At 73.1% G+C, this 57,671-nt stretch carries 43 protein-coding genes (1 of these 43 running past the window's edge); 20 read left to right on the top strand and 23 right to left on the bottom strand.

Annotated elements, in window-relative coordinates; translation table 11 throughout:
- Positions 1-222: 222 nt before the first annotated feature.
- Positions 223-867 carry a hypothetical protein gene (locus tag IEY93_RS03790; protein ID WP_189161520.1) on the bottom strand — a complete coding sequence of 215 codons (645 nt, stop codon included), beginning with the start codon at positions 865-867 and terminating at the stop codon, positions 223-225.
- 740 nt (positions 868-1,607) lie between these two features.
- On the opposite strand from IEY93_RS03790, the gene IEY93_RS03785 reads away from it, so the two are divergent.
- The gene (locus tag IEY93_RS03785; RefSeq protein WP_229690829.1) at positions 1,608-2,972 is read left to right on the top strand and encodes an MFS transporter; all 1,365 of its coding nucleotides are present in this window, start codon (positions 1,608-1,610) and stop codon (positions 2,970-2,972) included.
- 112 nt (positions 2,973-3,084) lie between these two features.
- Entirely contained in the window at positions 3,085-4,299 is a 1,215-nt protein-coding gene (locus IEY93_RS03780; protein ID WP_229690828.1) for an enolase C-terminal domain-like protein, read from the top strand.
- A gap of 55 nt (positions 4,300-4,354) precedes the next feature.
- Here IEY93_RS03780 and IEY93_RS03775 read toward each other — a convergent pair whose 3' ends face one another.
- A complete protein-coding gene (locus tag IEY93_RS03775; protein WP_229690827.1) occupies positions 4,355-5,869 on the bottom strand; it encodes an LCP family protein in 1,515 nt (504 codons plus the stop codon).
- 287 nt (positions 5,870-6,156) lie between these two features.
- Complete coding sequence (locus tag IEY93_RS03770; protein WP_229690826.1) at positions 6,157-7,650, bottom strand: alpha/beta hydrolase family protein; 1,494 nt, start codon at positions 7,648-7,650, stop codon at positions 6,157-6,159.
- Between the two features lie 204 nt (positions 7,651-7,854).
- Between IEY93_RS03770 and IEY93_RS03765 the strand changes: the two genes are divergently transcribed.
- The 3 genes from IEY93_RS03765 to IEY93_RS03755 all read left to right on the top strand — a co-directional run bounded on the left by IEY93_RS03765 (position 7,855) and on the right by IEY93_RS03755 (position 14,035).
- Positions 7,855-8,982 carry an exonuclease SbcCD subunit D gene (locus tag IEY93_RS03765; protein WP_189161517.1) on the top strand — a complete coding sequence of 376 codons (1,128 nt, stop codon included), beginning with the start codon at positions 7,855-7,857 and terminating at the stop codon, positions 8,980-8,982.
- A 34-nt stretch (positions 8,983-9,016) separates the two neighbouring features.
- The gene (locus tag IEY93_RS03760) at positions 9,017-13,297 is read left to right on the top strand and encodes an AAA family ATPase (RefSeq protein WP_189161516.1); all 4,281 of its coding nucleotides are present in this window, start codon (positions 9,017-9,019) and stop codon (positions 13,295-13,297) included.
- A gap of 183 nt (positions 13,298-13,480) precedes the next feature.
- Positions 13,481-14,035: an NUDIX hydrolase gene (locus tag IEY93_RS03755; protein WP_189161515.1), complete on the top strand. Its 555-nt coding sequence runs from the start codon at positions 13,481-13,483 to the stop codon at positions 14,033-14,035.
- A gap of 37 nt (positions 14,036-14,072) precedes the next feature.
- Here IEY93_RS03755 and IEY93_RS03750 read toward each other — a convergent pair whose 3' ends face one another.
- Positions 14,073-14,771, bottom strand: a complete 699-nt coding sequence (locus IEY93_RS03750; RefSeq protein WP_229690825.1) for a M50 family metallopeptidase — start codon at positions 14,769-14,771, stop codon at positions 14,073-14,075.
- A gap of 293 nt (positions 14,772-15,064) precedes the next feature.
- Here IEY93_RS03750 and IEY93_RS03745 point away from each other — a divergent pair, with 293 nt between their 5' ends.
- Together IEY93_RS03745 and IEY93_RS03740 are read left to right on the top strand one after the other, a co-directional pair.
- On the top strand, positions 15,065-15,583 hold the full coding sequence (locus IEY93_RS03745; protein ID WP_229690824.1) for a nuclear transport factor 2 family protein: 519 nt from the start codon (positions 15,065-15,067) through the stop codon (positions 15,581-15,583).
- Positions 15,584-15,650: 67 nt separating this feature from the next.
- Positions 15,651-16,802 carry a magnesium and cobalt transport protein CorA gene (locus IEY93_RS03740; RefSeq protein WP_229690823.1) on the top strand — a complete coding sequence of 384 codons (1,152 nt, stop codon included), beginning with the start codon at positions 15,651-15,653 and terminating at the stop codon, positions 16,800-16,802.
- 22 nt (positions 16,803-16,824) lie between these two features.
- On the opposite strand, the gene IEY93_RS03735 is transcribed toward IEY93_RS03740, so the two are convergent.
- Together IEY93_RS03735 and IEY93_RS03730 are read right to left on the bottom strand one after the other, a co-directional pair.
- Positions 16,825-19,566: an outer membrane protein assembly factor BamB family protein gene (locus IEY93_RS03735; RefSeq protein WP_189161514.1), complete on the bottom strand. Its 2,742-nt coding sequence runs from the start codon at positions 19,564-19,566 to the stop codon at positions 16,825-16,827.
- A gap of 2 nt (positions 19,567-19,568) precedes the next feature.
- On the bottom strand, positions 19,569-20,318 hold the full coding sequence (locus IEY93_RS03730) for a hypothetical protein (RefSeq protein WP_189161513.1): 750 nt from the start codon (positions 20,316-20,318) through the stop codon (positions 19,569-19,571).
- Positions 20,319-20,756: 438 nt separating this feature from the next.
- Here IEY93_RS03730 and IEY93_RS03725 point away from each other — a divergent pair, with 438 nt between their 5' ends.
- Positions 20,757-21,326 (top strand): TIGR03086 family metal-binding protein, encoded by a 570-nt coding sequence (locus IEY93_RS03725; protein WP_189161512.1) that lies wholly within the window; start codon positions 20,757-20,759, stop codon positions 21,324-21,326.
- 33 nt (positions 21,327-21,359) lie between these two features.
- Here IEY93_RS03725 and IEY93_RS03720 read toward each other — a convergent pair whose 3' ends face one another.
- On the bottom strand, positions 21,360-23,573 hold the full coding sequence (locus tag IEY93_RS03720; protein ID WP_203967939.1) for a thiamine pyrophosphate-dependent enzyme: 2,214 nt from the start codon (positions 23,571-23,573) through the stop codon (positions 21,360-21,362).
- A 200-nt stretch (positions 23,574-23,773) separates the two neighbouring features.
- Between IEY93_RS03720 and IEY93_RS03715 the strand changes: the two genes are divergently transcribed.
- Positions 23,774-25,129, top strand: coding sequence for a hypothetical protein (locus IEY93_RS03715; RefSeq protein ID WP_189161511.1), 1,356 nt, complete (start codon positions 23,774-23,776; stop codon positions 25,127-25,129).
- A gap of 479 nt (positions 25,130-25,608) precedes the next feature.
- Here IEY93_RS03715 and IEY93_RS03710 read toward each other — a convergent pair whose 3' ends face one another.
- The 4 genes from IEY93_RS03710 to IEY93_RS03700 all read right to left on the bottom strand — a co-directional run bounded on the left by IEY93_RS03710 (position 25,609) and on the right by IEY93_RS03700 (position 28,289).
- Complete coding sequence (locus tag IEY93_RS03710; protein ID WP_189161510.1) at positions 25,609-26,481, bottom strand: ABC transporter permease; 873 nt, start codon at positions 26,479-26,481, stop codon at positions 25,609-25,611.
- A 3-nt stretch (positions 26,482-26,484) separates the two neighbouring features.
- The gene (locus tag IEY93_RS03705) at positions 26,485-27,468 is read right to left on the bottom strand and encodes an ATP-binding cassette domain-containing protein (protein ID WP_189161509.1); all 984 of its coding nucleotides are present in this window, start codon (positions 27,466-27,468) and stop codon (positions 26,485-26,487) included.
- Positions 27,465-27,593 (bottom strand): hypothetical protein, encoded by a 129-nt coding sequence (locus IEY93_RS39265; RefSeq protein ID WP_268241522.1) that lies wholly within the window; start codon positions 27,591-27,593, stop codon positions 27,465-27,467. The genes IEY93_RS03705 and IEY93_RS39265 overlap by 4 nt, the downstream gene beginning before the upstream one ends.
- A gap of 81 nt (positions 27,594-27,674) precedes the next feature.
- Entirely contained in the window at positions 27,675-28,289 is a 615-nt protein-coding gene (locus IEY93_RS03700) for an SACE_7040 family transcriptional regulator (RefSeq protein WP_189161508.1), read from the bottom strand.
- Between the two features lie 85 nt (positions 28,290-28,374).
- On the opposite strand from IEY93_RS03700, the gene IEY93_RS03695 reads away from it, so the two are divergent.
- The 6 genes from IEY93_RS03695 (at position 28,375) to IEY93_RS03670 (ending at position 35,569) form a co-directional block, all read left to right on the top strand.
- Positions 28,375-29,964 carry a carboxyl transferase domain-containing protein gene (locus tag IEY93_RS03695; protein ID WP_189161507.1) on the top strand — a complete coding sequence of 530 codons (1,590 nt, stop codon included), beginning with the start codon at positions 28,375-28,377 and terminating at the stop codon, positions 29,962-29,964.
- Between the two features lie 2 nt (positions 29,965-29,966).
- Complete coding sequence (locus IEY93_RS03690) at positions 29,967-32,024, top strand: acetyl/propionyl/methylcrotonyl-CoA carboxylase subunit alpha (RefSeq protein ID WP_229690822.1); 2,058 nt, start codon at positions 29,967-29,969, stop codon at positions 32,022-32,024.
- A complete protein-coding gene (locus IEY93_RS03685) occupies positions 32,021-33,064 on the top strand; it encodes a hydroxymethylglutaryl-CoA lyase (protein WP_189161506.1) in 1,044 nt (347 codons plus the stop codon). The genes IEY93_RS03690 and IEY93_RS03685 overlap by 4 nt, the downstream gene beginning before the upstream one ends.
- Entirely contained in the window at positions 33,064-34,239 is a 1,176-nt protein-coding gene (locus IEY93_RS03680) for an acyl-CoA dehydrogenase family protein (protein WP_189161505.1), read from the top strand. The genes IEY93_RS03685 and IEY93_RS03680 overlap by 1 nt, the downstream gene beginning before the upstream one ends.
- Before the next feature lie 162 nt (positions 34,240-34,401).
- The gene (locus IEY93_RS03675) at positions 34,402-34,842 is read left to right on the top strand and encodes a nuclear transport factor 2 family protein (RefSeq protein WP_189161504.1); all 441 of its coding nucleotides are present in this window, start codon (positions 34,402-34,404) and stop codon (positions 34,840-34,842) included.
- A gap of 277 nt (positions 34,843-35,119) precedes the next feature.
- On the top strand, positions 35,120-35,569 hold the full coding sequence (locus IEY93_RS03670; protein ID WP_189161503.1) for a GNAT family N-acetyltransferase: 450 nt from the start codon (positions 35,120-35,122) through the stop codon (positions 35,567-35,569).
- 205 nt (positions 35,570-35,774) lie between these two features.
- Here the strand turns inward: IEY93_RS03670 and IEY93_RS03665 are convergent, their stop codons facing one another.
- The 3 genes from IEY93_RS03665 to IEY93_RS03655 form a co-directional block, all read right to left on the bottom strand.
- Positions 35,775-37,601, bottom strand: coding sequence for a hypothetical protein (locus IEY93_RS03665; protein ID WP_189161502.1), 1,827 nt, complete (start codon positions 37,599-37,601; stop codon positions 35,775-35,777).
- 420 nt (positions 37,602-38,021) lie between these two features.
- Positions 38,022-38,888 carry a carbohydrate kinase family protein gene (locus IEY93_RS03660; protein ID WP_268241524.1) on the bottom strand — a complete coding sequence of 289 codons (867 nt, stop codon included), beginning with the start codon at positions 38,886-38,888 and terminating at the stop codon, positions 38,022-38,024.
- A 391-nt stretch (positions 38,889-39,279) separates the two neighbouring features.
- Entirely contained in the window at positions 39,280-40,230 is a 951-nt protein-coding gene (locus IEY93_RS03655; RefSeq protein WP_189161501.1) for a pseudouridine-5'-phosphate glycosidase, read from the bottom strand.
- Positions 40,231-40,333: 103 nt separating this feature from the next.
- Between IEY93_RS03655 and IEY93_RS03650 the strand changes: the two genes are divergently transcribed.
- Complete coding sequence (locus IEY93_RS03650; protein ID WP_189161500.1) at positions 40,334-41,896, top strand: phytoene desaturase family protein; 1,563 nt, start codon at positions 40,334-40,336, stop codon at positions 41,894-41,896.
- A gap of 237 nt (positions 41,897-42,133) precedes the next feature.
- Positions 42,134-42,772: a TetR/AcrR family transcriptional regulator gene (locus IEY93_RS03645; protein ID WP_189161499.1), complete on the top strand. Its 639-nt coding sequence runs from the start codon at positions 42,134-42,136 to the stop codon at positions 42,770-42,772.
- A 59-nt stretch (positions 42,773-42,831) separates the two neighbouring features.
- Here IEY93_RS03645 and IEY93_RS03640 read toward each other — a convergent pair whose 3' ends face one another.
- Entirely contained in the window at positions 42,832-43,425 is a 594-nt protein-coding gene (locus IEY93_RS03640; RefSeq protein ID WP_189161498.1) for a TetR/AcrR family transcriptional regulator, read from the bottom strand.
- A 154-nt stretch (positions 43,426-43,579) separates the two neighbouring features.
- Between IEY93_RS03640 and IEY93_RS03635 the strand changes: the two genes are divergently transcribed.
- A complete protein-coding gene (locus IEY93_RS03635) occupies positions 43,580-44,062 on the top strand; it encodes a nuclear transport factor 2 family protein (protein ID WP_189161497.1) in 483 nt (160 codons plus the stop codon).
- A gap of 49 nt (positions 44,063-44,111) precedes the next feature.
- On the opposite strand, the gene IEY93_RS03630 is transcribed toward IEY93_RS03635, so the two are convergent.
- The 8 genes from IEY93_RS03630 to IEY93_RS03595 all read right to left on the bottom strand — a co-directional run bounded on the left by IEY93_RS03630 (position 44,112) and on the right by IEY93_RS03595 (position 53,792).
- Complete coding sequence (locus IEY93_RS03630) at positions 44,112-44,372, bottom strand: hypothetical protein (RefSeq protein WP_189161496.1); 261 nt, start codon at positions 44,370-44,372, stop codon at positions 44,112-44,114.
- A gap of 75 nt (positions 44,373-44,447) precedes the next feature.
- Entirely contained in the window at positions 44,448-45,299 is an 852-nt protein-coding gene (locus IEY93_RS03625; protein ID WP_189161495.1) for a helix-turn-helix domain-containing protein, read from the bottom strand.
- Between the two features lie 72 nt (positions 45,300-45,371).
- A complete protein-coding gene (locus IEY93_RS03620; RefSeq protein WP_189161494.1) occupies positions 45,372-45,614 on the bottom strand; it encodes a hypothetical protein in 243 nt (80 codons plus the stop codon).
- Positions 45,615-46,037: 423 nt separating this feature from the next.
- On the bottom strand, positions 46,038-46,844 hold the full coding sequence (locus IEY93_RS03615) for an enoyl-CoA hydratase/isomerase family protein (RefSeq protein WP_189161493.1): 807 nt from the start codon (positions 46,842-46,844) through the stop codon (positions 46,038-46,040).
- Complete coding sequence (locus IEY93_RS03610; protein ID WP_189161492.1) at positions 46,841-48,805, bottom strand: acetyl/propionyl/methylcrotonyl-CoA carboxylase subunit alpha; 1,965 nt, start codon at positions 48,803-48,805, stop codon at positions 46,841-46,843. The genes IEY93_RS03615 and IEY93_RS03610 overlap by 4 nt, the downstream gene beginning before the upstream one ends.
- Positions 48,806-48,809: 4 nt before the next feature.
- Complete coding sequence (locus IEY93_RS03605) at positions 48,810-50,339, bottom strand: acyl-CoA carboxylase subunit beta (RefSeq protein WP_372444405.1); 1,530 nt, start codon at positions 50,337-50,339, stop codon at positions 48,810-48,812.
- Between the two features lie 195 nt (positions 50,340-50,534).
- Positions 50,535-52,301 carry a serine/threonine-protein kinase gene (locus IEY93_RS39260; RefSeq protein ID WP_268241521.1) on the bottom strand — a complete coding sequence of 589 codons (1,767 nt, stop codon included), beginning with the start codon at positions 52,299-52,301 and terminating at the stop codon, positions 50,535-50,537.
- Positions 52,302-52,433: 132 nt separating this feature from the next.
- Positions 52,434-53,792: an FAD-binding oxidoreductase gene (locus tag IEY93_RS03595; protein WP_189161490.1), complete on the bottom strand. Its 1,359-nt coding sequence runs from the start codon at positions 53,790-53,792 to the stop codon at positions 52,434-52,436.
- A gap of 369 nt (positions 53,793-54,161) precedes the next feature.
- On the opposite strand from IEY93_RS03595, the gene IEY93_RS03590 reads away from it, so the two are divergent.
- Together IEY93_RS03590 and IEY93_RS03585 are read left to right on the top strand one after the other, a co-directional pair.
- Positions 54,162-56,927, top strand: coding sequence for an immune inhibitor A domain-containing protein (locus tag IEY93_RS03590; protein ID WP_189161489.1), 2,766 nt, complete (start codon positions 54,162-54,164; stop codon positions 56,925-56,927).
- A gap of 219 nt (positions 56,928-57,146) precedes the next feature.
- On the top strand, positions 57,147-57,671 hold the 5' portion of the coding sequence (locus IEY93_RS03585; RefSeq protein ID WP_189161488.1) for a diacylglycerol/lipid kinase family protein. It continues 414 nt past the right edge of the window; only the first 525 of its 939 coding nucleotides appear in the window; its start codon is at positions 57,147-57,149; its stop codon lies beyond the right edge, outside the window.

The following is a 57,671-nucleotide window of genomic DNA, read 5'->3' as shown; positions in this document are numbered from 1 at the left end:
ACTCCCGGCCGGACCACGGCTCTCGCCACCGGTCGGGGTCCGGTGACCGCCCGGGCGACCGCCATGGCGGGTGCACGGTGTGGTGACCGCGGCGCGGAGCCCACTTGGGTGCCGCCACTGGCAGGCGCCGTCGCGAAGGGAGATCTCATCGGTCCGCGTCCTGGCCTTTCACCGTCGTCATCAGGCGTGATGGACGCGTCGCCGGCCGGCCGTGCGGGCGGCTTAGGTCGTTCCTCTTTCGCGTCCGTGCTCAGTGATGCCCTCCGATGAGGGCATCGACCGGGTCGAACGCGAAGGAGCGCTCATGCATTGGAATTCGGGGCGTTCGGCGAGGAATGCCGAGCCATACAGTATGTGGGCGAGTGCCACACCGAACCACGGCGCTCCCGGGCCACTCAAACGCAGCGGTTCTATCCCGTTGAAGAGCAGGGTGAAGGTGAATTCCTGCGGCGCCGGCCACAGTTCCATGATCGCCCGGTGGTCCCAGGTGACCCAGCGATCCCCGGCGAACGCGAGGATCCGATGATTGGTGAGTATGGTCTGGTTGACACCGTGGAACCGCCACTGAACGGCCGCCATGCGCTCGGCCTGGTGCTTCCGGTGAGCGTTGCCGACGGCGCTCACCAGCAGGCCGGCAGCGAACAGCGCCGGGCCGCCGAAAGCCACCGTCGAGTGGGTGTACGAGACGTCCATCCCGTACATCACCTCGTGGTTCAGTGGGAGATCGGCATGGAGCACCTCGCCGGGGAAGAGCCGTACCGTGGTCGGTGGCAGCCGGGGCATCGGATTCCCCGCGACCAGCGACCGGCGCAGCTCACACGCGTGCCACCAGCCGTTGGCCAGGTCGTCTTGGGACCACGAATTCATTATCGGATGACCACCCGGAAGCTCGCTGGAAGGTCCCTGGCCTTACAGGATCGTCGGATATGAACTTGGCCACTTGCCGCACTCGGGGCTGTCGCACCATGTTAACCATATACCGCACGGTGGGCCTAAATGTATAAATCCACTTCAACGGCGGAATGTCTATCTCTGTGGCATTTGGTCGTTCCTGGCGCGAACCCTCCCTTTGTAGGAGGATGTCGCGCGTCAGGGAGGGGCGGCGCGCCGCCCGCGACCTTCACGATCCTGCGACCCGCCTCCGCCCTGTCAGATCGCCAAGCTCCTGATCGCATGGTCAGGTGTGTGCGGGGGCGCGGGAGGACGGGCCGGACCGCCCACGTGGACACGTCCCTTGATCTCGCGGGGGCGAGGAGCGATGTCCACGCGCTTGACCGCGTTGTCACCGCCGGTGGCCCACCGGCCGGCCAGGCGGGGCGCGCCCGGGTGAAACCGATCAACTTCACGAAGAGGACCGATGTGATCGTCGTACCTGGAGAGCCGGCCGCGCGGGCGGGATGGGTCAAGGTCTCCACCCCCAAGGATGCGCCGGGCTTCCAGTGGATGCTCACCCGGCAGTTAGGACACCGGCGTCAGTGCTGATCACGTCACCGGTCGTACGGCTTCCAGACCACGGGACAAGACACGCCTTAGGGCCAAAGGCCGAGGGGTGGGCTGATGTGATGAATGGTGACACGTCCTACGGTGGAGCGGTGTCGTCATCTGTCGTGACAGGTCCGGATTCCGTCTCCCCTCCCGGCGTGTTCACCCGCCCCTACCGCGGGCTGAGCGCTGGCATCGTCGCCCTGGTGTTACTGGTCGCGTTCGAGTACCTCGCGGTGGCGACGGCCATGCCGGTGGTGGCCCGAGCCCTCGATGGCCGGACGCTCTACGGGCTCGCCTTCAGCGGCCCGATGGCCGCGAGCGTCATCGCCACCGTCGCGGGGGGCCGGTGGAGCGACGTGCGCGGCCCGATCGCCCCGCTGTGGACGGGCGTCGGCGCGTTCACCGCCGGCCTGCTGGTCACCGGACTGGCGCCCACGATGCACGTGCTGATCGTCGGCCGGTTCGTGCAGGGCATCGGCGGCGGCCTGTTCTCGGTCGCGCTGTACGTCGTCGTCGCGCAGGTCTATCCCGCGCCGATGCATCCCCGCGTGTTCTCCCTGCTGGCCACGGCCTGGGTGCTTCCCTCCGTCGTCGGCCCCGCGATCACCGGCGCGGTCGTCGAGCACGTCGGCTGGCGCTGGGTCTTCCTCGGCATTCCCCTGCTCGTCGCCCCGGCCGCCGTGGTGCTCTGGCGCGGGCTGGCCACCCGGGTCATCGCCGCCCCGCCGCAGGACGCCGCGGCCCCCGCGTCGCTCGCCCGAGGGTTCGGAGCCCGGCTGACCTGGGGCGGTGTGGTGGCCGTCGGAGCCGCGCTGCTGCAGTACGGCAGCGGCCTCGGGAGCGACGGATACGCACTGCTGGTGGCCGGCCTGGTGATCCTGGCCGTGGCGCTGCCCCGGCTGCTGCCGCGCGGGACGATGCGCGCCGTCCGCGGTTTCCCCTCCGTGGTGCTGGTGCGCGGCTTCGCGGCCGGGGCGTCGTTCGCCGCCGACGTGTTCGTGCCGCTCATGCTGACCGGGGAGCGCGGGCTCAGCCCCACGCTCGCCGGCCTGTTCCTCACCGGCTCCGCGCTGAGCTGGTCGCTCGCCTCCTGGATCCAGGGGCGAGGGCGGTACGACCGGACGCGATTGCTGCGCCTCGGCACCGGGCTGGTCGCGGGGGGCATCGCCGGTACGGCACTGCTGGTGTTCGACGTGGTCCCCCTGCTCGCCGGCGCCGCCGCCTGGCTGGCCGCGGGGTTCGGCATCGGCCTGGTCTACCCGACGCTGTCGGTCCTCACCCTCGAGCTGTCCGCCAAGGGCGAGGAGGGCAAGAACAGTTCCTCACTGCAGATCGGCGAGTCGGTCTTCTCGGTCGTGGTCATCGCCGTCGCCGGCGCGGTGCTCGCCGGTTTCGACCCGGTCTGGTGGGTCTACCTGCTGTGCTTCGGCGTGATCGTCGCACCCGCGGCGCTCGGCCCGGTGATCGCGGGCAGAGCCACGCGGTGACCTTTCGGGGCCGCCGCCGGACGTGCCGGGCGTTCCGCGGCGACGGTCCCGTTTGGAGCGCATCCGCGCAACGGGCACCATGGAGGGGACAGGTGTTCGATGAGGGGGTTCCATGCCACGCGTCCGTGAGCTCGAGGTCTTCCGGCTCGTGCTGCCGTACGGCAGGCGACCGGAGAGCATCCTGGTGAAGCTCACCGATTACGGTGGCATGACCGGCTGGGGGGAGGTCGTCCAGCCGGGCGAGCCCCGCACCGGGCGGACGCAGGCCGCCACGGCCGCGCTGGCCACGGCGGGCACGATCCCAGGTGAGGGCACGGCGGAGAAGGCGCGTGACCGGGACACGGTGGCCGTGCCGAGTGCCGCGCGGCCGCTCCGCTCCGGCCCCGCCGGGCGGGCCGGTGCGGGAGCGGCGGGGGAACGCGACCACGTCCTCGGCAAGACCTGGGCCATCCTGGAAGAGTCGCTCGGCCCCGAGCTGCTCGGCGTCGACTGGGAGCACCCGGACGAGCTCGGCGAGCTCCCGGGCGGCACCGCCGTGGACCTCGCCTGCTGGGATCTGTGGGCGCGCATGCGGGGCGTCCCGCTGGCGCACGCGATCGGCGGCACCCGCACGTCGCTGATGGCGACCGTGCACCTGGCGGCCGAGCGGTCGCTGGAGGCCATGGTCGCCCGGGTGAACCGGCACGTCTGCGCCGGATACGCGCACGTGACCCTGGACGTGCATCCCGGCTGGGACGTCGAGCCGGTGCGTGCGGTGCGTGCGGCCTACCCCGCGCTGGCGCTCGCCGTGGACGCCCGCGGCGCCTACACCGACGTCTCGGCGCTGGAGGCGCTGGCCGCCTACGACGTCACGGCCATCGAGCGGCCCTTCGGCGGCCCCGGCGGCGCCCCTGATCTCGACCTGCACGCGGAGCTGCAGGAACGCGTCACCTCGCTCGTCGCGATCGAGGTGCACTCGGTGCCCGCGCTGAAGGAGGCCATCGCGGCCCGTGCGGGCAGCGCGCTGCTGCTGCGACCGTCGCGCTTCGGCAGGCTGCGTGCCGTGCGGCAGGCGCACGACCTGGCGGTCGCGGCCGGATGGGACATCACCGCGGCCGGGGGGAGCGGCACCGGGCTGGCCCGCGCTGCGACGGTGGCCGTCGCCAGCCTGCCCGGATGCACGCTGCCGAGCGACGTGACCGAGCCGCCGCGCAGCGCCCAGATCGTCACCCCGCCGGTCGGCGCCTCCGACGGTGTCGTCGCCGTGCCGCTGACCCAGCCCGGCCTCGGCCATCTCGTGGACGAGGACCGCGTCCGCCGGCTCGCCACCGACTCCTTCCGCCTCTGACGGCGCCGGCGCGGGTGAGCGCCGCGCCGTACCGCCGGCTCGGCAGGGCGAGCGGTCAGGACGCGCAGATGCCGCGGTCGGCCGGCCTGCCATCGCGGGTGGCGGAGGCCGAGGGGGAGGGGGTCCCCGCGGCCGTCGCGCTTGGTGTGTTCGCCGAGGCCTGCGGCCGGCCCGGAGTGGCGGTGGGTGGTGCCTCCGGACCGCCGGTCGCGCCAGTGGCCTCCGGGCCCGCGGTGGCCTCCGGCACGGCCGAGGCGCGGATGGCCTTCGCCGTCCGCGCGCGGATCAGCGCCCAGTCCGGGTTGGCCGTGTTGATCAGCGGCGGGACGAACTGCACGCCGGTCACCCCGGCGCCGCGCACCTTGAGCGCGAGCGGCACCAGGTGCTCCAGCATCGGCCGTGGGATGTCGGTGCGGAACATGCCCTTCGACGCCCGCGCGAGCTGGTTGAACCTGACCAGCACCGTGGCGGGGTCGGCCTGCTGCAGCAGGGCGTCGAGCACGCACCGCTGCCGTCCCATGCGCGTGTAGTCGTCGCTGTTGGTGCGCGACCGGGCGAACCACATCGCGTCCGCGCCGCGCAGTCTGCGGGTGCCGGCCTTGACCAGCCCTTCGTTGTACTTGCCGAACACCACGTCGGTGGGGACGGTGAGCGTGAGGCCGCCGAGCGCGTCGATGATCCTGGCCAGGCCCCACATGTTGACCAGGGCGTACCAGTCGATGTCCAGCCCAAGGGTGTACCCGATCGTCTCCTTGAGCGTCTCGGGGCCCATGCCGTGCCGCCCGCCGAACAGCTCCGGGTGGGTCTCGGCGTACTCCCACACCGAGAACAGCAGGTCCTCGCGTGAGCCGTCGGGGTTGGCGGGCAGGCGGAAGCCGGACGGGAACCTCCTGCGCATCGGGCTGCCGGGCGGGAAGCGGACCTTCTCCAGGTTGCGCGGCAGGCTGAGCAGCACGGTTTCACCGGTCCGCACGTCCACGCTGGCCACGTTGAGGCTGTCGGTGCGCACGCCGACCCGGTCGGGCTGCCAGTCGCCGCCGAGCAGCAGCACGTTCACCCGCGACCTGCCCGCCCACGGGTCGGCGGGCGTGGCCGGGGCTCCCGCGGTGGGCGCCGCCGCCGCCGTGGCGGCGGGCGTGTCGAAGACGCTGTCCAGCGTCTCGTTGGAGACCATGGCGTACTGCGCGACGACGACGAACGGCATCGCCACCACCACCGCCAGCGTCCCGGCCAGCACCCCCGACACCACCTGACCGGACTGCGACAGCTCGCCCGGGCGCAGGATCACGTACGAGCGGACCAGCAGGGCGAACCAGCCCAGGCCAGCGACCAGCGCCACGGCGATGACGGCGCGCAGCCAGGCGGGGTCGAGCAGGCGGCCGGCCAGACCGGCGTCCGCGGTCAGCGCCACCGCCACGAGGGCCGCCACCGCCACGGCGTACCCGCCGAGCAGCGCGAAGCCGGCCCGGCGGTGTCCCGCGCGCAGGTGCGCCGCGCCCGGCAGCAGGGCCGACAGCGCCGTCCAGCCGATGACCGCGGCCGTGTCCCGTGGCGTTCTCTTCTCCGGCAAACCCTGCCCCATTCCCGTGCGATCGAGCGGGCAATGTAGCCGTTCCAGCCGACGTGAACGTGAACATGCCGGTAACGGCGATCGAGTTGTACGGGTATGTGGGGAAAGAAGTACCTGAAAGATCGCTGAAGGCCTTGCCGCGCGCCAACGCGCTGGTCACCGCCACGGGCCAGGGTTCGCGCCCGAGGCCGGGGCCGCCGCCGGGAGACGCCGGGCAGGGTACGGGCAAGGGGATGCCGCGACGGCCGCACACCCGCGCCGAGCCGGACGAAAGCCGGGGGTGATGGCTACCAGGAGACGCCGAACAGGCCATAATAGGCCGCGGTGACCATCAGCAGGGCCGTGCCCCCCAGCACCGCCGCGACCGCGAAGCTCTGCCAGCGCCCGGGCTTCCAGCCGTCCCGCCACGCGGCGGCGACGGCCGCGACCGTGGCGACCTCCTGCACCAGCATGAGGATCGCCAGCACGCGGACCACCAGCCACCCGGCCAGCACGGCGGGCCACGCGCCCGCCTGGTTCACCGAGAACAGCACGATCAGCATGATGAACGCCACCACGGCGGCGAGCAGGCCGACCCCCGTCCAGGCGATGCGGCGCAGCCGGCGCCGGATGCCGGGCCACAGCTCGGGCCGGGACAGCACGGCGTCGCGCCGGCGCAGCCGGACCACCATCTCGGTGACCGGCGCCGCGACGTACCCCACGGCGGTGAGGGTCAGCGCGAAGCCCAGGATGGCGCCGCGGGCGTACCAGGGGGCGGTCGGCACGTCGTCGGCGGCGTACCGCTGCACCGGCGTCGCGCCGGCGATCTGCGCCCCGGCCGGCGGCCGCGCCGTGGCGGGCAGGCCGAGCACCCAGTTGGCGAGCGTCTCCAGGTACCCACCGGCGAACGGGCCGCCGTTGACCCGCATCGCGTGGTCGGCCCCGCCGAGGAAGCGGATGGTGTAGTCGTCGTTGCGCGCGTCGCGCAGCGCGGCGGTGAGCCGCTGGGTGCTCTCCACGAACGGGATCGACGGGTCCATCGTCCCGTACAGCGCGAGCATCGGCTGCGTCACCTGCTGCAGCACCGGGAAGCTGTCGTAGCGCAGGAAGTCGAAGCCGACGCCGCCCATCGCCCTGGTGAGCAGCTCGCGCACCCCGGCGGGCGCGTGCAGGCGGTCGAGCTGCTCGTTCAGCGCCCAGGCGACCTGCCGCATGGGCGAGACGACGGGCGCGGACACCATCACGGTGAACGCCACCGCGCTGCTCTTGGCCGCCGCGATCGGGGTCACCCAGCTTCCCTCGCTCACGCCCCACAGGCCGGTGCGGCCGGCGTCGACGTCCTGGCGCTGCCGCAGCACCTCGATCATGCGCAGCGCGTCGTCGGCCAGCAGGGAGAAGTCGCGGTGCCGGAAGTCGTAGCCGACCGTGCGCTTGTCGTAGGTCATCGTGATCACGCCGGCCCTGGCCAGCCAGGTGGCCTGCGTGGTGAACTCGCCCCGGTCGCCGGAGCCCGACCCCTGGACGAAGACCAGCGCCGGGTGCCGGCCCGGCGTGCGCGGCGACCTGATCGTCGCGGTGAGCGTGGTGCCCTGGACCGGTACGGAGAGGTCCTCGGCCTGGATCGCGGCGTCGTGCGGGACGGGGCGCCGCTCGGCGGCCGGCTGCGCGGGCAGGGCCTGCAGACTCGTGCTCTGGCCCAGGCGGGGCGGATCGAAGGACGGCGGGGACAGCACGTAGCCCATAGTGGCCAAGATCCCCAGCAGGACCCCGGTCGCGACGCTCAGCCGGCCACGGTCGCTCACCGCCACCTCCTCATGGGGCGGCTCGTCGTCGGACCGTGCGCGCCCGTCGGCCTTCCTCGCTGGGGCCGATCTGTCGCGAGTGTCCTCTATACGAGGGCGTTCCGCCCTTAATATGACCTCCGATCATCAGATTAAGTCACACAGGTCGAACGATGGTGCGGTAGGGGCCACGTTTGTCGGTGGGACCTGTTAGCTTCCTGCGACATGCGTGTCCTGCACACCTCCGACTGGCATCTCGGCCGGGCCTTCCATCGGGAGAGCCTCATCGGGGCCCAGGCGGCGTTCGTCGACCACCTCGTCGAGACCATCAGGTCGGAGCGGGTGGACGTGGTGGCCGTCGCCGGCGACGTGTACGACCGCGCACTGCCCTCGGTCGACGCCGTCGCACTGTGCAACGACACGCTGCGCCGGCTGGTCGGCGAGAAGGTCCGCACCATCCTGATCAGCGGCAACCACGACTCCGCGCGCAGGCTCGGCTTCGGCGCCGACCTGATCGACGCGGCCGGCGTCCACCTGCGCACCGACCCCGCCCGCGTGGCCGAGCCGGTCGTCGTCGACGACGTCGCCTTCTACGCCGTCCCCTACCTGGAGCCCGAGGTCGTCCGCGCCCCCTGGGAGCTGGCCGAGCGCAGTCACTCGGCGGCCCTCGGGCACGCCATGTCCCTGATCAGGGACGACCTGGCCGGGCGCGGCACCCGCTCGGTCGTGCTCGCCCACGCCTTTGTCACCGGCGGGCAGGGCAGCGACAGCGAGCGCGACATCAGCGTCGGCGGGGTGGCGCACGTCCCGCTGAGCGCCTTCGACGGGGCCGACTACGTGGCACTCGGCCATCTGCACGGCCGCCAGCGCATGGCCGAGACCGTCCGATACTCCGGGTCGCCGATCGCCTACTCCTTCTCCGAGGCCGGGCAGACGAAGGGGTCCTGGCTGGTCGACATCGGGCCGCAGGGGTTCCAGGGCGCCGAGTTCGTGCCCGCCCCGGTGCCGCGCCCGATCGCCCGCGTCAGCGGCCGGCTCCCCGACCTGCTGACCTCGCCGCGGTGGGCACGGTACGAAGACCACTGGCTCCAGGTCACCCTGACCGACCCGGTGCGGCCGAAGAACGCCATGGAGAGCCTGCGCCGCCGATTCCCGCACACCCTGGCCCTGGCGTTCGCGCCCGAGGACGCCGATCGGCCGGCCGCCGGCGTTCCTCGGCTGTCCGGTCGCCCCGAGATCGAGGTCGTGCTCGACTTCGTCCGCGAGGTCCGCGACGAGCCCGCCGACGACGAGGAGACACGGCTACTGCGCGCCGCCGTCGAGGCGTGCCGGGCGAAGGAGGCCCAGCTGTGATGATGGCCGGCGTCACCGCCCGAGGGGGCATGCGATGAGGTTGCACCGGCTGCGGCTGACCGCCTTCGGCTCCTTCCCGGGGGAGGAGGAGGTCGACTTCGACGCGCTGGGCGAGGCCGGCCTGTTCCTGGTCCACGGTCCGACGGGCGCCGGCAAGACCACGGTGCTGGACGCCGTCTGCTTCGCGTTGTACGGCCAGGTCCCCGGGCAGCGCAACAGTGCGCGCCGCCTGCGGTGCGACCACGCCCCCGCCGACCGCGGGCCGAAGGTCGTCCTGGACGTCACCCTGCGCGGCAGGCGGCTGCGCATCACCCGCTCGCCCGCCTGGCAGCGGCCCAAACTGCGCGGCGCGGGCCTGGTCGAAGAGAAGACCAAGGTCCTGCTGGAGGAGGTCCTGCCGTCCGGCGAGCGGGTGTTCCTGTCGAGCCGCGCCGACGAGACCGGCGAGCTGGTCGGCGGGCTGCTCGGCATGAACGCCGACCAGTTCTGCCAGGTGGCCATGCTCCCTCAGGGGGACTTCGCGCGCTTCCTGCGCGCCGACGGCGACGAGCGGCGCAAGCTCCTGGAGAAGCTCTTCTCCGTCAAGATCTACAGCGACGTGGAGCGCTGGCTGGCCGACCACCGCACCACCACCGGGCAGGAGCGCCAGGAGCTGCGCCAGCACGTCGACTCCGTCGTCGACCAGATGCGCGGCGCCGCAGGCCCCGCCCTCCTGGCATCCCTCACCCCGCTCCCGGCCGCTACGTCGACCCCGGCCGCCGTGATGACTTCTGCCGGGGCGGGCGATGGCCCGGCGGCGACGGCCGACGTCCCCGCGGCCGTTGGCACCGGCTTCCGCTCCCAGATCGTCGAGGGGACGAGCGGCCCGGCCGCGGTTCCCGGCATGCCGGTCGTGCCTGATCCGCGGGAGGAGCCGCAGGAGTGGGCGGGAGTGGTGCTGGCGGCCTCGGCCGAGGCGCTCGCGGCCGAGGAGCGGGCCCTGACACGGAGCGAGACGGTGCTGCGATCGGCCCGCGCCGAGCTGGAGACGGCCCGCGAGCTGGCCCAGCGGCAGCGCACGCACACCGAGGCCGCGGCCCGCCGCGACGACCTCGACCGCACCGCCGACGAGCGTGCCGACATCGAGGCCATCCTCGCCGACGCGGCCCGCGCCGAGGCGGTGCTGCCGCTCGTCCACCAGGCCGAGCAGCGGGCCGAGGCCGCCGCCAAGGCCGAAGGGCTCGCCGCCGACGCGCTGGCCCGCGCTCTGCCGGTGGCCGGCCAGGCCGATCAGCCGGGCCCCGACCGGCTGGCCGAGCTCGAACGCCTCCGCCGCGACGAGATCGCACGACTGGGCCAGCTCCGCTCCGAGGAGACGCGGCTCGCCGGCCTGCGCGAACGGCTCGCCGCGTCCGGGATTCGCCTCGCCGTGCTCGCGCGGCAGGAGGCCGAGACGGCCGAACGGCTCGCCGCGCTGCCCGAGCTGCGCAAGCGGACCGGCGAGCGGCTGGCCGGGGCACGCCTGGCGGCATCGGCCCTGCCGGGAGCCCGCGCCGCCGTGGCCGAGGCGACCCGCGACCTCACGGCGGTACGCCGCCGGGAGACCCTGGCGGGCGAGGCGGCCGCCGCCCTGCGCGACCTGTGGCACGCCACAGCCGCGCTCCCCGACCCCCTGCTCGCCGACATCGGCCTGCCCGCAGCGGCTGCACAGGAGGATGCCACGACCGAGCCGGGCATGCCGGCGGCCCGCACTTTCGAGGGCGAGACGCCGCCGGCCGCATGGCCGGCACTCGACGCGCCGGAGGGAACGGCGGAGCTCAAGGCCCGCGTGCGGGAGGTGCGCGACCGCCTGGAGACGCTCGAACGCGCGCACCGGGACGAGCTGGCCGTGCTGGAGCAGCGGCTGGGCGACGAAGACCGGCTCGGCGAGACCCGGGACGAGCTGGCGGCCCTCGCGGCCCGGCTGACAAGCCTGGCCGAGCGGGAGGCCGCCCTGGCCGGCGCCGTGGCCGAGCTGCCCGCCCTCGTGCAGGAGGCCCGCGACGCCCTGCGCCAGGCACGGGACCAGGCGGCGCTGATCCCTGCCGCCGAGGCCGCCTGCCAGGCCGCCGCCGCCGTCCTGGAGCAGGCGCAGCGCCGCGACGCGCTCGCCGCCGGCCTGGCCGCCGCAGAGAGTGAGCGGCGGCGTGCCACCGACGAGGCCCAGGAGCTGCGCGACCACCTGCAGGCGATCAGGCAGGCGCGCATCGACGGCATGGCGGCCGAGCTGGCCGGCGGGCTGATGCCCGGTGAGCCGTGCGTGGTCTGCGGATCCGCCGAGCATCCGGCTCCCGCGTCCGCCGCCTCCTCCACTCCGGCCCTTGAGGACGAACAGGCCGCCCAGGCCCGATCCGACGCCGCGCAGGAGGCCAGGCGGGCCGCTGAGGGCATGGTCGCGGGGCTGTCCGTCCAGCTCGACGACGCCACCGCCCGAGCGCAAGGGCTGACCGTCCAGGAGGCGCGGGTCCAGCACGACCAGACCGCGGCCGAGCAGGCCCGTCTGCGCGAGGCCGCCGAGCGCGTGCCCGAGCTGGAAGACCGCGCCGGGCGACTTGAGGGCGAGTTCGAGACCGCGACGAGCCGGGCGCGCGAGCTGGAGCTCGACCTCGTCCGGCATCGCGCCGACCAGGTCGCGCTGGAGCAGCGACTCGCCGAGCTGACGGAGCTCCTCGAGGCCGTGCGCGCAGGCGACGCCACCGTCGCCGGCCGCCTGCACCGCATCACCGCCGAGGCCGGGCTGCTGGCCGGCGCCGTCCAAGCGGCCGTCCGCGCCGGCGATGCCATCGCCGCCCACGCCGAGGCCCGCGCGGCCGCCCCCCGCCGTCCCTCCCGCTCCGGCCTCGCTTCGGCGGCGTCCGGAGACGACCAGCGGGCGATCGCGCGAGCACGACTCGGGCTCCCCGAAGTCCAGCTGCCCAGCGTGCCGAAGCAGGCGCCGGGTGGAGCGGGCACTGCCGGGCGGGAGGCGGGGGGCGGGTTCTTCCCGGACCTAGAGCCGGGAGCGGCGGCTGACGCCCAAGAGATGAGCGTGGCGCAGGCCGAGGAGGCGCTGCGGGAGGCGGAGGCCGAGCTGGCCCGGCTGCGCGAGCTCGCGGACGGCGAGGCTGCCCTGGTGGAGGCGGCGACGCGCGTGGAGGCCGAGCTCACCGAGCTGGGCGAGACCGCCACTCGCGTCGGCCTGGAGATCGCCGCCGAGCGTGCCGCCGAGAGTGGTCTGGCGGCCGACGCCGAACGGCTCGCGGCCCGTCTGGACGAGGCCAGGGGCGAGGACGCCACACTCGCCGCCCGTCTAGACCGGCTCGCCGACGAGGCAGAGCTGCTGCGGGACGCCGCCAAGGCGGCGCGCGACGCACGGGCCGAGGCCGCCGAACGGGACGCCGCGCTCGCCGGCGCCGATCGCGTGGCCACGGACGCCGGGTTCGCCGGCCTCGCCGAGGTCCGGGCGGCCACCCGGCCGCGGGCCGACCGCGAGACCATGACGGAGCGGTTGCGGGCGCTGGACGCCGAGCGGGCCGCGGTGACGCGGCTGCTGGCCGACCCCGCCCTCACGGCGGCCGCGGCCCTCCCCGCTCCCGATCTGCCCGCCCTCGCCGAGCACTTCGACCTGGCCGAGCGCGAGCACACCGCACGCGCCTCGGCCCGCGACCAGGCGGCCACGCGGCACGACCGGCTGCGCGCGCTCGCCGAGACGCTGGAGTCGGCCCTCGCACAGTGGCGGCCCGCCGAGGAGCGCCACCGCCTGGCCAGACGGCTTGCCGAGCTGGCCGTCGGCACCTCGGCCGACAACAGGTTCGACATGCGGCTGTCCTCGTACGTGCTGGGCGAGCGGCTGCGCCAGGTCGTGGACGCCGCCAACCACCGGCTCGACCACATGTCCGACGGCCGCTACAGCCTGCTGTACGACGTGCGCAAGTCGGCGGCCGACCGCAAGCGCTCCGGTGGCGGGCTCGGGCTGCGCGTCCTGGACGGGTGGACCGGCGCAGGCCGCGACCCGGTGACCCTGTCCGGCGGCGAGGCGTTCATGACCTCTCTGGCCCTCGCGCTCGCGCTCGCCGACGTGGTCACCGCCGAGGCGGGCGGCGTGGAACTCGGCACGCTGTTCATCGATGAGGGCTTCGGCACCCTGGACGACGACACGCTCGACGGTGTCCTCGACATCCTGGACGAGCTGCGTGACGGAGGGCGGGCCGTCGGCATCGTCAGTCACGTCGGCGAGTTGCGCGCCCGCGTCCCGGCTCAGCTCAAGGTGACCAAGCACCGGTTCGGCTCCACCCTCGCCACGACCGTCCCCACCTGACCGGAGTCACCCCGGGCAGGCTCGGCGCCCGCTGGTGCGTGGGCATTGCCACGCCGGCCGGGCAGCGGGGGCCGTGCCGCTTGCCGCGGCCGATAATGCCGCTGCGCCGGGCGGGGGCGGTCGCCTAAGGTGATTCGCGGACCACGACCGGACCCACTCGACACGAATTGAGGCAAGACACCGGTGACGACCCGGACTCTGGCCGATCTGCTGGCCGATCATGTGGCCTGCGGTGATGCGGAGCGGACGGACCTCGCACGCGCCGTGCGGTTGCTGGACACCGGCGATCCCTGGCACCGGTCGGCTCCCGTGCACTTCACGGCGTCCGCGCTCATCGTCCATCCGCCGACCAGGCGGGTGCTGCTGCGCTGGCACGAGCGGCAGCGGTCCTGGCTGCACGTCGGCGGCCACGCGGATCCAGGTGAGACCGATCCGCTCGACGTCGCACTCCGCGAGGCCTGGGAGGAGACCGGGCTCGGCGATCTGGTTCCGTGGCCGGCCGCCGGGCTTGTCCACGTCGCCGTCGTGCCGGTGCCGGCGTCGGCCGTCGAACCGGCTCATGACCACGCCGACCTGCGGTTCGTGCTCGCCACGGCCACTCCCGAGGCGGCGCGCCCGGAGAAGCCGGCGGCGGCGCTGCGGTGGCTGTCGTTCCCCGAGGCGCGGGAGGCCACGACCGAGGAGAACCTCCGGGAGACGCTCGGCCGTGCCGAGCGGTTGCTCGCCGCGACGCCCTAGGCGGACGACCGAACGCGGGCGGTGCTCGTGGCTCCGCTCAGCCGGTGGGGCGGAGGAAGGCGAGGACCTCGACCGGGGTGAGGAGGTAGCCGCCGGCGACGAGGGCCGCCGCGGAGACCAGCAGGAACAGGAACACGAAGAACCCGCCGGGGAACGGGGTCAGCCGGGCGAGCTGGTCGGCGTCGGAGTCGGGCGCGCGGCCGCGCCGCCGCTTGGCGCGCAACTCGAGGATCGGCCGGACGCCGCCGATCAGCAGGAACCACGCCGCGATCTGCGCGACGATGGCCTGGACCTCGGCCGGCGCGAACCAGGACAGCGCGAACACCGCTCCGCCGATGGTGAGCAGCGAGACCGCGCCGAAGACGTTCCTGATCATCAGTAACATGCCGGTGAGCAGCAGCAGGATCGTCCACAGCAGGATCGTGATGTGCCCGAGCGCGGTCAGCCACGCGGCGCCCAGCCCGAGCAGTGAGGGGGCGACGTACCCTGCGGCGGCGGTGAAGACCATGCCGGGGCCCCGAGGGCGTCCCCGGGTCAGGGTCACACCGGAGGTGTCGGAGTGCAACCGGATGCCCTGCAGCTTGCGCCGGGTGAGCAACGCCACGAGCGCGTGGCCGCCCTCGTGCGCGACCGTGATCAGCCCGCGCGAGAGATGCCATGACGTGGGATGGAGCACGACGCCGAGTGCGACGAGCGCGGCCAGGGCGGTGATCCACGGGGCCGGGTGCGGCTGCACCGCGATCAGCCGTGCCCAGAGGGCGCCGAGCGTCTGCAGGGTCCACCTCCATCAGGTACGCCGCCGGGCAGGGCGGCAGCACACGGAAATGCCAGGGACACGCGCGGAATGTGCGCGGACATAGCCTTGCACGCATCGCCCCCCGACGCGCCCGGTCCCACTCTGAATGACGCCGACGACGCCGGTTCCGTTCCGGACGCCGGCGGGACGGGGTAGGGGGTAGGGACAAATGGCTATGGAGTTGGGGGCGTACCGCATCGAAAGTTACGGGGTGACCGCTCTAAGCTGGGGGAGTGTCAACTTCCCGTACCCCGGAGTCGCGGCATGCCGAGCACCGTCAGGTGATCCGCGACCTCTTCGACGCCTTCTCGCGCCGTGACACCGACGCGCTAGGGCGGTGCTACCACCCCGACATCAGTTTCGGCGACCCGGTCTTCCTCGAACTGGAAGGACGTGACCGGGTCGTCGGCATGTGGCGCATGCTCCTGGCCTCCACCTCCGAGATGAAGGTGTCGGCGTGGGACATCACCGCCGACAACCACTCCGGCACGGCGCGCTGGTCGGCGGACTACGTGCTGCGGCGCAACGGCCGTCGGGTGGTCAACGAGGTGAACGCGCAGTTCCGGTTCGAGGACGGCCTGATCGTGCGTCACCGCGACGACTTCGACTTCCGCACCTGGTCCAAGCTCGCGCTCGGCCGGCCGACCGGAGTGCTGACCGGCTGGACGCCGGCGTTGCGCCGGAGGGTACGAGACCAGGCGCGGCTGCGGCTGGACGAGTACCTGCGAACTAGCTCTCCTATATCGGGCTAAGGTCTGACACGGGCGGGTTCATCCGGCATTCGGGCCGGTCGCCCGGTGCGTCCAGGGGAGGTGTCCGGTGTCGGACCGTCGCGTGCGCGGAATCAGAGATCTCATGCGCCCGCCCGCGGGGCGGGGAGGCGACCACGAGGTCGCCCCCGAGCATTCGATGGATCCGCGACCGCAGGAGGCCGGCTCCCCGGCCGCGCGGCAGAGCCTGATCGACAACGCGATCTACGTGGACGGGCGCCGGGTGGAGTCCCCGCCGTCACTGGCGGAGGCGGTGTCCGCCCTGCGCTCCCGTGCCGGCGGCATGGCGTGGATCGGGATGTACCGTCCAGCCGAGACGGAGATCCTGAAGGTCGCCGAGGAGTTCGGTCTGCACGAGCTGGCCGTCGAGGACGCCATCGTCGCCCATCAGCGGCCGAAGGCCGACCGGTACGGCGACACCCTCTTCCTGGTCCTGCGCGCCGCCCAATACCTGGACTCGCCGGAGAAGGTGGAGTTCGGCGAGCTGCACGTCTTCCTCGGCCCCGACTTCGTGCTCACCGTCCGGCACAGCGAGGCGCCCGACCTGAGCAAGGTGCGGCGCCGGATGGAGAACGACCCCGACCTGCTGTGCCAGGGCCCGCAGGCCGTCCTCTACGCGATCCTGGACGCGGTGGTCGACGGCTACGCGCCGGTGGTGGCCGGGCTGCAGAAGGACATCGACGAGATCGAGGTGCAGGTGTTCGGCGGCGACCCGGCCGCGCCCCGCCGCATCTACGCCCTGTCCCGCGAGGTGATCGAGTTCCAGCGGGCGACCCGGCCGCTGCTCGACATGCTGAACAACCTGATCGCCGGTTCGCCGAAGTACGGTGTCGACGGCGAGCTGCAACGCTATCTGCGCGACGTCGCCGACCATGCCATCACCGTGGTCGAGCGGGTGGACAACTTCCGGCAGATGCTGCAGGACATCCTCATCGTGAACTCCACGCTGGTCAGCCAGGCGCAGAACGAGGAGATGAAGAACGTCACCCAGGCCAGCTACGCCCAGAGCGAGGAGGTCAAGAAGATCTCGTCCTGGGCGGCCATCCTGTTCGCCCCCACGCTGGTCGGCACGATCTACGGGATGAACTTCACCCACATGCCCGAGCTGCAGTGGGTGTACGGCTACCCGTTCGCGGTCGCGCTGATGGGAGCGGTCTGCACCACCCTCTATCTGGTCTTCAAACGCCGCGACTGGCTGTGAACGACCGCGAGCCCGCGACCGGTCAGTCTCGGTCGCCGGCCACGGGCAGGGCGTACACATTGCCGTTCGAACTGCCGACGTACACCAAGCCGCCTGCCGCGACGGGCCTGGTCTCGACGGTGCCGCCGGTTCGGTAGCTCCAGCGCGCCGTGCCGGTGGTGGCGTCGAGCGCGTGAAGTGTGCCCTCGCTGTCGCCGACGAGAACGGTCCTGTCCGTCACCACAGGGCCGGAGGTACGGCCCTTCCCCAATGGGAAGCTCCAGCGCGCCCTGCCGGTGACGGCGTCGAGGGCGTACAGCCGACCGTCGGCGCCGCCGAAGTACGTGAGCGCCCGGGCGACCGCGGCGGCCCACGTGTAGCCGGGATTCTCGCCCTCGGCCTTCCGGAAGCTCCACAGCGGCGTGCCGGAGCCAGCGTCGAGCGCGTACGTCGTACCGGCCTTGTCGCCGAGGTAGAGGGTCCCATGGGCCAGGACCGGGCGGAAGCCTACGAAACCGTCTATCCCTGACCTCCACCGCACCTTTCCGGAGGCGGCGTCCAGCGCGTACACCTCGCCATCGGTGCTCGCGGCGTAGACCACTCCGCCGGCCCGCACCAGATAGGTGTGGTCTCGTTCCCCGCCGGCCTGGAACCGCCATTTCCGCGCTCCCGTGGCGCTGTCCAGCGCGTACACCATGCCGTGGTCGCCGCCGAGGTGGACGGCGTCGCCGGCCGGCACGGGATCGGGGTTGAGGACGTCGCCGCGCGGCCGGAAGGCCCACAGCCTCCTGCCGGAGGCGCCGTTCAACGCGACGATCTCGGCCCTCATCGACCAGGGGGGTTTCCTGGTCCAGACGTAGAGGCGGCCCGCCGCGACCACCAGGTCGCTCTGCACGTCGATCCTTCGGCTCCATCTCAGGCGGCCGGTGGCGGCGTCCAACGCCACCAGCCTGCCGGAGGTGTTCGCCGCGAACACGGTGCCCGCTGCCACCACGTGACCGAACAAGAGGGAACCACCCGTCTGGAAGCGCCACCGCACCGCGCCGGTGGCGGCGTCCAGCGCGGACACCGTGCCATCGCCGCTCGTGGCGTAGACGGCACCGTCGGCCACCACCGGCTCGGCATGGACGACCGCGTCGGTGGGATGGCTCCAGGCATCCGCGCGCGCCGGGACGGCGGCACGGACGCCCGGCTGATACCGCGCGAGCAGATTGTCGCGCAGTAACGGGGAGATGCGCCGTATCGCCTGTCGCGATGGAGATCGCAGCCGGACGATGACCGGGCCCACGTTGATGATCGTCGCGCCGTAGAACCCGTTCGTCGTGGCCACGGTATAGGAGAGGAAACCCGGGCTCTCGGTCGTGAGGTCAACGGCGTTGCTCTCCTTGATGGCGCCGACCTCGTCGGTGAAGAGCCTCCGCGCGCCCGCGCTCGACGAGGACGCCCATTCCACGGTGAGCGAGACGACGGCGCCGTCGTCCTCGGGTGGTATCCAGTCGCACTTCACCGGCTCCGGCAGCGTCGTTCCCGCCGGATGGTCCGCTCCGGGAGCGGCGCGGTAGCCGTCCGCGAGCACCCGCAGATCACGGCCGGTCAGCAGGGCGCAGGCGTCCGGCCAGGCGCTCGCCGGGACACCGCCGAACCGCGCCGGCCCGCCGGAAAGCCCGTAAATCAGCTTGTACGCGGTGATCCGGCCGTCACCGGGGACATCGCTGTGCACGAAGGCCATGTCCCGAGTCGTCCCGATGAGGGACGTACGGTGCGAGGGCGTGGCGAGCGGGAGTCCGCCGAGCCGTCCGGTGGCGGAGTCCAAGGAGATCAGATAGGCGGGCAACGGCCATTCGTCGCGCGGGAGGGCTTCGCGCCGGCCGGCCGCGGCGGAGAACGAGGCGGCGAACAAGGGCGGGCTCCAGCGGCCCGGATTCATCGCCGCCACGGCCGGCGGGTCGGTGGACAGGAGGTGGCCGTCCGCCCGGTAGAAGAAGTCGTCGTCTCCCACAGAGGCGTGAACGTACCCCGCGGCGTCGGCCGTGACGCGGATCGCGGGGTCGCCGCCCGGAGGTGCGGAGAACGACGACAGCGGGCGCGTCCAACCGGGCCGTAGAGTGCGGGGATCCATCGAGGCGAGCCGTAGCCGGTTTCCCGCGCATTGGCCGAGCAGCACCACCGATCGGGCGGTCGCGGCACCTCGCAGATCACAGCCTCGCTGGTACATCGCTCGTGCCGTGGTCGCCCCGGTGCGGAGATCAAGGGCATGGATGGCGAAGGGCTCGTCCGGCCGCTCGAACACCACGATGCCGCGCTCGGTCACCATGATCCGGGAGCCTCGGTACACACCGGCATCCGCCGGCCCGACCCCATAACCGGAGACGGCGATCGTGCGCCGCCACAGCGTGGCGCCCGTGGTCAGGTCATGGGCGTCCAGCGCCTGGCCGGCGGCATTCGGCGCTCCTCTCGACACGACGAGTGTGTCCGGGGCGATCCACACGCCGGTGATGGGCGTGGTGCGAGCCGGGCCGGCGGCGATGACGCGCCGGAGCGCACCGGTACGCGGATCGCGGATCTGCACGGCGCCCTGGCGCGTGGCGATGGCGACCGCCTGGTCGGACACGGCGTATTGCGGGATTTCGAACGACGGTTCTCCAGTGCCGGCGTCCGCGGGCACCGACCACACCGCACGCCATTCGACGGGCGCGAAGGGGAGCCGCGGAGCGTCCGCGGTCGCGGCCGGGCAGGTCACCAGGACCACCGTGAGCAGGACCGTGGCCGCGTGGCGTCCGGGCACGGTCAGCATCCCTTCGTCCGCTGGATCTTCCGCTCCATCTCGCACGCCGCACGGTGCGAGATCGGATGCCAGCCACCGAGCGGGGACACCTCGTAGTAGCCGCGGTAGGCGTCGGCGGCGCCGGTCACCCGGAACGGGCTCGTGTCCGGCCCTTTGATCGTCACCTGCTCGGTTCGGTCCTCCGCGAGCACGGTGACGAGCAGGTCGAACTCGTAGTACGCCGCCGAGCCCTTGATCGACATGGCGAGGGTGACCCGCTCGTCCCGTTTCAGGTCTATCTGCTTCTTCCGGAAGTACGAGGTGTCCCGGTCGTCGGCTGTGGTGAAGCGCGGAGCAGGCTGATCGAGATCGGCGGAGAGCTCGATGGTGTCGACCTCACCTCCGGCGGGCGTGTAGACCATCAGCGCGCCGGCCGAGACCGGCTTGCGTTCGAGGATGCGCGGCGTGATGTCGATGATCCGCAGGCTGCCGCGGTTCCCGACGAGGGTGACGGTGACGTCCGCCTTTTCGAGTGGGGCCCGGTGATGGCGCGCCATGACCGCGTCTCGCCGCGAGCCGGATGCGTTACCTAGCAAGGTCGCTCTTTCTCCGGGATCGGTCACCGGCGTCCGCAGGGCGGTGTCCTGTGCGGCGTGGTCGACGGCCACGTGGCCGACGTTGATCGGGGGCTCTCCACTGATGTGGTCGACCGTGTCCTGTCCGCGTGCGCCGAACCAGGCGGTGAACACGACGCCGATCGCTGCGACGATCACAGCGCTGAGGACTCCCGCCAGCCACGTCCGCACGGCCGTCCATCGCCCGGATCCGGTCTCCTGGGCGCGAGGGGTGGGAGCCGCAGCGGTTCGAGTGGATGTGGCACGCCGCTTTTGGCGCGCTTTGGCCATGAAATGTCCCCTTATGGAGGTGAATGGCGAACGACTGCTTACTCTCCACTCGCCATACAGCTATATATCGTTGTCAGGGCGGGATCGCTGTGTCATCGAGGAATTCTCCGCCCGCCGGACCGGCCCTCGCGTGATCGCGTGACCTGCGATCGCCTCGCGGCCGAAAGTCATGATCTGCCGGGCCCTGCGTGATACACGCATACACCGGAGGGTGGTCCGCCAGGTCCGTCCGGCATTCGGCGGACCGGCGATCGCTCTTCCCGGGCACTGGGCGACAAAGGCCGGTTCGCGGGTAGGTCCTTGCGTATGGAGGATCTTGAGCTGGAGTTGCACGCCATCGCGATGGACGAGTTCGGCCTGCGGGTGGGCATGGTGCCGGCGGACAGGTGGGACGCCCCGACGCCCTGTTCGGACTGGACCGTCCGAGACCTGGTGAACCACCTGGTGACCGAGCAGTTGTGGGTGCCGCCGCTGCTGGCCGGGGAGACGGTAGAGAGCGTCGGCGACCGTTTCGCCGGGGACCGGCTGGGCGAGGACCCGGTGGCCCGGTGGACGGAGGCCGCCGCGGCGGCGCAGCGGGCCTTCGCCGAGCCGGGGGCGCTCGACCGGGACGTCCATCTCTCCTACGGGACGGTGCCCGCGCGGCACTACTGCATGGAGATGGCCACCGACCTCGCCGTGCACGCCTGGGACCTGGCCCGGGCACTGGGCGCGGACGACCGCGTCGATCCCCGCCTGATGGCCGCGGCCTACGACCACCTGGCTCCGATGATGGACGGGCTGGCCGGCAGCGGGCTGTTCGCCGAGCCCGTCCCGGTGCCGGACGACGCCGATCAGCAGGCCCGGACGCTCGCGCTCACCGGCCGCCGTCCCTGACCCCGCAGCCGGCGACCGCTCGGCGGCGTGCGGTCAGCCCAGCAGTTTGCGGGCGGCCGCCTCGATCTCGGCCTCCGACAGCAGTACGTGCGCGGCGGCGTCGCCGAGCGGGACGAAGCTGTCGCGCGAGGTGACCCGGGCGACCCGGCCGGTGAAGCCGTGGTCGGCCAGCGCCGCGAGCACCCCCTCGGACACCCCGCCCGAGGCGCGCGTCTCGTCGGCGACCAGCACCCGGCCGGTGAGGTCGGCCGCGCGCAGCAGGTCGTCCACCGGCAGCGGCGACAGCCACCGCAGGTCCAGCACCCGGCAGCCGTACCCCTCGGCGGTGAGGCGGATCGCGGCGCGCAGGCTCATGCGCACGCCGTTGCCGAAGGTGACGATGGTGAGGTCGCGGCCGTCGCCGTACGATCGGCCGCGGCCGATCGGCACATGGGTCTCCGCCCACCGCGCGGGCGGGACGTAGGCCGACAGCCAGCCGTCGTCACCCGCGTCCATCAGGTCGCGGGTGTGGTACAGCGCGATCGGCTCGAGGAACACGCAGACCTCGCCGTCGGCCGCCGCGGCGGCCACGCAGGTGCGCAGCATGGCGGCGGCGTCGTCCGGCCGGGCCGGCGAGGCGATGACCAGCCCGGGGATGTCACGCAGCGCCGCGACCGAGTTGTCGTTGTGGAAGTGGCCGCCGAACCCCTTCTGGTAGGCGTAGCCGGGCACGCGGACGACCATCGGATTGCGGTAGGCGCCCTTGGAGAAGAACCGCAGCGTCGCCGCCTCGCCGCGGATCTGGTCCAGCGCGTTGTGCAGGTACGCGAGGTACTGGATCTCGGGGATGGGCAGCAGCCCGGAGGTCCCGGACCCCAGGGCCAGCCCGAGGATCGACTGCTCGTCGAGCAGCGTGTCGAACACCCGCCCGGCGCCGAAGCGCTTGAGCAGGCCCCGCGTGACGCCGTACACCCCGCCCTTGCGGGCGACGTCCTCCCCGAACACCATGATCCCGGGATGCGCGCCCATCAGGTCGGTCAGCGTGCGGTTGACGGCCTGGGCGATGGTGAGCGGCCCTTCGCGTTCGGGCGGCACGCCGCCGAACAGGGCCTCGCGGTCGGCCGCGCGGCGGGCCGCCTGCGCGGCCACCTGGGCGGGGTGGCGCGGGGCGAGCGGCTCCATCACCTCCCGGGCCGAGCCAAGGCGCGGGCGGCGGGTGCACTCCATGGCCAGTTTGAGCACGTGCTCGCGCAGGCTCTCATAACGTCCGAGCAGCTCGTCCGGGCCCGCGAGCCCCGCCGCCACGAGCACCCGCGCGGTGGCGACCAGCGGGTCGCGGGCCAGGTCGGCGGCGATCTCCCGCGGGGCACGGTAGGCGGACTCGACGTCGGAGCCGGCGTGGCCCATCAGGCGCACGGTGCGCAGGTGCAGGAACGCCGGCGACCGCCGGGTGCGCACGTGCTCGACCGCCTGGCGCGCCACGTCGTAGGCCTCGGGCAGGTCGCAGCCGTCGGCGCGGAAGCGGGGGATCAGCGGGTGGCCCGCGGCCTCGATCCAGCCGGGCGGAGTGCGGACGCTGATGCCGATGCCGTTGTCCTCGCAGACGAACAGGATGGGCATCGGGAGCCCCTGATAGGCGCAGTACGCCGCGGTGTTGAGCCCGCTCAGGGCGCTGGCGTGGTTGGCCGAGGCGTCGCCGAAGCTGCACACCGCGATCGACCCGGCCGGCCATGGGGAGCCGGAGACGCCGAGCTTGCGGGCGCGTTCGATGGCGAAGGCCAGACCGGCGGCCCGGGGCAGGTGGCTGGCGATCGTGGAGGTCTGCGGGATGATCGCCAGGTCGGGGTGGCCGAAGACCTTGTGCCGTCCGCCCGCGATCGGCTCCTCGGCCGCCGCGGTGAGCCCGAGCAGGACGTCGCGCAGCCCCTCCTCCGCCAGGCGGCCGGCCTGGGCCGAGCGGGTCAGGTAGAACGCGCCGGAGCGGTAGTGCAGCAGTGCGGGGTCGGTGACGCGCAGGGCGGCGGCCACAGCCGCGTTGCCCTCGTGGCCGGCCGAGCCGATCGTGTAGAAGCCCTCGCCCTGCTCGCGCAGCCGGCGGGCGGCCACGTCGAGCAGCCGGGCGGCGAGCTGGATCTCGAACAGGTCGCGGCAGCGTTCGCCGGTCAGTGTCGTGCCCGCCCGCACGGGCATGCCCGGATCGCGGCGCTTGCCGGGGATCATCGCGGCGACCGACTCTGCGAAATGCGTCTCTACCGTGTCGCGGGCCACAAGGCCGATTATGTCGCCCTCGGCCACCCGCGTCCTGGGGCTTGCCCAGACCGTCTGACAATCACGGTCCACTCGTGAATCTGACACGCGTTAATGACTGATTGTCAAATAGGCCAACCACCGTCAACGACGGCTCGTCTACTAGTCATGGAAGACGTGGCACCCTCAAGCCGCGTTAGAGCAACGGGAAGGGGATCCCCGTGTTGCAACGCATCCGTGCCGCCATGGTGGCGATGGCGCTGGGGACCGGAGCGCTCGCTCTGGTCTCCGCGCCGGCCACCGCGGCGGCACAGGCGGCTCCCACCGTCACCTCGGTGGACGTCGCCCCGAACCCGGTGGTCGTCCAGGACAAGGACGGCACGTCGGTGACCTTCGGTTTCCTGACCGACGGCGCCACCTCCGGCGGGTTCACCCTCAAGCGGCCCGGTGGGTCGACCGTCGATGTCGAGGCCAAGAAGGTCGGCGACGTGGACGGCAAGCAGAAGTGGCAGGGCACGCGTACGTTCACGCGGTCCGACGCCGCGGGCTCCTGGAGGGTGACGGCGAAGGCGACCAGCGTCGTCGGCACCGGGACCGAGAGCAAGGCGTTCACCGTCCGGCAGGTCTGGGAGACCGACCTCGCCGATTTCGGCGCCTCGCCCGAGCCGATCGCCAAGGGCGGCAGGCTGACCCTGGACGGTCGCCTGCTGATCAACGGCACCGGCGGCTGGAAGGGGTACAAGGGGCAGAAGGTGTACATCGCCTTCCGCGCCGTGGGCGCCTCCGGCTACACCCGCGTCGCCGCGGACCGCACCGACTGGCGCGGCCGGTTCTCCGCCGGAGTGGCCGCCGAGCGTGACGGCTGGTGGCGTGCCGAGTACGACGGCTCCGCCGTGGCGCACAAGACGGTCAGCGACAGCGACCGGGTCGACGTGCGCGCCCGCGCCGGCAGCCGCATCGCCGGCTTCGACGTGAGCCCCCGCACCGCCGACGCGGGCGACCGCATCACGGCGCGCGGGCGCCTGGAGGCCGACTCCCGCGGCTGGGACGGCGTCCGGGGCAAGAAGGTCGACCTGCTGTTCCGGGCGGACGGCTCGCGCTCATGGGATGTCGTCGGCCACGACTGGACCGACCGTGGCGGCCGATTCCTCATCGGCGCCGGGGCCGAGACCTCCGGGTGGTACCGCGCGGTCTTCGCCGGCACCTCCGGCGTCAAGGGGTCGGGCAGCCGCGCCGTCCACGTGACCGTGCGCGAGCCCGCAGACACCCGCGTCATCAGGTACAACGCCTCCCCCGAGCCGGTGAAGTACGGCGCCTACCTCCGGCACACCGGCAAACTGCAGGTCTGGGACGACGACCACTGGGCGTCCTACGACCACGCGAAGGTCGCGCTGTACTTCAAGCGGGCCGGGCACAGCAAGTGGGAGTACGTCAAGACGGTCACCACCAACAGCGCCGGCGCGTTCTACGCCAAGGTCAAGGCGTGGCACTCCGGCAACTGGAAGGTCTCCTTCCGCGGTGACGCCGAGACCGCCGCCTCCACCAGCAAGCTCGACTACGTGAAGGTCAAGCGCTAGTGCGGTGACAAGCGGCGTTCGCCGGGTGCCCGCCGTAGGGCGGCGCCGGCGTTCGCCGTACACCGTCCCGCCGCCGCGGCGCCGGTAGAAGGGCGCATCGGACGGGGGGAGAGTGAGCGGTCACAGCGGTGGCGGTCGATGGCCGTGACCGCGTAGTGGCGACGACGGCCCGGGAGCCGGTGCTCCCGGGCCGTTCGCGCTCTCGGCCGTCCGGTCTCGCGGGGCCGGCCGGGTGCTCGCCGTGGGCGGCGCCGGCGTTCGCCGTACACCGTCCCGCCGTCGCGGCACCGATGGAGGGTCCCTCGGACGGGCGGGAAGGAGACGTCCGGTAAGGAGCCGGTCATCGCGAAAGGTGGTGGTGACGGGGATCGCCGAGATCACGCCGAGGCGATGATGGCCCGGGAGCCGGTGCTCCCGGGCCGTTGGCCGGTAGGACCTGTCCGGCGGGTCGCTCTTGTGGGGGCGGGGCGGGCGGAGGGTCAGTCGGTGCGGCGGAACTGGGCGATGGCGAGGCCGAGCAGGGCGAGGCCCATCAGTGCCACGAGGGCGAGCTCCACGCCGGTGGACACCCGCCAGCCGAACCAGTGGACCCCCGGGTTGAGCGCCTCCATCGCCGCGGGGCTCACCGACAGGTGGCCGAACACCGCGTGGCGCATCGGGTCGACGGCGTAGGTCAGCGGATTGATCTTGGTCAGGAACGCCAGCCAGCCGGGCAGTCCGGCCAGCGGGAACATCGCGCCGGACAGGAAGATCATCGGCATGATGGCCATCTGCATGATGCCGAAGAAGGACTGCATGTTCTTCATCCGGGCGGCGATGCTGACCCCGAACGCGGTGATGGTGACCGAGGCCAGGAACATCTCGCCGAGCAGCGTGAGGATCAGCGTGGGGGAGTAGGGCACGTGCACCAGCCCGGCGAGGGCCAGGATGATGACGCCCTGCACGGTCGCCACGATGCCGCCGCCCAGGCACTTGCCGATCACGATGGACGCCCGGCCGACCGGGGCGACCAGCATCTCGCGCAGGAATCCGAACTCCCGGTCCCAGACGATCGACCCGGCCGAGAACATCGCCGTGGTGACCACCGTCATGGCGATCACCCCGGGGTAGATGAACGTGCGGAAGTCCACCCCCTCGGCCGGTCCGCGCGACACCAGCGTGCCGAGGCCGGTGCCCAGCACGAACAGCCACAGCGCGGGCTGCACCAGTGTGGAGACCATGCGGGTGCGGTCGTTGAGGAACCGCAGCATCTCGCGGTGCAGCACGATCTTGATCGCCCGCAGGTCGTGCCGGACGCTGCGTCCGGGGACGTGCACCCGGACCACGCCGGGCGCGGTCACACCTGTGGTCATCGCCTACCTCCTCGCCATGGCGCGCATCCACGCCGACGAGCCGCTCTCGCCCTCGGCGTCGCGGATCGTGGAGCCGGTGTAGTTCATGAAGACGTCGTCGAGCGACGGCCGGGACACGCTGACCGAGCTGATCGGCAGGCCGAGCTCGGCGAACAGCCGCGGTACGAACGCCTCCCCGGCGGGAACGGCGAAGGTCACCACGCCCTCCCGCAGGGCGGCGTCCAGGCCGAACCGCTCCTTGAGCGCGGTGATCGCCCGCTCGTCGTCGGCGGTGTGGATCTGGACGCGGTCCTCGCCGACGCTCGCCTTGAGCGCCTCGGGGGAGTCGATCACGACGATCTGGCCGTGGTCGATGATGGCGATGCGGTCGCAGTACTCCGCCTCGTCCATGTAGTGCGTCGTCATGAAGATGGTGATGTCCTCCGAGTGCCGCAGCCGGTTGATGTAGCCCCAGATGGCCGACCTGGTCTGCGGGTCGAGCCCGACGGTGGGCTCGTCCAGGAACAGCACCCGGGGGGAGTGCAGCAGGCCGCGGGCGATCTCCAGCCGGCGCTTCATGCCGCCGGAGAAGGTGTTCACCTTGGCGTCCCTGCGGTCCCAGAGGGCGACCATCTCCATGACCTGCCGGATGCGCTCGGCCACCGCCTCGCGCGGCACGCCGTACAGCTCGGCGTGGAAGCGCAGGTTCTGCTCGGCGGTCAGGTATCCGTCCAGGGTCGGGTCCTGGAAGACCAGGCCGATGTTGCGCCGGACCTCGTCGCGCTCCTTGACCACGTCGTGCCCGGCGACGGACGCGCTGCCGCCGGACGGCCGGGTGAGCGTGCACAGCATGCTGATCGTCGTGGTCTTGCCGGCGCCGTTCGGGCCGAGGAAGCCGAACACCTCGCCCGGGCGCACCTCGAAGTCGATGCCCTGCACGGCCTCGAAGTCGCCGTAGCTCTTGCGCAGCCCCCGTACGGCGACGGCGGGGGCCTCGGTCGTCGTCATCGCTCCCGTTCCTCCTCTACCTCGTCCAGGTCGTCGGCGAGGATCGCGAAGATCGACCGCCGTGTGCGGGTGAGCAGCCGGTGCGCCGTGGCCACCTGCCGAGGGTCGGTGACGCGAGCGCCCAACAAGCCTATTTTCCGGCATGACCGAGATCGGGGTCTCGCGAGGCGCGGGCCTGCGACGGGAGGGGCGGGACGTCGCTGTGGTTAGTCCTCGTTAACGAGATCGGCGGATTCGGCGAGACCGGCCAGCGCGGCGCGGGCCATCCGGTGCAGCAGGGCGGCCATCGCGTCGCGCGGCAGCTCGCCGGCGCTGTGCGGGGTGGAGTTCAGCAGCCCGAAGACCGCGTGCGTCGCGGCGCGCAGCCGCGGCGGCGCCACCGCCGGGTAGAGCTCGCTCAGCACGGTCACCCACTCCTCGACGTACAGCCGCTGCAGCCGCCTGATCTGCCGCCGGGCGGGCTCGGGGACGTTGCCCAGCTCGCGGTCGTGCACGGTGATCAGCGCCGGATGGTCGAGCGCGAAGGCGATCTGCCCGTCGAGCAGTGCGTGCAGGGCCTGCTCGCCGTCGGCGGCCGTGGTGGCGCGTTCCACTCCCGAGGCGCGCAGCCGCTCGCTGATGTCCAGCAGCATCTCGGCCAGCAGGTGCTCCTTGCCGCTGAAGTGCCGGTAGAGCGCGGGGCCCGAGATGCCGACCGCGGCGCCGATCTCCTCGATCGACACCCCGTGGAAGCCCCGGCCGGCGAACAGCTTGGCCGCGGCGTCGAGGATCTCCCTGCGACGAGGGCTCGGAACGCGGGTAGGAGTCCGCATGGCGGTCATGACCCGCAATGGTAGACGAATCGGTTAACGGTGACTAACATTCAAAGCGAAGTTAGCGGAGGCTAACCCTGGAGGTGGCACGGTCATGGGCCCGGTGCTCCGCACGACGGCCGGCCCCGGCGGCGAGGAGTTCAAGCGCAACGCCGAGGTCAACGAGCGTCTGGTGGCCGAGCTGCGCGAGCGGCTCGCCGTCGCGGCCCTGGGCGGCCCCGAGCGGTCCCGCGCGCGGCACGTCGAGCGGGGCAAGCTGCTGCCGCGCGACCGGGTCGGCGCGCTGCTGGACCCCGGCTCCCGGTTCCTGGAGCTGTCCCCGCTCGCCGCGACCGGCCTGTACGGCGACGAGGCGCCCGCCGCGGGCGTCATCGCCGGCGTCGGCCGGGTCGCCGGGCGCGAGTGCGTGATCGTCGCCAACGACGCCACGGTCAAGGGCGGCACCTACTACCCGATGACGGTCAAGAAGCACCTGCGCGCGCAGGAGGTGGCGCTGCACAACCACCTGCCGTGCCTGTACCTGGTCGACTCCGGCGGCGCGTTCCTGCCCCTGCAGGACGAGGTGTTCCCCGACCGCGAGCACTTCGGGCGCATCTTCTACAACCAGGCGACCATGTCCCGGCGCGGCATCCCGCAGATCGCCGCCGTGCTCGGCTCGTGCACCGCCGGCGGCGCGTACGTGCCGGCCATGAGCGACGAGGCCGTGATCGTGCGCGGCCAGGGCACCATCTTCCTCGGCGGCCCGCCGCTGGTGAAGGCCGCCACCGGCGAGGAGGTCACCGCCGAGGAGCTCGGCGGCGGCGAGGTGCACGCCCGGGTCAGCGGGGTCACCGACCACCTGGCCGACGACGACGCGCACGCCCTGGCCATCGTCCGCGACATCGTCGCCACCCTGCGCCCGCCCGGCCCGCCGCCGTGGGAGCGTACGGCCGCCGAGGAGCCGCTGTACGACCCGCGGGAGCTGTACGGCGTCGTCCCGGCCGACACCCGCACCCCCTACGACGTGCGGGAGGTCATCGCCCGCGTCGTGGACGGCAGCAGGTTCCTGGAGTTCAAGGCCGAGTACGGGCCCACCCTGGTCACCGGCTTCGCCCATATCCACGGGCACCCGGTCGGCGTCGTCGCCAACAACGGCATCCTGTTCGCCGAGTCGGCGCTCAAGGGCGCCCATTTCATCGAGCTGTGCGACCAGCGTGCGATCCCGCTGGTGTTCCTGCAGAACATCAGCGGGTTCATGGTCGGCAAGGCGTACGAGCACGGCGGCATCGCCAAGCACGGCGCCAAGATGGTCACCGCGGTCTCCTGCGCCCGGGTGCCGAAGTTCACCGTCGTCATCGGCGGCTCGTTCGGCGCGGGCAACTACGCGATGGCCGGGCGGGCGTACTCCCCGCGCTTTCTGTGGATGTGGCCGAACGCCCGCATCTCGGTCATGGGCGGCGAGCAGGCCGCCAACGTGCTCGCCACCGTGCGGCCGCCCGGCGGGGACGCCGCGAGCGAGGCGGAGTTCAAGCGGGCCATCCGCGAGCGGTACGAGGAGCAGGGCAACCCGTACTACTCCACCGCCCGCCTGTGGGACGACGGCGTGATCGACCCGGCCGACACCCGCACCGTCCTCGGGCTGGCCCTCTCGGCGGCGGCCAACGCCCCCCTCGACCCCATCGGCTACGGCGTCTTCCGGATGTGACCATGCTCCCCACGACTTCGGGCACTTCGATGTTCGGCACCGTCCTGGTCGCCAACCGGGGCGAGATCGCGTTGCGCGTCATCAGGACGCTGCGCCGCCTCGGCGTCCGCTCCGTCGCCGTGTACAGCGACGCGGACGCCGGCGCGGCGCACGTGCGCGCGGCCGACACCGCCGTACGGCTGCCCTCGGGCTATCTCGCGGTCGAGGAGGTCATCGCCGCGGCCAGGCGCAGCGGCGCCCAGGCGATCCACCCCGGCTACGGGTTCCTCGCCGAGAACACCGCCTTCGCCCGCCGCTGCGCCGAGGAGGGCGTCGTCTTCGTCGGCCCGCCCGCCGCGGCCGTCGAGGCCATGGGAGACAAGATCAGGGCCAAGGCGGCCGTCGCCGCGGCCGGGGTGCCCGTCGTCCCCGGCGGCGCCGAGCCGCACGACGACCTGCTGGAGGCCGCCCTGCGCGTCGGCTTCCCCGTGCTGGTCAAGCCCTCGGCCGGTGGCGGCGGCAAGGGCATGCTGGTGGCCCGCACCGCGGGTGAGCTGCCGGGGGCGATCGAGTCGGCCCGCCGCACGGCCGCCGCGGCGTTCGGCGACGCCACGCTGCTCATCGAGCGGTACATCGCCGGGCCGCGGCACATCGAGATCCAGGTGCTCGCCGACGCGCACGGCAACGTGATCCATCTGGGCGAGCGCGAGTGCAGCCTGCAGCGCCGCCACCAGAAGATCATCGAGGAGGCGCCCTCCCCGCTGCTGGACGAGGAGACCCGGCGGCGTATGGGCGAGGACGCCGTGCGCGCCGCCCGCGCGGTCGGCTACGTCGGCGCCGGGACGGTGGAGTTCATCGTCGCCGGCGACGAGCCGGGGCACCCGGCGTACTTCATCGAGATGAACACCCGCCTGCAGGTCGAGCACCCGGTCACCGAGATGGTCACCGGCCTGGACCTGGTGGAGCTGCAACTCCGCGTCGCCGCGGGCGAGCCGCTGCCGCTCGCCCAGCCGGACGTGCGGGCGAACGGCCACGCCGTCGAGGCCCGCGTCTACGCCGAGGATCCCGCGCGCGACTTCCTGCCCACCGGCGGGCGGGTGCTCGCCCTGGAGGAGCCGGACGACCACCCGCACGTACGCGTCGACTCCGGGCTGACCCCCGGGATGGCCGTCGGCAGCGACTACGACCCGATGCTGTCCAAGGTCATCGCCTGGGCCCCCGACCGGGCGCTGGCGCTGCGCCGGCTGGACGCCGCGCTGGGCGCGACCACCGTGCTCGGCGTGCCCACCAACGTGGCCTTCCTGCGCGCCCTGCTCGCCGACCCCGACGTCACGGCGGGCCGGCTCAGCACCGGCCTGATCGACCAGCGCCTCGGCGCGCTGCTCGCCGCCGCGCAGGGCCCCGGCGGCCCGGTGCCCGGCGAGGTGCCGGCCGCCGCCGCCCTGGTGCTGCACGACGAGCTGGCCCGGCGGGCCGGCGACGACCCCTGGGCCGTGCCGGACGGCTGGCGCGTCGGCGAGGCCGCCTGGACCACCTGGCGGCTCACCGTACGCGGCGAGACCATCGACGTCCGGGTGCGCGGTCTGCCCGCCGCCGGCTGCGAGGTGGCCGCCGGCGACGCCCCGGCCGTCCCCGCCCGGCTCGACCGGTCCGGCGGCGAGGCGCGGGTCACCCTGGACGGCGTCACCACCCGCTACGCCTGCGCGCTGGACGGCGGCACGGTGTGGCTCGGCCGCGACGGCGCCTCGTGGGCGCTCACCCCGCACCGGCCGGGAGAGCGCGGCGCCGGCGCCGGAGCGGGCGCCGCCGGGGACGGCGTGGTGCGCAGCCCCATGCCGGGCACCGTGCTGCTGGTCAAGGTCGTTCCCGGCGAGCGGGTCGCCGAAGGGCAGCCGCTGCTGGTCGTCGAGGCGATGAAGATGGAGCACACCGTGGCCGCACCCGCCGCCGGGATCGTCGCCGAGCTCGCGGCGCGCGCCGGGCAGCCGGTCGACATGGACGCCGTGCTCGCCGTCGTGCGTCCCGAGCCCGACGGGGAGGGCCCGGCGCAGGCCGGGCCGGACGCAGAGGGAGGGGCATGATGCGCGCACCGTTCCGGGCGCCGATGGAGGGCCTGCCCGCCCGGGTGACGATCTACGAGGTCGGCCCCAGGGACGGGCTGCAGAACGAGAAGACCGTCCTGCCCGCCACGGTCAAGGCGGAGTTCGTGGCCCGCCTCGCCCGGGCCGGGCTGACCACCATCGAGGCCACCAGCTTCGTCCACCCCAAATGGGTGCCGCAGCTCGCCGACGCCGAGGAGCTGCTCGGCCGCATGGAGCGGGTGCCCGGCGTGCGCTACCCGGTGCTGGTGCCCAACGAGCGCGGCCTGGACCGCGCGCTCGGCCTCGGCGTCACCGACATCGCGATCTTCGGCAGCGCCACCGAGACCTTCGCCCAGCGCAACCTCAACCGCAGCGTGGACGGCTCGCTCGCCATGTTCGCCCCGGTCGTCGAACGCGCCTGCGCCGCCGGGCTCGCCGTGCGGGCCTACCTGTCCATGTGCTTCGGCGACCCCTGGGAGGGGCCGGTGCCGATCGCCCAGGTCGTGCGCACCGGCAAGCGCCTGCTCGACCTCGGCTGCGACCAGCTCTCCCTCGGCGACACCATCGGCGTCGGCACCCCCGGGCACGTCACCGCGCTGCTGCGCGCCTTCGGCGAGGCCGGGGTGGGCACCGAGCGGCTGGCCGTCCACTTCCACGACACCTACGGCCAGGCGCTGGCCAACACGCTGGCCGCGCTGCGCGCCGGGGTGAGCGTCGTGGACGCCTCCGCCGGCGGCATCGGCGGCTGCCCGTACGCCAAGAGCGCCACCGGCAACCTCGCCACCGAGGACCTGGTGTGGATGCTGTCGGGTCTCGGCGTGCGGACCGGCGTCGACCTGGCCGCGCTGGTGGAGACCAGCGTGTGGCTGGCCGCCGAACTCGGCCGGCCGAGCCCCTCTCGCGTCGTACAGGCACTGGCCGCCGAGCTCGCCACCACGCGGGCCGCGGCCGGGCAGGAGGCCGCCGGACCGGCGGCCGAGCGAGCGTCCGAAGCCGCGCCGGGGAGATCCTCCGGGCCGCCGGCCGCAGAACAGGAGTGATGAGCATGCACCGTCTCACCGACGAGTACGAGGCGCTGCGCAAGAGCGTCGAGGAGTTCTCCCGGGAGGTGGTCGCGCCCGTCATCGGGGACTACTACGAGCGGTGCGCCTTCCCGTACGACATCGTCGCCCAGATGGGACGCATGGGGCTGTTCGGGCTGCCCATCCCCGAGGAGCACGGCGGCATGGGCGGCGACTACTTCGCCCTGTGCCTGGCCCTGGAGGAACTGGCCCGGGTCGACTCCTCGGTGGCCATCACCCTGGAGGCCGCGGTCTCCCTGGGCGCCATGCCGATCCACCGGTACGGCACCGACGCGCAGAAGGCCGAGTGGCTGCCCCGGCTCACCTCCGGTGAGACGCTCGGCGCCTTCGGCCTCACCGAGCCCGGCGGCGGCTCCGACGTACCCGGCGGCATGCGCACCACCGCGACGCTCGACGGCGGCGAGTGGGTGATCAACGGTTCGAAGGCGTTCATCACCAACTCCGGCACCGACATCACCGGGTTCGTGGCCGTCGCGGCGATCACCGGCCACCGGGAGCCCGGCGAGGACGGGCGGGCCAGGCCCGAGATCAGCACGATCATCGTCCCCTCCGGCACGCCCGGCTTCGCGGTGTCGAAGAAGTACTCCAAGGTCGGCTGGTCGGCCTCCGACACCCGCGAACTGTCGTTCACCGACTGCCGGGTGCCCGAGGCCGGCCTGCTCGGCGAGCGGGGCCGGGGGTACGCGCAGTTCCTGCGGACCCTGGACGAGGGCCGGGTCGCCATCGCGGCCCTGTCGGTGGGCCTGGCACAGGGCTGCGTGGACGAGTGCCTGCGCTACGTGCGCGAACGGCGGGCCTTCGGGCAGGAGATCGGCCGCTACCAGGCCATCCAGTTCAAGATCGCCGACATGGAGGTGCGCACGCACACCGCGCGCCTGGCCTACTACCACGCCGCCGAGAAGATGCTGGCCGGCGAGCCGTTCAAGAAGGAGGCCGCCATCGCCAAGCTGGTGAGCTCCAACGCCGCCATGGACAACGCGCGCGACGCGACCCAGATCTTCGGCGGCTACGGCTTCATGAACGAGTTCCCGGTCGGCCGGTTCTACCGCGACGCGAAGATCCTGGAGATCGGCGAGGGCACCAGCGAGGTGCAGCGCATGCTGATCGCCCGTCAGCTGGGGCTGCCCGCCTGACGCGCCTCGCGCGTGCCGGGGAGGGCTTCGCGGGGCTGCCGGGCCGGTGACCTGCGCTATCGTGCAAGCAAGGAGGGGTAGGGACACCCCGGGGCGCCGCCGCGCCGGTGGTGATCATGCGCCTCCTTCGCCGGCCCCTGCCCGCGAGAAAGGTCCGTCCCGATGTCCGAGGCCCCGGAAGTGATGACCCGCCTGTCACAGGCGTACAACAGCCACGATGTCGAGGCGATCACCCGGTGCTACGCCCGGCGGGCGGTCACCGTCACCCCCGGCGGCGTCGCCGAAGGCCTGGACGAGATCTTCTCCTACTACGCCGAGTGGGTGGGAGCCTTCCCCGATTCGGTGGTCACCCCCTCGGCGCTGTTCACCGTCGGCGACAGCAGCGTCCTAGAGTTCATGGTCACCGGCACCCACAAGGGGGCGCTCACCCTGGCCGCCGGGGAGGTGGCCGAGGCCACCGGCCGGCCCATCGCGCTGCGCTGCTGCTCGGTGTGCACGATGGAGGACGGCCTGGTGGTCAGCCACCGGCTCTACTACGACCAGCTCGAGCTGGCCGCCCAGCTCGGGTATCCCATGCCCACGAAGGCCGGCCACGAGATCTGACGAGCCCGCACCCGGCCGGAATGCGCCGTGACCGGCGACGGGAGAGGCCGGACGACGGGATCCCCGGATCGAGGCGCGGGCCTCTGCTCGGGGCCGAGGAAGCCGGAGACGGCCACGCACAGGCCTCGCGCGCGGCACGCCTGGTCCGGCGCCGGGTTCCGGATCGGAGCAGGTGTGTCTCTCCGGCCACATCCGGCCCGCCTGTCACCGGCTTTACGGTCGTACCAGGCGCTCCCCGAATGGACGAACCGGCCATGGACTCCCTAAAGTCCATTTCATGACTTCTGATGATCTCCTGGTGCGAAGGGCTGAGAAGAGGGACATCGAGGAGATCTTCGGGCTCACCCGCGAGTTCGCTCTCTCCTTCCGCCCGCAGCGCACGGCGTTCGACGCGGCCTTCCCCAGCCTGCTGGAGAACCCCGACGCGGCGCTGCTGGTCGCCACCGTGGGCGGCGCGGTTCGCGGGTACCTCCTCGGCTACGTGCACCTCACCCTGTTCGCCAACGGGCACGTCGCCTGGGTCGAGGAGGCGATGACCCAGCATGGCTTCCGGCGGCGCGGCCTCGGCCGGGCCCTCCTTGAGGAGTTCGAGCGCTGGGCGCGTTCGCGCGACGCCGGGTACATCGCGCTCGCCACGCGGCGGGCCCCCGAGTTCTACCAGGCGCTGGAGTACGAGTCCGCGGGCACTTACTACCGCAAGGTCCTGAAGACCGACCGCCAGGCCTGACCGCCCGCCGGCCCGTTCCCGGCACCGATCGGCGCATATTCTCCGGACCGGCCGGCGTTGCCCGGCGGCGTACCCGTCGCCCCGTACTTCGACGAGCCGGCCGCCGCCGGATCACCACGCGCGGGAGTCGAGTCCGGCTCCGCGGTGGCGGGCCACTGGAGCGGGCGGCCTCCCGGCACGGACGTCCGTGCCGGGAGGCGACGGCTCAGGAGGTGAGCTGCGCGTCCAGGCGGTAGCCGTCCACCGTCACGTACACCGAGTCGCCCGGGCGGGCGTTCAGCCGCATCAGCACCGGCTGCAGCGAGTCGAACACCGGCTGCCGGTCGCGCCACACCAGCACCACCGCGTTGTCCCCGGGCCCGGTCACCGACAGCAGTGTGCCGGGACGCATGCCGAGCTGCGTCGCGTACCCCTCCGGCACCGGCACCGGCTCGCCGCGCAGGTGCTCGGGGGTCACGTCGATGCGCTGCCAGCGCCGCGGGTCGGAGGCGGGGCTCTGCCGGTGCGCCTGCGACGCCGGGCGCGGCTCGGGCACCAGGTGCGGCCGGGGCGGGCCGGCCGACAGCGCGGTCAGCGCCGCCAGGGCCGACTGCGCCGTCTGGGCGTCCGGCAGGTTGTCGGCCACCGAGGGCACCGGCGCGCCGCCGCGCATCTGGTGGCCGTTGGCCCCCGGGGTGCGGCGGGGGAGCGGGGCGAACCCGTTGGTCGTCGTGGCCGCGGACGGCTGCGGCGCCCGGGTCATGGCCTTGGGGAGCGCGTCGATCCACGCCTGGGCCGAGTGCGCGCGGATGCCCACCTGCGCCAGCAGTTCGGCGGCGTCCTCGCCCGAGGTCCGATCACCGAGCATCTGCGCCGTCCGCTCACGCAGCCTGCTCAGGTCGCCGACGACCAGCCAGCCGTCCTGCAGGCGGCGGTCGCGCATCAGCGCCACCAGCACCCGCCACAGCGGGGTGCCGAGCGAGGGCACTTCGATCGGGTGCGCCGGGTCGGCGCCGATGAGCTGGTCCTCGGTGGCGGCGACGCCGAGCCACTCGGTCAGCCGGAACAGGTGCCCGGTGACGGCGGTGGACTCCGGCGAGCGCAGCCACTGCAGCACTCGCTCCTCGGCCGCCCGCTGCGCCTGCGACAGCACGTCCCGGTCGACGTGCAGCTCGTGGGCGAGGGTGCGCAGGCTGACCGGCTGCTCGGCGAACAGCCGCTCGATGGCGACGGCGCGCTCCAGCGGCGTCCACTCCCGGAAGACGGCGTCGACCAGCCGCACCAGCGGGTTGTCCGAGACCGGAGCCTGCGGGGGCGGTGGCGGCGTGCCGGGCGCGGGGGCCGCCGGCGCCTCGGCGTACGGCGGGGCGGCGCCGTTCACCGCGGGCTGCGGACCGGTCGGCTGCGCCGGGTAGGGACCGGTCGGCTGCGCGGGGTAGGCGCCGGTCGGCCGGCCCGGCTGCGGCCCGGTGGGCGGGCCGGGGTACGGGACGGCGGGCCTGCCCTGCGCCGGACCGGCCGGCTGTCCCTGTGCCGGGACGCCTGGCTGCGCGGGGTGCGGCCCGGTGTGCTGGGTGGTGTGGGGCACGGCGGGCGCGGCCGCGCCGTTCTGCGGCATCGGGGTGGAGACGGCGGGCAGCCGGCCGAGGACCTCGCGGAACAGCGCCGTGATGATCACTTCGGGGGCGGGTGCCGCGGGAAGCCGCAGGTCGGAGGGGCTGAGCCGGCGCAGGCGCTGGATGCCTCCCATGCCGGTGATCGCCGACCGCGCGGGCTCCGGCCAGCCGGGCAGCGCCGGGTCCACCACGTGGACCTGGAGCGCGGGCAGCACGTCCGTCAGCGCGAGATGATCCCAGCGGCTGACCGTCAGCCGCGAGAGGCGGTCGCAGAGCCACTCCACACCGGTCGTGCCGAGGGCGCGGCTCAGGGCCACCGAGGCCCACCAGCCCCCAGGCAGCCGGGGATCGGCGAGCACTTCGGCGATCTGCTGAGGCCGGCTCCAGCGCAGAGCCGGGACGAGATCACTCAGGCAGATCATTGAATCGGCGTCCATCGGCTGACCGCATCCTCCCGAGTGTGACGCATGTTGCTAATGGTGCAGCTTACGCCGGAGGCTACCAATTAGCGGCATCAAGGGAGAACATAGCGGCTAACGCCCCTCTGCACGGCCGGATCGCCCTCCCCGCCGGGCTTTCCGCGAGGGCGGCAGGCCTCGGCCGGACCGCGGAGAGCCGGTCTCCGCGCGTGATCGCCATGCCGGCGAGCCGAGATGCCGAGGGGCGGTCACGCCCCATCAGGAACGCCGGAGCGTGGGCGGCCCTCGCCCTGGGGGCAGGGGCGCGGTGGGCCACGGGCCAGAGGGGCTCGCCTGGTGGGAGGTGTCCGGACGAAGAGGGCATGTCGCCGGGTGCGCAGGCCGCGCGGGCAGATCGGGAGGAGGGTGCCCGGTGCGCCGGCCCGAGGGCCGGGAACATCAGCCGGGACGGCCGCCGAGGCGGGTGACGGCGACGGCGCCGGCCCGGCAGCCGGCCTCCAGCGCGGACTCCGCCGGCTCGCCGCGCAGCAGCGCCGAGAGGAATCCGGCGGCGAACGCGTCCCCCGCTCCGGTGGAGTCGAGCGCGTGCACGGCGATGCCCGGCGCCCGCACCGGCGCCTGCCCCGCCCGGGCCAGCAGGGCGCCCGAGGCGCCGAGCTTGACCGCGGCCATCCCGTACCGCTCGGCGAGCGCCGTGGCGGCGGCGCCGGGGTCCGGTTCCCCGGTCAGCAGCAGCGCCTCGTCCCGGTTGGGGATCACGATGGCCGCCGCCGCGGTCTCCTCCAGGAACCGCTCAGGGCCGAACGCGCGCAGCGGCCCGGTGGACGCCGGGTCCACACTGATCCGGACGCCGCGCGCGAGCGCCGAGCGGACGGCGAGCCGGGCCAGGGTGAGGCCCGGCTCGGCGAACAGCGTGTAGCCCGAGAGGTGCAGGTGGCCGACTCCGTCGAGCAGCGTGTCGTCCCAGTCGGCCGGTCCGATGCGCCCGCCCGCGCCGCGGTTGGTGAGCATCGAGCGCTCGCCGGTGCCGTCCACCATGGCGATCACCACGGCGGTCGGGTGGTCGGGGTCGACGCGCACGTGCGGGCGTACCCCCGAGCCGCGCAACGCCTCGACGTGCCAGTGGCCGGTGTCGTAGCCGGCCCGGGCCAGCAGGCGCGTGTCGGTGCCGAGGTGGGCGGCCCAGGCGGCCGTGTTCGCTCCTGAGCCGCCGGGACGCACGACGATGTCGGCGGGGGTGTCGGTGCCGGTCGCGACGGGCGCGCGATGCACGGCGACCACATCGGTGACCACGTCCCCCACCACGAGCAGCCCCCGGCCGCCGGTAACGCCGGCCCTTCCGGCGACCTCGCCGCCCCTGCCGCCGGGGTCACCACCGCGGTCCCCGGAAGCGTTGGCTCCCGGCCCGCCCCCGCCGTCCAAGCCGCTTCCGCCGTCCGGGCCGCCTCCGCTGCCCGGACTGTGCCTGGCGCCGGGGCTACTGCCGTGGTCCCCGGAAGCGTTGGCTCCCGGGCTGTCGCTTATTCCGGCGCGGGCAACGGTCCTGGCGCAGAGATGACCGGATCCGGCGCCGGTCGGGTCGGTGTCCACCTCAGCCCTCCCCGGTGGGGACGCCCTCCTTGGCCGGGACGTCCTTCGCGGCCCGGACGTCCTCCGTGGTGGACGGTAGCGGGCCGCGGGCGAGCGCGCCGCGCACTCAGGACTCCGGCGTGGCGGACGCGGCGGAGTAGGCGGCGGCGATGCGGGCGGCCAGGCGGGTGTTGCCGCGCACGGCGGCCAGGTTCGCCTCCAGGGACGCGCCGCCGGTGCCGCGCACCAGGAAGTCGAGCAGGAACGGGGTGATCGCCTGCCCGGTGACCCCCTCGCGCTCGGCGGCGGCCAGCGCGTCGGCCAGGACGCGGTCGTGCAGCTCGGGGTCGAGCTGCTCGGCGGCCGGGACCGGGTTGGCCACGATCAGCGCGGTCTCCGGCCCGCCCAGCCGGTCCTGCGCCCGCATGACGGCCGCCGCCTCCTCGGGGGCCGAGAGCCGCCAGTCGACCGGCAGGCCCGAGGTGTGCAGGTAGAAGCCGGGGAAGGTGTCGGTGCGGTACCCGGCGACGCTGACGCCGCGGGTCTCCAGCCGCTGCAGGGTGGCGGGCACGTCGAGGATGGACTTCACTCCCGCGCACACGACGGTGATCCGGGTCCTGGCCAGTGCGTCCAGGTCGGCGGACTCGTCCTGGTCGACGGTCCAGCCGCGGTGCACGCCGCCCAGCCCGCCGGTCGCGAACACCCGGATGCCGGCCCGCGCGGCGAGGAAGGCCGTGGCCGAGACGGTCGTGGCGCCGCTGGCGCGGAGCGCGGCGGCGAGCGGCAGGTCGCGGAACCCGAGTTTGCGCAGCCCCGGCTCGGTGGCGACCCGCTCCAGCATGCTCTTGTCCAGGCCGACGCGGGCGACCCCGTCGAGGACGGCGATGGTGGCGGGGACGGCCCCGGCCTCCCTGACCAGCTCCTCCAGTTCCACCGCCACCCGCAGGTTGCGCGGCTGCGGCAGGCCGTGCGAGATGATCGTCGTCTCGAGCGCCACCACGGGGGTGCCCGAGGCCAGCGCGGCGGCGACCTCTTCGGATGTCCGGATGATCGCCTCGCCGGGGCCGGTCGTGTGCATGCTGGCTCGCGGTCCTCTCCGTCTGTACGCTCTGGTATCCCCAGAGGAAAATATCCCCCTGATGTGCTGTAACACCGTACTGTCCTGGTTAGGAGCCTTTGTCATGCGCCGGTCGCATTACGATGCCGTGGTCGTGGGCGGGGGGCACAACGGCCTGGTCGCCGCCGCCTACCTCGCGCGCGCCGGCCGGCGGGTGCTGGTGCTGGAGCGCCTGCCCTACCTCGGCGGGCTCGCGGTGTCCGCCCAGGCGTTCCCCGGAGTGGACGCCCGGCTCTCCCGCTACTCCTACCTGGTCAGCCTGCTGCCGAGCCGCATCGTCGCCGACCTCGGGCTGCGCCTGACGCTGCGGCGCCGCCGCTTCGCCTCCTACACCCCCGTCGGCGACACCGGACTGCTGGTGGACAACGCCGACTCCGCGCGCACCGCCGCGTCGTTCGCCCGGGTCACCGGCGGCCACCGCGACCACGAGCAGTGGGACCGCCTTTACCGCATGACGGCCGCCGTCGCCCGCCGCGTCGCCCCGACCCTGCTGGAGCCGCTGCGCGACCGCGCGGGCATGCGCGAGGTGGTCGGAGACGACGACGCCTGGCGCGACCTGTTCGAACGGCCGATCGGCGAGGTGGCCGACGAGCGTTTCGCCGACGACGTGGTACGCGGCGTGGTGCTGACCGACGCGCTGATCGGCACCTTCGCCGACCCCGCAGGGGACCTGCTCGCCAACCGCTGTTTCCTCTACCACGTCATCGGCGACGGCACGGGGGAGTGGAACGTCCCGGTCGGCGGCATGGGGGCGGTCAGCGGGGCGCTCGCCGAGGCGGCGCGCCGGGCGGGCGCGGAACTCCGTGCCGAGGCCGAGGTGCTCGCGATCGACCCGGACGGCGAACCGGGGCGGGCCGAGGTGGCCTTCCGGGACGCCGCCGGAGCCGAGCACACGGTGACCGCCGGCCGCGTGCTGGTCAACGCCCCGCCCGCCGTGCTCGACCGGCTGCTCGGCCGGCCGCGGGCCCAGCATGACCTGCCCGAGGGGGCGCAGCTCAAGGTCAACATGGTGCTGTCCCGGCTGCCGCGCCTCAAGGACGCCGGCGTCACCCCCGAGGAGGCGTTCGCCGGCACCTTCCACATCAACGAGGGCCGCGGGGCGCTGGCCGCGGCGTACGAGCAGGCGTCGGCCGGGCGCGTCCCCGCACTGCCGCCGGCCGAGGTGTACTGCCACTCGCTGACCGATCCGTCGATCCTCGGGCCGGAGCTGCGGGCGTCCGGCGCGCACACGATGACGCTGTTCGGGCTGCACATGCCCGCCCGCCTGTTCCGGGCGGACCCGGCGAGGTCGCGGGCGGAGGCGCTGGCCGCGACCTTCGCCTCCGCCGCCGCGGTGCTGGCCGAGCCCCTGGAGGACTGCCTGCTGCGCGCCCCTGACGGCTCGCCGTGCGTCGAGGTGAAGACCCCGGTGGACCTGGAGGAGGAGGCCGGGCTGCCCGGCGGGCACATCTTCCACCACGACCTGTCCTGGCCCTTCGCCGAGGACCCGGCCGACCTCGGCCGGTGGGGAGTGGAGACCCGGGACGAGCGGGTCCTGCTGTGCGGCGCGGGCGCCCGCCGCGGCGGCGGCGTGAGCGGCATCCCGGGCCGCAATGCCGCCATGGCGGTCCTCGCCACCACCCCCTGACCGTCCCGCCCGCTCCGATGTACGGCGTCGGCCCCCGATCCAGAAACGAGCCCCGCCTGGCGGGGCCGGGGCCGCGGGACGTGCGCAGCACGGTGGAGGGCGCGTGGGCCACCGGGCCGTACACCGTTCTTGTTCGCACACCGGTCCGCCCGCACACCGTTCCTGGTCGCAGCCGTTCGGCCGCACACCGTTCCCGGCTACGCGCCGGAAAGAAGGTCGCGAAGGTAGGATCTGGCCGTGCAGGGTGCGGAGAGAACACGTGGCAGCCGGGCCGACCAGGCCGACCAGCGCCGGGCCGAGTTGCTGGAGGCCGCGCGCAGGGTCGTGCTCGAACGCGGCATCTCCAGCACCCGCGTCGCCGACATCGCCAAGGCCACCAACGTCAGCGGCGGGCTGATCCACTATCACTTCGCCACCAAGGACGACCTGATCACGGCGATGCTGCGCGCCACCATCGACGGCGAGGTCGAAAAGCTCAAGGAGCTCGTGCAGTCCGAGGGCGCGGCCGTCGAGCGCCTGGACCAGGTGCTCCGGTTCTACATCCCCCGCTCCCGCACCGACCAGAGCTGGCTGCTGTGGATCGACGCCTTCGCCGCCGGGCTGCGTGAGGAGGTGGTGCGGGTCAACCTGCAGGAGCTGGAGACCGCCTGGATCGGCGCGGTCGAGCAGGTCATCCAGGCGGGCGTCGACTCGGGCGAGTTCACCTGCGACGACCCGCACGGCGCGGCGGAACGCCTCGACGGCATGCTCGACGGCCTGATCATCCGCTACACGCTGCATCCCTCGGTGCTCTCGCAGGGGCGCCTGCTGGAGCACGCCCGCATCGCCGCCGCGCGCGAGGTCGGCCTGCCCCGCACCGCCTTCCCCGCCGCCTGACCGAGCGGCTCGCAAGGTCTCGTCCCGGCCCCGGTCCCGCCGCCTGGAGAAGCGGGCGGTCAGCCGGCGGGTCGTGCGCTCGCGGCGCCGGGGCGCAGGCCGGTGTAGACGATGGCGAGGGTGCGCCGCCGCAGGTCGTCGTCCCAGCCCGCGGCGAGGGCGCCCTGGCAGGCGGCGGTTAGCAGGGCGAGCACCTCGTCCAGGCGCACATCCTCGCGTACGGCGCCCGCGCGCTGGGCCCGGTCGAGCATGACGCCGATGCCCTCGCGCAGCGCCTGCACCGGACCGGCCACCGGGACCTCCACGCCGGCGTCGGCGGCCAGCAGGTCGGCGACGGTCTTCTTCTCCCCGGCCTCCCGCACCATCCGGTCGAAGAACGCGAACAGCGCCGTCGCGGGGTCGCCGTCCGCGGCCAGTTCGGCCACCTCGGCGGTGAGCCGCTCCATCAGGTCCTTGACGATGGCCCGCAGCAGGTCCTTCTTGGTGGGGAAGTGCCGGAAGACCGTGCCGATCGCCACTCCGGCGCGCGCCGCGATCTGCTCGGTGGACGCCGAGGCGCCGTGGGCGGCGAAGACGGCCGCGGCCGCGTCCAGGATGCGCGCCCGGTTGCGGCGCGCGTCGGCGCGCTGAGGCGCGGGCTCGGGTGGTGTCATGCTCCGACGCTCCGTTGACAAGATGAGTGTGGACTCATTATTTTCGCCATCATGAGTGGCCGCTCATGTTACGTCCCTGGGCCGAGCCGCCGCGACCGGGCCGCCGCCGTACGCCCCGGCGCTCCGCCCTGACCTGATGACGAAGGGAACCGCGATGACCACGACGACGCCGGCGCGCGAGGTGTTCGAGCGCTTCGGGGAGTACCTGGCAGGAAATGACCCGCAGGGTGAGCTCTGGACGGAGGACGTCGTCATCGAGGCGCCGTTCGCGCTGCCGGGACGGCCGCGGCGGTGGGAGGGACGGGACCAGTGGCTGGCCTTCGCCGGCCCCCGGCGCGCGGCCCTGCCGTTCACGCTCCGCCGCCGCGCCCTGGTGGTGCACGAGACCGCCGATCCGGAGGTGATCGTGGTGGAGTACGAACTCGGCGGGACGCCGCCGGGCGCCGCCGAGGAGATGTGGGCGGCGTTCATCGGCGTGCTGCGCGTCCGGGACGGCCGGGTGGCGCACTGGCGGGAGTACCAGAACCCGATCGTCGTGGCCGCCGCGACCGGCGATCTCCCCGGCCTCCTGGCCTCCCTCACCGGGCACTCCGCGGGCGCGGACGCTTCGGGGGGAGAAGCCGGTCCTGGAGCGTGAGGTCCGCCGCCGTGCCCGCATCGTGAGGCCGCCGGCCCCGGCGGTGCCGTCAATGGGCGTGAAGGGCGGCGAGGAGGTAGGCGAGGCGGGCGGCGGCGCCGTCGATGTCGTCGGCGGTGCCGAGGCGGTAGCCCCACGAGGTCAAAAAGACGCCCTGTGGGGTGCAGGTGACGACCTCGGCCAGGGTCTTGCTGAAGCGGTTGCGTGCCCGCACCCGGGGAGGGGTGTCCCGGATGACCTGTACCGACAGATCGATATGCAGGCGGGCAGCGGAGGCGAATCGATCGAGGCAGGACATCGTGTCCAGCATGGGCTACACCTCCTCATCATTGAGGGGAGGCCAGGATTGCACGAGCTTGCGACACGCTGCAAGCAATTGTGCGGATTACGCTGTCGATTGTTTGGCGAAGTCGACGAGCACCTGGACGATGAGCTCCCGCGCCTCCTCCCCGAACACCGCCACCTCGCACAACTCCTCGAAGGCGCCGGCGTAGAAGGCGACGTCCTCCTGGTCGCGCAGCAGGAAGTCCTTGGTGCGGGTCGGGACGCTGACCATGCTCTCGTTGTAGATCCAGAAGCCGTTGAGCAGCGCGGAGGGCAACTGCGCCGAGAACGGGATCACCCCGAACTCGACATTGGGCAGAGTGGTCACGGCGAGCAGCCGGTCGAGCTGGCCGCGCATCACGTCGTCGGGCGCGAGCCGGTAGCGCAGAACCGACTCCGGCATCAGGAAGCGGAACCGCCGGCCCGGGTCGTACAGGATCTCCTGGCGCCGCATCCGCACCTGGATGGCCGCGTCGATGTCGTCGACGCCCCCGTAGACCCGGCGGACCTTGGCGAAGATGTTCCGGGCGTACTCGGCGGTCTGCAGCAGGCCGATCACCACGCCGGGCTCGAACACCCGGAACAGGCTGGTGCGCGCCTCCAGGTCGCGGATGTCCTCCTGCAGCCCGGCCAGCCCGCTCTTGTGCCGCTGCCGCCAGGAGCCCTGCCGGTCGAGCAGGGCGACCGCCTGGGTGATCAGGTCCTCGACGACGTCCGGGGCGGCCTCGACCGCCTGGCACCACATCATCACGTCGTCCTCGGTCGCGCTCTGCCGGGCGTTCTCGATGCGCGAGACCTTGGACGCCTGCCAGTTGAGCCGGGCGGCGAGATCCTTGCCGGAGAGGTGTGCCGCTTCGCGCAGCCGGCGAAGGCGCGCACCGAGGTCGACACGCGCCTGCTGAAAGCCGCTCACGATCGATACCTCCGGTCGGCGGGACTCGCACGAGGGTAGACCGACCGGAGCGATCATGCCATAAGGATCACACTATTCGTGATCAGTGACACGCGAGGCGGGCCCGCCGGTGCCGAGAACCTCGCGCGCGATCTCCATCAGGAGCTCGCGCGGCACCTCGACGGCCGACTCTCCTGGCAGGACGTGGCGCAGGTCGCCGTGCGCCTCCGCGTCGGTCACGGTGAGGCCCTGGACGACGATCGTGCCGCGGTCGGTCTCGTACAAAGAGGGACAGGCGCCCGCCTCCGAAGTGGAGCCGAGAAAACGCAGTCGCATGGCCGACCGTCCTTCCCCCCGAGGTTGCCGCAGTGAGACTCGCAATTGCGCGCAATCGTAGAGCAAGAGCACCGGATCTGTCCCCGTATCCGATAGCTCATGCCTACAGCTGGGCTGTCGCCCGATATGCGTTTAATACCCCACCTATACCGTACTGTCGCCGGAAGGGGGGAGTGCTACCCAAATAGTGAAATGCCGGTGTGATCAACGTGCCGCCGCCGGCCGCCGGCGAGCGAGCGGCGAACAGGGCAGGCGGCGTTCACCAGGAGCGCGAGACACGACCGGGAACCGGGCGAGGGTCGTGGCGATCCCCGGACCGGCCGCGGGTGGCGTGCCGGAAAAACCGGGAGGGCCGGTGGGAACCGGACTCCGCCGTCGCGAGGCGAGCGCGGGGCGGGGAGGTGTGCCGAGGCTCGGCGACGGTCACTCGTGTCCGGGGCCCGGGGGTTCGGCCGGGGGGATCCAGGCGGCCGGGCGCTTCTCCATGAAGGCGCGGATGCCCTCCTGGCCCTCGGCCGAGGTGAACCGCTCCCCGGACAGTTCGGCCATCCGGCGCATGCCCTCCTCCAGCGGCAGCGCCGGGACGGTGCGCACCAGCCGCTTGGTGATCGCCAGCGCCTCGGGGCCGCCGCGCAGCAGCATGTCCGCGTAGTGCGCGACCACCGCGTCCAGCTCCGCGGCGGGCACGGCCCGGGTGAGCAGCCCGATCTCGGCGGCCCTGGCGGCGCTGAAGACCTCGCCGGTGAGGAAGTACTCGGCCGCGGCGCGCGGCTCCACCCGGCGCAGCACGGTGACCGAGATCATCGCGGGCACCACGCCCAGCCGTACCTCACTGAACGCGAACGTCGCCGTGTCGGGGGCGATGGCGAAGTCGCAGGCGGCGACCAGGCCGAGGCCGCCCGCGCGGGCGGTGCCGTTGAGCCGGCAGACGACCGGCTTGGGGCTGTCCCAGATCAGGCTCATGATCCCCGGGAAGGACGCGGTGACCGGCGCGTCGCCCGGGGGCGGGGTGCGGGCGGGCGCCTGCTCCTTGAGGTCGGCGCCCGAGCAGAACACCGGGCCGGTGCCGGTGAGCACGATGACCCGCGCGCCGGCGTCGGCGATGGCGGTCTCCAGCGCGGTCCGCAACTCGCCGAGCAGGCGCACCGACAGGGCGTTGCGGTTGGCGGGGGAGTCCAGCGTGATCGTCGCGACCCCGCCCCGCACCTCGTGATGGACCAGCGCGCTCATGCGGGCTCCTCGATGACGGCGAGCACGGCGCCGGCCTCGACCTGCCGGCCGGGCGCGACGTTCAGGGCGGAGACGACACCCGTGGCCGGGGCGCGGACGCTGTGCTCCATCTTCATCGCCTCCAGGATCAGGATCGGCTGCCCCGCGGCGACCCGCGCGCCGGCGGCGACCTCGACGCGCAGCACGGTGCCCGGCATGGGCGCGAGCAGCGAGCCCGGGGCGACGCGCGCGACCGGCTCGGGCAGCCTGGGCAGCGGGACCAGCCGCACCGACCCCTGCGGCGCGTCCACGTCCACCTCGCCCGGGTGGCTCGCGACCGTGAAGCGGGCCTGCACCCCGTCCACCTCCAGGACCACCAGGTCAGGGGCGGCGGACACGAGCCGCACGTCCGGCAGGCCCTCGGCGGACAGCCCGTCCCGGGTGAGCCGGTAGGCGACCTCGACCCGGCCCGCCGGCCCGTCGAAGGCCACCCGCTGCGGCTGGGAGGGCACGTTGCGCCAGCCGCTCGGCAGCCCGCCCAGCACGGGGGCCGCCGCGCGGTTGGCGGCGGCGGCCGCGAGCGCCGCCGCGAGGGCGAACAGCGGCACCCGCGGCGGCGGGGCGGTCAAATCGTGCCGGGTGAGGAAGCCGGTGTCGGTGTCGCCCGCGAGGAAGGCGTCGTGCCGCAGCACGCTCACCAGCAGGTCGCGGTTGGTGGTGAGACCGTGGATCCTGGCGCGGGCCAGCGCCCCGGCCAGCCGGCGGGCGACCGCCGCCCGCTCGGGGCCCCAGGCGATCACCTTGGCGAGCATCGGGTCGTACCGCACCCCGATCACCGAGCCGCTCTCCACCCCCGAGTCCAGCCGCAGCCCGCGCTCCAGCGGCGGCCTGCCGAAGCGGGCGTCCACGCCGGGGATCTCCAGCAGGTGCAGAGTGCCGCTCTGCGGGCGCCAGTCGCGGGCGGGGTCCTCGGCGTACAGGCGGACCTCGATCGCGTGGCCGGACGGCGCGGGCGGCGCGGCCGGCAGCCGCACCCCCTCGGCGATCTCCAGCTGGAGGCGGACCAGGTCCACCCCGTACACGCACTCGGTCACCGGGTGCTCGACCTGCAGGCGGGTGTTCATCTCCAGGAACGCCACGGTGTCCCCCGCGACGAGGAACTCCACCGTGCCCGCGCCGACGTAGCCGATCGCGGTGGCCGCCCGGACGGCGGCGTCCAGCAGCGTGGCGCGCACCCGCTCGGAGATGCCGGGGGAGGGGGTCTCCTCGACGACCTTCTGGTGCCGCCGCTGGATGGAGCACTCGCGTTCGCCGAGCGTCCACACGGTGCCGTGCCGGTCGGCGACGATCTGCACCTCGACGTGCCGGGCGTGCTCCAGCAGCGGTTCGGCGAACACCGTGCCGTCGCCGAACGCCGCGAGCGCCTCGCGCCCGGCGGCCTGGACGGCGCCCGCCAGCTCGTCCGGGTCGCGCACGACGCGCATGCCGCGCCCGCCGCCGCCGGCCGAGGCCTTGACCAGCACCGGGTACGTCAGGCCGCGGGCGTCCTCCTCGGCCTCGGACACGGCGGCGGGGAAGGTCAGGGAGGGCAGCACGGGGACGCCGGCCCCGGCCATCAGGCGCTTGGCCTCGATCTTGGCGCCCATCGCGGCGATGGCGTCCGGCCCCGGCCCGACCCAGGTCAGCCCGGCGTCCAGCACCGCCCGCGCGAACGCGGCGTTCTCCGACAGGAACCCGTACCCGGGGTGCACGGCGTCCGCCCCCGCCCGCAGCGCGGCGACGACGACGGCCGCGCCGTCCAGGTAGGTCTCGGCGGGCCGGTCGCCGTGCAGCCGCACCGCGTGGTCGGCCTCGGCGACGTGCGGCGCGTCCGCGTCGTCGCCGGCGAACACCGCGACCGTCTCGACGCCGAGCTCGCGGCAGGTGCGGAAGACCCGGCGGGCGATCTCCCCGCGGTTGGCCACCATAAGTCGTCTGATCACGGGCTCACATCCTGAAGACGCCGAAGCCGGTACGCGCGGGGGAGGGTGCGCCGCCGGTGGCCGACAGGCACAGCCCGAGGACGGTGCGGGTGTCGCGCGGGTCGATGACCCCGTCGTCGTACAGCCGGCCGGACAGGAAGAACGGCAGCGACTCGGCCTCGATCTGGGCCTCGACCATCTGCCGCATCGCCGCGTCCGCCTGCTCGTCGTAGGTCTGGCCGCGCGCCTCGGCCGCGGCGCGCCCGACGATCGACAGCACCCCGGCGAGCTGCGCCGGGCCCATGACGGCGGACTTGGCGCTCGGCCAGGAGAACAGGAAACGCGGGTCGTAGGCCCGCCCGCACATGCCGTAGTTCCCCGCGCCGTAGGAGGCGCCCATGACGACGGTGAGGTGCGGCACCGCCGAGTTGGACACCGCGTTGATCATCATGGCGCCGTGCTTGATGATGCCGCCCTGCTCGTACTCCTTGCCGACCATGTACCCCGTGGTGTTCTGCAGGAAGAGCAGAGGCGTGCCCGACCGGTTCGCGAGCTGGATGAACTGGGCGGCCTTCTGGGCCTCCTCGCTGAACAGCACGCCCTGGGCGTTGGCCAGCACGCCGATCGGATGCCCGTGCAGGGTGGCCCACCCGGTGACCAGGCTCGGCCCGTACAGCGGCTTGACCTCGTCGAACTCGCTCGCGTCGACCAGGCGGGCGATCACCTCGCGCGGGTCGAACGGGACCTTCAGGTCTTCTGGGACGATGCCCAGCAGCTCCTCCTCGTCGAAGCGCGGCGGTCGTACGGAGCCGGTGCCGGGGGCTTTGCGCAGGTTGAGCCGGGCGATGACGCGGCGGCCGATGCGCAGCGCGTCGTGCTCGTCGGCCGCCAGATGGTCGGCGAGGCCCGAGACGCGGGCGTGCATCTCGGCGCCGCCCAGCGACTCGTCGTCGGCGTCCTCGCCGGTGGCGACCTTCACCAGGGGAGGCCCGGCCAGGAAGACCTTGGCCCGTTCCTTCACCATGACGACGTGGTCGCTCATGCCGGGGATGTACGCGCCGCCCGCCGTGGAGTTGCCGAAGACGAGCGCGATGGTCGGCACGCCCGCCGCCGACAGCCGGGTCAGGTCACGGAAGATCCGCCCGCCCGGGATGAAGATCTCCTTCTGGGTCTGCAGGTCGGCGCCGCCGGACTCCACCAGGTTGACCAGCGGCAGGCGGTTCTCCAGCGCGATGTCCATGGCCCGCAGCGTCTTGCGCAGCGTCCAGGGGTTGGACGCGCCGCCGCGCACGGTCGGATCGCTGGCGATGATCACGCACTCGACGCCCTCGACCACGCCGATGCCGGTGACCACACTCGCCCCGACCGGGAAGTCGGTGCCCCAGGCCGCCAGCGGCGACAACTCCAGGAACGGCGAGTCGGGGTCCAGCAGCAGCTCGATGCGCTCGCGGGCGAGCAGCTTGCCGCGCCGGTGGTGGCGTTCGACGTACTTCTCGCCGCCGCCCGCGACGGCCTTGGCGTGCTCGGCCGCGAGCTCGCCGAGCTTGGCGAGCATGGCCGCGCGCCTGGCCTGGTATTCGGCGCCGGCCGTGTCGAGCCGGCTCTCGATCGCGCCCACTGCGCCGCCCCTTCCGGTCGCCGTCACCGCCCCGGCCGCCTCGCCGCGCGGCACCGCGCACCTGGGCTCAGAACGTAGTACACCGGGCCGCCGGACGGGCGCCCCGGGGTCGATCATGCCCACCGGCGGTGCTCAGCCGCAGTGGGACCAGGCGCTCTTCCAGGTCGTGGTGCCGTACGTGCCGCCCCAGATCACGCAGACCTTGCCGGCGGCGAGCCGCACCGGGCCCGCGTAGGCGGTGTAGGCGCCGCTGTCGGCGGCCGTGGCGCCGCCCTTGACCTGCAGCACCACGCCCATCTTGATCTTCTGCGGCACGACGTGTCTCGACAGCGTGGCAACGCAGTTCTTGCCCGTGGCGCCGTTGTAGAGCAGGTACACGGTGGCCGCGCCGAGCCCGTGCGAGTCGATGACCTTGAAGCCGGAGCCGCAGAGCCCGGCCGCGGTGTACGGGTTCGGCTTGGGCGAGGCGGTGGGCTTGGGGGAGGGGCTCGGCTTGGGCGTCGTGCTCGGCTTCGGGCTCGGCGTGGGGGTGGCGGGCTTTCTGGTCGGGGTGGCCGAAGGGCGGGGCGTGGGCGTGACGGACGGCTTCGGGGTGGGCCGGGGCGTGGCGCTGCGCGGGGGCCGGGGACGTCCCGCGGGCGAGGCGCTGGTGCCGGGCTTGGCCTGTACGGTGGCCCGGCGGCTCGGGGACGGCGTCACCGGCGGCGGCTCGGAGGGGGCCGGCGGCCGCCCGAGGGTCGCGTCCACGGTCGGCGCCGCCTGACTCTCGCCCGACCGGCTCGCGGCGGGCGGCCCGGTGGCCGTCCCGCCCGACCCGACCGACTGGGCCAGTACGACGGTGCCGGCGGTGACCACCGCGGCGGCCAGCCCCGAGGCGATCGACAGGGCGACGGTGCGCCCGCCGCGCGAGCCTCGTCCGCCGCGCCGGGTGCCGCGGGTGGCGCCGCCCGCCGGTCCGGCCGTGACCGGTTCGCCGGGCTGCGGCCGCCCATGCGCCGAGCCGGGCGCGCCGTCCGGGCGCGGCCCGGGGCCGGGCGGCATGCCGCCCGTGGCGAAGGTACCGGGAGCCGGGGCCTGGCCGGGGTGCACGGGAGCCGGGTGCCCCATGAGGTGGGCGACCAGGTCCTCGGCGGTGGGGCGCCGGGCGGGGTCCTTGGCCAGGGAGGCGGCCACCAGCGGGCGCAGCGGGCCCTCCAGGGCGGACAGGTCCGGTTCCTCGTGCAGGATGCGGTTGATCACCGCGGGGATGGAGTCGGAGCCGAACGCCGGCCGCCCGGTGGCGGCGAAGACCATGGTCACGCCCCAGGCGAACACGTCCACCGCCGAGGTCGCCACCGCGCCGGCCAGTTGCTCGGGGGCGAGGTAGGACGGGGTGCCGAGGGAGTCGCCGGTGGCCGTGGTGCCCGGGGTGTCCAGGGCCCGCGCGATGCCGAAGTCGATGACCACCGGGCCCTCCGGCCCCATCAGCACGTTGGCCGGCTTGAAGTCGCGGTGCAGGATGCCGGCCCGGTGGATGGCGGACAGGGCCGTGGCCGTGCTGACCGCGAGGCGGTCGAGCGCGGCGCCCCGGCGCGGGCCCTCCCGTTCGACGAGCTGCCGCAGGGACGGGCCGGGGACGTACTCGCTGACGATGTAGGGCTGGTTGCCGGCCAGGTCGGCGTGCAGCACCGAGGCCGTGCAGAACCGCGCCACCCGCTGGGCGACCGAGACCTCGCGCAGGAACCGGGCACGCGCCTCGGGGTCGGCCGACAGCCGGGCGTGCAGCAGCTTGATCGCCACCTGGTCCCCGGCCGGGGTGCGTCCGAGGTAGACGACGCCCTGGCCGCCGTCGCCGAGCCGGCCGACGATCTCCAGGTCGCCGAGCCGGCGTGGGTCCTCGTCCGTGAGTCCTTGTGCCACCCTCAGACCCCCGATGTAGCGATATGTCGGCATTCCCCGGGCTGAACGGTACCAGTGGGACAGCGGGGACGTGGGGTGCTCAGCCCTGTTCCCGGCGCCGTGCCAGGAGGTCAGCCCGGATGCCGGACGGCCTCAGATCGCCTTGCCGGGGTTGAGGATGCCGAGGGGGTCGAACACGCGCTTGATGCCCTGCTGCACCTCGGTCACCACCGGCCCGGCCTCCAGGCCGAGCCAGCGCCGCTTGAGCAGGCCCACCCCGTGCTCGCCGGTGAGCGTGCCGCCGAGGTCCAAAGCGGCGCGGAACACCTCGTCGGCGGCGGCCCAGACGCCCGGCGGCGGCTCGGGCAGGCCGCGGTCGAAGATGAAGACCGGGTGCAGGTTGCCGTCCCCGGCGTGCGCGACCGTGCAGATGCGCGCGTCGTGCCGCGCGGCGGCCTCCTCGATGAAGGTGATCATCGCCGGCAGCGCCGAGCGCGGCACGCAGACGTCCTCCACCAGGCAGGCGCCCAGCCGCTCCTTGGCGCTGTAGGCCAGCCGGCGCAGGCCGATCAGCTCCGCGGTCTCCTCCGGCGTGCCGGACACCGCGACGAAGCCCGCGCCGTTCTGCTCGCACAATCGCTCCATCAGCGCGGCCTCCTCCGGCCGGTCCCCTTCGGCCTGGGCGATCAGCATCGCGCGCACCTGGGGCTCCAGGCCGATGTTCTTCCAGGCGTCGATCGCCTCCAGCGTGCCGCGGTCCATCAGCTCCAGCAGCAGCGGCCGGCAGCCGGCGGCGACGATCGCGGCGACGGCGTCCCCGGCGGCGCGCGGCGAGGGGAACTCGGCGGCGATGGTGATCGGCGGGACCGACGGCGCGCGGCGCAGCCGCAGCGTGGCGGCGGTGATGACGCCGAGCGTGCCCTCGGAGCCGACGAACAGCCCGGTGAGGTCGTAGCCGGTGACCCCCTTCATCGTGCGGCGGCCGGTGTTCAGCACCCTGCCGTCGGCCAGCACGACCTCCAGCCCGAGCGTGGAGTCGCGGGTGACGCCGTACCGGACGCAGCGCAGCCCGCCGGCGTTGGTGGCGAGGTTGCCGCCGATCGTGGAGATCTCGTAGGAGGAGGGGTCGGGCGCGTACATCAGGCCGTGCTCGCGGGCGGCGCGGTCGAGGTCGGCGGTGATCACGCCGGGCTCGACGACGGCGATCTCGTCGGCGGGCGACAGCTCGCGGATCGCGGTCATGCGGGCCAGCGACAGCATGACGCATCCCTCGACGGCGGTGGCGCCGCCCGCCAGGCCCGTGCCCGCCCCGCGCGGCACCACCGGCACGCGGTGCTCGCTCGCCCAGCGCAGGGTGGCGGCGACCTCGTCGCGGGTCTGCGCGACCACCGCGCACAGCGGCTCGCCCGGCTCAAGGTAGGTCTGGTCGCGGGCGTAGGAGTCGATCACGTCGCGGTCGGTCAGCACCCTGCCCCCGGGCAGGGCGTCGATGAGGGCGTCAACGGGGTTCACGCCTGTGACTGTACGTTCTCCCGTCGCGCGTGCCGACCCCGCGCGGGACGGTGTGGACGCGTCTGCGAGGACCGGTGCGGAACGCGGAAAGCGGTGCGCACCTGGGGCGGGCGGAGCGGTCGGATGCCCGGAAACCGCGATAGGACAGGGGTGGAACCCTCGGAATCCGCAATCGGATCGGACTCGCCGGGATGACGATTTCGCAACATCCACTGTCCCCTTTACCGCTACTTTACCTTTTCGTCTAACGTCCGCTTTGCCGAATCTGGGGCGTTCCATTGGTAAACGCCACAGATCTCCACCGTTGGCGTGTCCATCACGGCGCGCCTTGACGTCGCCCGGACACCCCGGGCGGAGGAGGAAACCTCGTTGTCACGCAGAGTCAGGCGTCTCGCCGCCGTGCTGCCGGTCCTCGGACTGGCCGCAGCGGGTCTCGCGGTCACCGGTGCCGCGGCGCCAGGTGACACCTCGGTCGCCAGTTACCAGCCCAGCGCGAGTGACCACTACATCAACTACGCGCCGCCCCGGGTACAGAGCGACAGCGCCTCGAAGGCGGACGAGAAGGTGGACACCAAGGCGGGCGAGCGCCGCGTCCACGTGCCCACCGCCGAGGAGTTCGACCACAAGTTCTCCCTGGGCAACCCGGTCGCCGCCCGCGAGCTCACCAAGCGTGAGCGCAAGGCCGTCCACACCGGCAAGAACCCGTTCGAGTTCCTGTACAAGAAGGCCAAGGTCACCCAGCAGGCCAAGCTGCTCACCCTGCTGGTGGAGTTCAACGAGAACGCCAACGACGACTTCTCGGGCTTCCAGCACCCCAAGAGCACCGACGAGCCGGACGTCTGCGTCACCGACCCGCCGGGCACCAAGCTCAACGGGCCGCTGCACAACAACATCCCGAACCCCGCCACCGCGGCCGGCGGCGGCAAGGACAACAACTCCATGTGGGTGGCGGACTTCAACAACGCCCACTACAACAACATGCTCTACTCCAGCAAGGGCATCACCAAGCGGGTCCGCACGGACCTGAAGGACCCTCGCGACGGTAAGCCGGGCATCGACATCTCCGGCCAGACCATGAAGAACATGTACGAGGAGATGTCCAAGGGCGCCTACACCGTCACCGGTGAGGCCCTCGGCTGGATCAAGGTCCCGCACTCCGAGGCGTGGTACGGCGCGGGCTCCTGCGGCGCCGCCATCCAGGACAGCTCCGGCCACCCGGACAACCCGCGCGGCACCGCTCAGATGGGCGTCGACGCGGTGAACATCCTCGCCCAGCAGAACCCCAACTTCCCCTGGGCGGACTACGACAAGGAAGACACCTCCGACGCCGACGGCGACGGCAACTACAACGAGCCGGACGGTGTGATCGACCACCTCGTGCTCGTGCACGCCGGTGAGGACAAGTCCGGCGGCGGCGGCGCCCAGGGCACCTACGCGATCTGGGCCCACTCCAGCGCGATCCCCGGCGGCTACACCATCCCCGGCACCAGCATCAAGATCTCGAACTACATCGTGCAGCCGGAGGACTCCGGCGTGGGCGTGTTCGCCCACGAGTACGGCCACGACCTCGGTCTGCCGGACCTGTACGACGCCACCGGCGCCGGCGACAGCGACGTGGAGTTCTGGGACCTGATGTCCACCGGCTCCCACTCCGGCCCGATCTTCCAGTCGATGCCGACGCACATGGGCCTGTGGGACAAGTGGGTGCTGGGCTGGGCCAACCCGAAGGTCCTCAACCCCGGTGACGGCACCAAGCTCCTGACCGTCGGCCAGACCTCGCGTACGCCCAAGCTCACCGAGGACGGCGTCCGGATCAACCTGCCCGACAAGGACGTCACCCTCACCACCCCGCACAGCGGGTCCAAGGTGTGGTGGTCCGGCAACGACCAGGACTGGGCCGACGTGCGGATCGCCCGCGACCTGTCCGTCCCGGCCGACGCCAAGTTCTGGTTCTGGAACGACTACACCATCGAGCAGGACTGGGACTTCGGCTTCGTCGAGGTCTCCACCGACGGTGGCACCACCTGGTCGGAGCAGAAGGTCTACGGCGAGGACGGCACGCTGGTCTCGACCGACGACGGCTACGCCGACCCGAACAAGCGCCTGAAGGACTACGGCAACAAGAAGTACGGCATCACCGGTGAGACCGACGGCTGGCAGCACTACTACGCCGACCTCACCCCGTTCGCCGGCCAGAACATCAAGCTGCGCCTGCGCTACGCCACCGACGCCGCCGCCAACGAGCGCGGCTGGTTCGTCGACGACCTGTCGGTCACCAGCGGCGCCTCCACCGTGTGGAGCGACGACGTCGAGCAGGGCGCCAACGGCTGGACCGCGACCGTCGGCACCTTCGTCGACACCACCGGCACCGGCTGGACCCAGCACACCGGCGACCTCAAGAGCGCCCAGTACTACCTGGCCGAGTGGCGCAACCTGGACGGGTTCGACAAGGGCCTGAGCTACACCTACGACACCACCTGGAACCGTGACGGCGCCTGGCGCGTGGAGAAGGTCCCCTACAACGCCCCCGGCATGCTGGTGTGGCTGCGCGACACCTCGCTCGGCTACAACAACGCGGCGTCCAACATCTGGTCGCTGCCGTCGGCGGGCGCCAAGGGCCAGCTGCTGCTGGTCGACTCGCACTTCGACCCGCTGCGCCGCAGCGGTGAGGCCGCGCAGGTCGACACCAGCACGCTGAAGAACATCCCGTCCCGGCCGCAGGCCTCCAACGCGGCGTTCGGCTTCACCAAGACGTACTCCTTCCAGGAGTGCATCGAGGGCGCGCCGTTCGTCCCCTACTGCACCAAGTTCACCCCGCAGGCCCCGGTGAAGGACTTCACCGACGCCAAGGGCTGGTACCCCGGCTTCGAGTTCCGTGACGGCGGCCTGTACTACCGCTTCCGCGACGGCTCGACGGTCGTCCCCTCCAAGGGCAACCAGCCGTACTCGGTGCGCATCGTCAACCCCGACGGCACCCCGGCGACCGAGCTGTACGGCGAGGACCTGAACGGCTTCACCATGGGCTCGGGCAACCCCGGCGACGAGGGCAAGCAGCTCGGCGTCAAGATCAAGCTGATCACCCCGCTGCCCGGCAACCTGGGAGTGATCGCCCAGTTCACCCCGCCGGCCAAGTGAGCGGCGGACGGCACGTGATCGAAGCCTGAGCGGCGGCCCCGCACCGGAGAACCTCCGGACGAGGGGCCGTCACCCGGGCCGGGCGGGCGGCAGGCGCACGAGCCGGCCGCCCGCCCACCTTCCTTGGTCGGGACGGGTACGGCGCCGCCGAACCCGTCCCGACCGTTTTCCCGGCCCGAATACCATGTCCCCGACGGTCTTCTACGGGACGGGTGATCGGTGAGCGAGCTGCGGACCAAGGCGGAACACACCAAGGCGATCCGCGAACTGCGCAGAGTTGTGCTGGTGGTCAACACCCGTTCCCGCCGCGGGCGCCACCGCTACTTCGAGGCGCTGCGGCTGATGCAGGCCGAGGGCTTCCGCCCGATGCGCACCTACGCCGTCATGGACCCCTCCCGGCTGCCGGAGATCCTGATCGAGGCCCTCGACCTGCAGCCCGACCTGCTCGTGGTCGGCGGCGGCGACGGCACCCTCAGCGGCGCCGTCAAGCACGTCGCCCACCGCGACGTCGCCCTCGGCGTGCTGCCGCTCGGCACCACCAACAACTTCGCGCGCAGCCTCGGCCTGCCGCTCGACCTCGCCATGGCGATCAAGGTGTTCAGCCGCGGCAAGGTCGCCGACATCGACCTCGGCATGGCGGGCGACCAGCCGTTCGCCAACCTCGCGAGCTTCGGCGTCTCGGTCGAGGTCGCCGGCACGGTCAAGCCCTGGCTCAAGCGCATCCTCGGCCGCGCCGCCTACCCG

The organism is Sphaerisporangium melleum, from assembly GCF_014646695.1.
GTDB classification, from domain to species: Bacteria; Actinomycetota; Actinomycetes; order Streptosporangiales; family Streptosporangiaceae; genus Sphaerisporangium; species Sphaerisporangium melleum.
The sequence above is the reverse complement of the archived record's forward strand: the minus strand, read 5'-3'. Positions and strand labels throughout refer to the sequence as shown.

What these genes read in the sequence shown, in the direction of transcription:
- IEY93_RS03790 (WP_189161520.1), bottom strand. Translation starts at nt 867, where the DNA reads ATGAATTCGTGGTCCCAAGACGACCTGGCCAACGGCTGGTGGCACGCG.
- IEY93_RS03780 (WP_229690828.1), top strand. Translation starts at nt 3,085, where the DNA reads ATGCCACGCGTCCGTGAGCTCGAGGTCTTCCGGCTCGTGCTGCCGTAC.
- IEY93_RS03765 (WP_189161517.1), top strand. Translation starts at nt 7,855, where the DNA reads ATGCGTGTCCTGCACACCTCCGACTGGCATCTCGGCCGGGCCTTCCAT.
- IEY93_RS03760 (WP_189161516.1), top strand. Translation starts at nt 9,017, where the DNA reads ATGAGGTTGCACCGGCTGCGGCTGACCGCCTTCGGCTCCTTCCCGGGG.
- IEY93_RS03725 (WP_189161512.1), top strand. Translation starts at nt 20,757, where the DNA reads ATGGAGGATCTTGAGCTGGAGTTGCACGCCATCGCGATGGACGAGTTC.
- IEY93_RS03710 (WP_189161510.1), bottom strand. Translation starts at nt 26,481, where the DNA reads ATGACCACAGGTGTGACCGCGCCCGGCGTGGTCCGGGTGCACGTCCCC.
- IEY93_RS03705 (WP_189161509.1), bottom strand. Translation starts at nt 27,468, where the DNA reads ATGACGACGACCGAGGCCCCCGCCGTCGCCGTACGGGGGCTGCGCAAG.
- IEY93_RS03700 (WP_189161508.1), bottom strand. Translation starts at nt 28,289, where the DNA reads ATGACCGCCATGCGGACTCCTACCCGCGTTCCGAGCCCTCGTCGCAGG.
- IEY93_RS03695 (WP_189161507.1), top strand. Translation starts at nt 28,375, where the DNA reads ATGGGCCCGGTGCTCCGCACGACGGCCGGCCCCGGCGGCGAGGAGTTC.
- IEY93_RS03690 (WP_229690822.1), top strand. Translation starts at nt 29,967, where the DNA reads ATGCTCCCCACGACTTCGGGCACTTCGATGTTCGGCACCGTCCTGGTC.
- IEY93_RS03685 (WP_189161506.1), top strand. Translation starts at nt 32,021, where the DNA reads ATGATGCGCGCACCGTTCCGGGCGCCGATGGAGGGCCTGCCCGCCCGG.
- IEY93_RS03680 (WP_189161505.1), top strand. Translation starts at nt 33,064, where the DNA reads ATGAGCATGCACCGTCTCACCGACGAGTACGAGGCGCTGCGCAAGAGC.
- IEY93_RS03675 (WP_189161504.1), top strand. Translation starts at nt 34,402, where the DNA reads ATGTCCGAGGCCCCGGAAGTGATGACCCGCCTGTCACAGGCGTACAAC.
- IEY93_RS03670 (WP_189161503.1), top strand. Translation starts at nt 35,120, where the DNA reads ATGACTTCTGATGATCTCCTGGTGCGAAGGGCTGAGAAGAGGGACATC.
- IEY93_RS03665 (WP_189161502.1), bottom strand. Translation starts at nt 37,601, where the DNA reads ATGGACGCCGATTCAATGATCTGCCTGAGTGATCTCGTCCCGGCTCTG.
- IEY93_RS03655 (WP_189161501.1), bottom strand. Translation starts at nt 40,230, where the DNA reads ATGCACACGACCGGCCCCGGCGAGGCGATCATCCGGACATCCGAAGAG.
- IEY93_RS03650 (WP_189161500.1), top strand. Translation starts at nt 40,334, where the DNA reads ATGCGCCGGTCGCATTACGATGCCGTGGTCGTGGGCGGGGGGCACAAC.
- IEY93_RS03640 (WP_189161498.1), bottom strand. Translation starts at nt 43,425, where the DNA reads ATGACACCACCCGAGCCCGCGCCTCAGCGCGCCGACGCGCGCCGCAAC.
- IEY93_RS03635 (WP_189161497.1), top strand. Translation starts at nt 43,580, where the DNA reads ATGACCACGACGACGCCGGCGCGCGAGGTGTTCGAGCGCTTCGGGGAG.
- IEY93_RS03630 (WP_189161496.1), bottom strand. Translation starts at nt 44,372, where the DNA reads ATGCTGGACACGATGTCCTGCCTCGATCGATTCGCCTCCGCTGCCCGC.
- IEY93_RS03620 (WP_189161494.1), bottom strand. Translation starts at nt 45,614, where the DNA reads ATGCGACTGCGTTTTCTCGGCTCCACTTCGGAGGCGGGCGCCTGTCCC.
- IEY93_RS03615 (WP_189161493.1), bottom strand. Translation starts at nt 46,844, where the DNA reads ATGAGCGCGCTGGTCCATCACGAGGTGCGGGGCGGGGTCGCGACGATC.
- IEY93_RS03605 (WP_372444405.1), bottom strand. Translation starts at nt 50,339, where the DNA reads ATGCTCGCCAAGCTCGGCGAGCTCGCGGCCGAGCACGCCAAGGCCGTC.